General features: G+C 48.0%; 56 protein-coding genes, 7 tRNA genes, 1 rRNA gene and 1 CRISPR repeat array. Of the genes, 10 read left to right on the top strand and 54 right to left on the bottom strand.

Going from position 1 to position 56,421, the window contains the following annotated elements; all coding sequences use genetic code 11:
* Positions 1-60: 60 nt before the first annotated feature.
* Positions 61-372: a CRISPR direct-repeat array (repeat unit 32 nt; unit sequence AGTTTTAATTCCATATAGGTAAGATCGGAAAG).
* A 167-nt stretch (positions 373-539) separates the two neighbouring features.
* The 7 genes from BLD48_RS16345 to BLD48_RS14685 form a co-directional block, all read right to left on the bottom strand.
* Complete coding sequence (locus BLD48_RS16345; RefSeq protein WP_161487728.1) at positions 540-695, bottom strand: hypothetical protein; 156 nt, start codon at positions 693-695, stop codon at positions 540-542.
* A gap of 16 nt (positions 696-711) precedes the next feature.
* Positions 712-966: a CRISPR-associated endonuclease Cas2 gene (gene cas2, locus BLD48_RS14710; protein WP_071500880.1), complete on the bottom strand. Its 255-nt coding sequence runs from the start codon at positions 964-966 to the stop codon at positions 712-714.
* The gene (gene cas1b / locus BLD48_RS14705) at positions 963-1,946 is read right to left on the bottom strand and encodes a type I-B CRISPR-associated endonuclease Cas1b (protein WP_071500879.1); all 984 of its coding nucleotides are present in this window, start codon (positions 1,944-1,946) and stop codon (positions 963-965) included. Before cas1b ends, cas2 begins: the two co-directional genes overlap by 4 nt.
* Positions 1,943-3,403, bottom strand: coding sequence for a hypothetical protein (locus tag BLD48_RS14700; RefSeq protein ID WP_071500878.1), 1,461 nt, complete (start codon positions 3,401-3,403; stop codon positions 1,943-1,945). Before BLD48_RS14700 ends, cas1b begins: the two co-directional genes overlap by 4 nt.
* Entirely contained in the window at positions 3,400-3,774 is a 375-nt protein-coding gene (locus BLD48_RS14695; RefSeq protein WP_071500877.1) for a hypothetical protein, read from the bottom strand. The genes BLD48_RS14700 and BLD48_RS14695 overlap by 4 nt, the downstream gene beginning before the upstream one ends.
* Before the next feature lie 143 nt (positions 3,775-3,917).
* Positions 3,918-4,265, bottom strand: coding sequence for a hypothetical protein (locus BLD48_RS14690; RefSeq protein ID WP_071500876.1), 348 nt, complete (start codon positions 4,263-4,265; stop codon positions 3,918-3,920).
* Entirely contained in the window at positions 4,259-5,389 is a 1,131-nt protein-coding gene (locus BLD48_RS14685; RefSeq protein ID WP_071500875.1) for an ATP-binding protein, read from the bottom strand. The genes BLD48_RS14690 and BLD48_RS14685 overlap by 7 nt, the downstream gene beginning before the upstream one ends.
* Positions 5,390-5,511: 122 nt before the next feature.
* Between BLD48_RS14685 and BLD48_RS14680 the strand changes: the two genes are divergently transcribed.
* Positions 5,512-6,741, top strand: a complete 1,230-nt coding sequence (locus tag BLD48_RS14680; protein ID WP_071500874.1) for a WYL domain-containing protein — start codon at positions 5,512-5,514, stop codon at positions 6,739-6,741.
* Complete coding sequence (locus BLD48_RS14675) at positions 6,738-7,454, top strand: WYL domain-containing protein (protein ID WP_071500873.1); 717 nt, start codon at positions 6,738-6,740, stop codon at positions 7,452-7,454. The genes BLD48_RS14680 and BLD48_RS14675 overlap by 4 nt, the downstream gene beginning before the upstream one ends.
* Positions 7,455-7,478: 24 nt before the next feature.
* On the opposite strand, the gene cas6 is transcribed toward BLD48_RS14675, so the two are convergent.
* The 9 genes from cas6 to csx2 all read right to left on the bottom strand — a co-directional run bounded on the left by cas6 (position 7,479) and on the right by csx2 (position 16,777).
* Entirely contained in the window at positions 7,479-8,168 is a 690-nt protein-coding gene (cas6, locus tag BLD48_RS14670; RefSeq protein ID WP_071500872.1) for a CRISPR-associated endoribonuclease Cas6, read from the bottom strand.
* A gap of 15 nt (positions 8,169-8,183) precedes the next feature.
* Positions 8,184-9,338, bottom strand: a complete 1,155-nt coding sequence (locus BLD48_RS14665) for a hypothetical protein (RefSeq protein WP_071500871.1) — start codon at positions 9,336-9,338, stop codon at positions 8,184-8,186.
* Complete coding sequence (gene cmr6 / locus BLD48_RS14660) at positions 9,335-10,654, bottom strand: type III-B CRISPR module RAMP protein Cmr6 (RefSeq protein WP_161487727.1); 1,320 nt, start codon at positions 10,652-10,654, stop codon at positions 9,335-9,337. The genes BLD48_RS14665 and cmr6 overlap by 4 nt, the downstream gene beginning before the upstream one ends.
* A gap of 100 nt (positions 10,655-10,754) precedes the next feature.
* Positions 10,755-11,144, bottom strand: a complete 390-nt coding sequence (gene cmr5 / locus BLD48_RS14655) for a type III-B CRISPR module-associated protein Cmr5 (protein WP_071500869.1) — start codon at positions 11,142-11,144, stop codon at positions 10,755-10,757.
* Complete coding sequence (cmr4, locus tag BLD48_RS14650) at positions 11,141-12,049, bottom strand: type III-B CRISPR module RAMP protein Cmr4 (protein WP_071500868.1); 909 nt, start codon at positions 12,047-12,049, stop codon at positions 11,141-11,143. The genes cmr5 and cmr4 overlap by 4 nt, the downstream gene beginning before the upstream one ends.
* On the bottom strand, positions 12,046-13,092 hold the full coding sequence (locus BLD48_RS14645; protein WP_071500867.1) for a type III-B CRISPR module-associated Cmr3 family protein: 1,047 nt from the start codon (positions 13,090-13,092) through the stop codon (positions 12,046-12,048). The genes cmr4 and BLD48_RS14645 overlap by 4 nt, the downstream gene beginning before the upstream one ends.
* Positions 13,089-14,663: a type III-B CRISPR-associated protein Cas10/Cmr2 gene (cas10, locus tag BLD48_RS14640; RefSeq protein ID WP_071500866.1), complete on the bottom strand. Its 1,575-nt coding sequence runs from the start codon at positions 14,661-14,663 to the stop codon at positions 13,089-13,091. The genes BLD48_RS14645 and cas10 overlap by 4 nt, the downstream gene beginning before the upstream one ends.
* Positions 14,660-15,592, bottom strand: a complete 933-nt coding sequence (locus BLD48_RS14635; protein WP_071500865.1) for an RAMP superfamily CRISPR-associated protein — start codon at positions 15,590-15,592, stop codon at positions 14,660-14,662. Before BLD48_RS14635 ends, cas10 begins: the two co-directional genes overlap by 4 nt.
* Before the next feature lie 21 nt (positions 15,593-15,613).
* Positions 15,614-16,777, bottom strand: a complete 1,164-nt coding sequence (gene csx2 / locus BLD48_RS14630) for a TIGR02221 family CRISPR-associated protein (RefSeq protein ID WP_483297293.1) — start codon at positions 16,775-16,777, stop codon at positions 15,614-15,616.
* A gap of 296 nt (positions 16,778-17,073) precedes the next feature.
* Here csx2 and BLD48_RS14625 point away from each other — a divergent pair, with 296 nt between their 5' ends.
* Together BLD48_RS14625 and BLD48_RS14620 are read left to right on the top strand one after the other, a co-directional pair.
* On the top strand, positions 17,074-17,556 hold the full coding sequence (locus tag BLD48_RS14625) for an RrF2 family transcriptional regulator (protein WP_071500863.1): 483 nt from the start codon (positions 17,074-17,076) through the stop codon (positions 17,554-17,556).
* A 15-nt stretch (positions 17,557-17,571) separates the two neighbouring features.
* Positions 17,572-17,961 (top strand): nuclear transport factor 2 family protein, encoded by a 390-nt coding sequence (locus BLD48_RS14620; RefSeq protein WP_071500862.1) that lies wholly within the window; start codon positions 17,572-17,574, stop codon positions 17,959-17,961.
* A gap of 48 nt (positions 17,962-18,009) precedes the next feature.
* Here the strand turns inward: BLD48_RS14620 and ypfJ are convergent, their stop codons facing one another.
* The gene (ypfJ, locus tag BLD48_RS14615; RefSeq protein WP_071500861.1) at positions 18,010-18,855 is read right to left on the bottom strand and encodes a KPN_02809 family neutral zinc metallopeptidase; all 846 of its coding nucleotides are present in this window, start codon (positions 18,853-18,855) and stop codon (positions 18,010-18,012) included.
* Between the two features lie 204 nt (positions 18,856-19,059).
* Between ypfJ and BLD48_RS14610 the strand changes: the two genes are divergently transcribed.
* Positions 19,060-20,586 carry a methyl-accepting chemotaxis protein gene (locus BLD48_RS14610; protein ID WP_071500860.1) on the top strand — a complete coding sequence of 509 codons (1,527 nt, stop codon included), beginning with the start codon at positions 19,060-19,062 and terminating at the stop codon, positions 20,584-20,586.
* 141 nt (positions 20,587-20,727) lie between these two features.
* Positions 20,728-25,188 carry a hypothetical protein gene (locus BLD48_RS14605; protein ID WP_071500859.1) on the top strand — a complete coding sequence of 1,487 codons (4,461 nt, stop codon included), beginning with the start codon at positions 20,728-20,730 and terminating at the stop codon, positions 25,186-25,188.
* A 47-nt stretch (positions 25,189-25,235) separates the two neighbouring features.
* Here BLD48_RS14605 and BLD48_RS14600 read toward each other — a convergent pair whose 3' ends face one another.
* Positions 25,236-26,390, bottom strand: coding sequence for a glycosyltransferase (locus tag BLD48_RS14600; protein ID WP_034774130.1), 1,155 nt, complete (start codon positions 26,388-26,390; stop codon positions 25,236-25,238).
* Positions 26,391-26,441: 51 nt separating this feature from the next.
* On the opposite strand from BLD48_RS14600, the gene BLD48_RS14595 reads away from it, so the two are divergent.
* The 3 genes from BLD48_RS14595 to BLD48_RS14585 are packed head-to-tail and all read left to right on the top strand — an operon-like array spanning position 26,442 to position 29,628.
* Positions 26,442-27,629, top strand: a complete 1,188-nt coding sequence (locus tag BLD48_RS14595) for an MATE family efflux transporter (protein ID WP_026830547.1) — start codon at positions 26,442-26,444, stop codon at positions 27,627-27,629.
* Positions 27,626-28,765: a glycosyltransferase family 4 protein gene (locus BLD48_RS14590; protein ID WP_071500858.1), complete on the top strand. Its 1,140-nt coding sequence runs from the start codon at positions 27,626-27,628 to the stop codon at positions 28,763-28,765. Before BLD48_RS14595 ends, BLD48_RS14590 begins: the two co-directional genes overlap by 4 nt.
* Complete coding sequence (locus BLD48_RS14585) at positions 28,762-29,628, top strand: glycosyltransferase family 2 protein (protein WP_071500857.1); 867 nt, start codon at positions 28,762-28,764, stop codon at positions 29,626-29,628. The genes BLD48_RS14590 and BLD48_RS14585 overlap by 4 nt, the downstream gene beginning before the upstream one ends.
* On the opposite strand, the gene BLD48_RS14580 is transcribed toward BLD48_RS14585, so the two are convergent.
* Positions 29,612-30,223: a response regulator gene (locus BLD48_RS14580; protein ID WP_026830544.1), complete on the bottom strand. Its 612-nt coding sequence runs from the start codon at positions 30,221-30,223 to the stop codon at positions 29,612-29,614. The two genes, BLD48_RS14585 and BLD48_RS14580, sit on opposite strands and share 17 nt — an antisense overlap.
* Before the next feature lie 35 nt (positions 30,224-30,258).
* Between BLD48_RS14580 and BLD48_RS14575 the strand changes: the two genes are divergently transcribed.
* Positions 30,259-31,590, top strand: coding sequence for a sugar phosphate nucleotidyltransferase (locus BLD48_RS14575; protein ID WP_071500856.1), 1,332 nt, complete (start codon positions 30,259-30,261; stop codon positions 31,588-31,590).
* Positions 31,591-31,623: 33 nt separating this feature from the next.
* Here the strand turns inward: BLD48_RS14575 and BLD48_RS14570 are convergent, their stop codons facing one another.
* From BLD48_RS14570 to rrf, 35 genes are all read right to left on the bottom strand, one after another.
* Positions 31,624-32,583 carry a type I phosphomannose isomerase catalytic subunit gene (locus tag BLD48_RS14570; RefSeq protein ID WP_026830542.1) on the bottom strand — a complete coding sequence of 320 codons (960 nt, stop codon included), beginning with the start codon at positions 32,581-32,583 and terminating at the stop codon, positions 31,624-31,626.
* A 159-nt stretch (positions 32,584-32,742) separates the two neighbouring features.
* A complete protein-coding gene (locus BLD48_RS14565) occupies positions 32,743-33,378 on the bottom strand; it encodes a peroxiredoxin-like family protein (RefSeq protein ID WP_071500855.1) in 636 nt (211 codons plus the stop codon).
* A gap of 54 nt (positions 33,379-33,432) precedes the next feature.
* Complete coding sequence (locus BLD48_RS14560; RefSeq protein ID WP_071500854.1) at positions 33,433-34,485, bottom strand: YcjF family protein; 1,053 nt, start codon at positions 34,483-34,485, stop codon at positions 33,433-33,435.
* A gap of 115 nt (positions 34,486-34,600) precedes the next feature.
* Positions 34,601-34,822: a hypothetical protein gene (locus tag BLD48_RS16340; RefSeq protein WP_071500853.1), complete on the bottom strand. Its 222-nt coding sequence runs from the start codon at positions 34,820-34,822 to the stop codon at positions 34,601-34,603.
* A 56-nt stretch (positions 34,823-34,878) separates the two neighbouring features.
* On the bottom strand, positions 34,879-35,358 hold the full coding sequence (locus BLD48_RS14550) for a GNAT family N-acetyltransferase (protein ID WP_071500852.1): 480 nt from the start codon (positions 35,356-35,358) through the stop codon (positions 34,879-34,881).
* A 63-nt stretch (positions 35,359-35,421) separates the two neighbouring features.
* Positions 35,422-36,783, bottom strand: a complete 1,362-nt coding sequence (locus BLD48_RS14545) for a DUF4179 domain-containing protein (protein ID WP_071500851.1) — start codon at positions 36,781-36,783, stop codon at positions 35,422-35,424.
* On the bottom strand, positions 36,758-37,300 hold the full coding sequence (locus BLD48_RS14540; protein ID WP_071500850.1) for a sigma-70 family RNA polymerase sigma factor: 543 nt from the start codon (positions 37,298-37,300) through the stop codon (positions 36,758-36,760). Before BLD48_RS14540 ends, BLD48_RS14545 begins: the two co-directional genes overlap by 26 nt.
* 176 nt (positions 37,301-37,476) lie before the next feature.
* Entirely contained in the window at positions 37,477-38,448 is a 972-nt protein-coding gene (locus tag BLD48_RS14535) for a Gfo/Idh/MocA family protein (protein WP_071500849.1), read from the bottom strand.
* Complete coding sequence (locus BLD48_RS14530; RefSeq protein ID WP_071500848.1) at positions 38,445-39,146, bottom strand: YjjG family noncanonical pyrimidine nucleotidase; 702 nt, start codon at positions 39,144-39,146, stop codon at positions 38,445-38,447. Before BLD48_RS14530 ends, BLD48_RS14535 begins: the two co-directional genes overlap by 4 nt.
* Before the next feature lie 3 nt (positions 39,147-39,149).
* Positions 39,150-39,620: a DMT family transporter gene (locus BLD48_RS14525; protein WP_071500847.1), complete on the bottom strand. Its 471-nt coding sequence runs from the start codon at positions 39,618-39,620 to the stop codon at positions 39,150-39,152.
* A 12-nt stretch (positions 39,621-39,632) separates the two neighbouring features.
* Complete coding sequence (locus BLD48_RS14520; RefSeq protein ID WP_071500846.1) at positions 39,633-40,301, bottom strand: Crp/Fnr family transcriptional regulator; 669 nt, start codon at positions 40,299-40,301, stop codon at positions 39,633-39,635.
* Between the two features lie 12 nt (positions 40,302-40,313).
* Positions 40,314-40,739, bottom strand: a complete 426-nt coding sequence (locus BLD48_RS14515; protein ID WP_071500845.1) for a DMT family transporter — start codon at positions 40,737-40,739, stop codon at positions 40,314-40,316.
* 138 nt (positions 40,740-40,877) lie between these two features.
* The gene (locus BLD48_RS14510; protein ID WP_071500844.1) at positions 40,878-41,216 is read right to left on the bottom strand and encodes a zinc ribbon domain-containing protein YjdM; all 339 of its coding nucleotides are present in this window, start codon (positions 41,214-41,216) and stop codon (positions 40,878-40,880) included.
* A 152-nt stretch (positions 41,217-41,368) separates the two neighbouring features.
* Positions 41,369-42,220, bottom strand: coding sequence for a PPK2 family polyphosphate kinase (locus BLD48_RS14505; protein ID WP_071500843.1), 852 nt, complete (start codon positions 42,218-42,220; stop codon positions 41,369-41,371).
* A gap of 98 nt (positions 42,221-42,318) precedes the next feature.
* A complete protein-coding gene (locus BLD48_RS14500) occupies positions 42,319-43,308 on the bottom strand; it encodes an NAD(P)/FAD-dependent oxidoreductase (protein WP_071500842.1) in 990 nt (329 codons plus the stop codon).
* Between the two features lie 65 nt (positions 43,309-43,373).
* Positions 43,374-44,270 (bottom strand): phosphotransferase enzyme family protein, encoded by an 897-nt coding sequence (locus BLD48_RS14495; protein ID WP_071500841.1) that lies wholly within the window; start codon positions 44,268-44,270, stop codon positions 43,374-43,376.
* Positions 44,267-44,749, bottom strand: coding sequence for a GNAT family N-acetyltransferase (locus tag BLD48_RS14490; protein ID WP_071500840.1), 483 nt, complete (start codon positions 44,747-44,749; stop codon positions 44,267-44,269). The genes BLD48_RS14495 and BLD48_RS14490 overlap by 4 nt, the downstream gene beginning before the upstream one ends.
* 13 nt (positions 44,750-44,762) lie before the next feature.
* Positions 44,763-45,323, bottom strand: a complete 561-nt coding sequence (locus BLD48_RS14485) for an isochorismatase family protein (RefSeq protein ID WP_071500839.1) — start codon at positions 45,321-45,323, stop codon at positions 44,763-44,765.
* A gap of 585 nt (positions 45,324-45,908) precedes the next feature.
* A complete protein-coding gene (locus BLD48_RS14480; protein WP_071500838.1) occupies positions 45,909-46,487 on the bottom strand; it encodes a hypothetical protein in 579 nt (192 codons plus the stop codon).
* 4 nt (positions 46,488-46,491) lie between these two features.
* Complete coding sequence (locus BLD48_RS14475; RefSeq protein ID WP_071500837.1) at positions 46,492-47,037, bottom strand: Imm64 family immunity protein; 546 nt, start codon at positions 47,035-47,037, stop codon at positions 46,492-46,494.
* Positions 47,038-47,131: 94 nt separating this feature from the next.
* Positions 47,132-48,928, bottom strand: coding sequence for a glutamine--fructose-6-phosphate transaminase (isomerizing) (gene glmS, locus BLD48_RS14470; protein ID WP_071500836.1), 1,797 nt, complete (start codon positions 48,926-48,928; stop codon positions 47,132-47,134).
* Between the two features lie 625 nt (positions 48,929-49,553).
* Complete coding sequence (gene glmM / locus BLD48_RS14465; protein WP_071500835.1) at positions 49,554-50,909, bottom strand: phosphoglucosamine mutase; 1,356 nt, start codon at positions 50,907-50,909, stop codon at positions 49,554-49,556.
* A gap of 29 nt (positions 50,910-50,938) precedes the next feature.
* Positions 50,939-52,225: a CdaR family protein gene (locus tag BLD48_RS14460; RefSeq protein ID WP_071500834.1), complete on the bottom strand. Its 1,287-nt coding sequence runs from the start codon at positions 52,223-52,225 to the stop codon at positions 50,939-50,941.
* Positions 52,225-53,085 carry a diadenylate cyclase CdaA gene (gene cdaA, locus BLD48_RS14455; RefSeq protein ID WP_071500833.1) on the bottom strand — a complete coding sequence of 287 codons (861 nt, stop codon included), beginning with the start codon at positions 53,083-53,085 and terminating at the stop codon, positions 52,225-52,227. Before cdaA ends, BLD48_RS14460 begins: the two co-directional genes overlap by 1 nt.
* Positions 53,086-53,165: 80 nt before the next feature.
* Complete coding sequence (locus BLD48_RS14450; protein WP_071500832.1) at positions 53,166-53,780, bottom strand: anti-sigma factor; 615 nt, start codon at positions 53,778-53,780, stop codon at positions 53,166-53,168.
* A 16-nt stretch (positions 53,781-53,796) separates the two neighbouring features.
* Complete coding sequence (sigW, locus tag BLD48_RS14445) at positions 53,797-54,360, bottom strand: RNA polymerase sigma factor SigW (protein ID WP_071500831.1); 564 nt, start codon at positions 54,358-54,360, stop codon at positions 53,797-53,799.
* Between the two features lie 127 nt (positions 54,361-54,487).
* Positions 54,488-55,396 (bottom strand): arginase, encoded by a 909-nt coding sequence (gene rocF / locus BLD48_RS14440; protein ID WP_071500830.1) that lies wholly within the window; start codon positions 55,394-55,396, stop codon positions 54,488-54,490.
* A 216-nt stretch (positions 55,397-55,612) separates the two neighbouring features.
* A tRNA-Ala gene (locus BLD48_RS14435) sits at positions 55,613-55,688 on the bottom strand.
* A 9-nt stretch (positions 55,689-55,697) separates the two neighbouring features.
* Positions 55,698-55,769, bottom strand: a tRNA-Gly gene (locus BLD48_RS14430).
* A gap of 6 nt (positions 55,770-55,775) precedes the next feature.
* A tRNA-Lys gene (locus BLD48_RS14425) sits at positions 55,776-55,848 on the bottom strand.
* Positions 55,849-55,852: 4 nt separating this feature from the next.
* A tRNA-Tyr gene (locus tag BLD48_RS14420) sits at positions 55,853-55,936 on the bottom strand.
* Positions 55,937-55,973: 37 nt separating this feature from the next.
* Positions 55,974-56,046, bottom strand: a tRNA-Thr gene (locus BLD48_RS14415).
* 10 nt (positions 56,047-56,056) lie between these two features.
* Positions 56,057-56,131, bottom strand: a tRNA-Glu gene (locus BLD48_RS14410).
* A 2-nt stretch (positions 56,132-56,133) separates the two neighbouring features.
* Positions 56,134-56,208, bottom strand: a tRNA-Asn gene (locus BLD48_RS14405).
* A gap of 16 nt (positions 56,209-56,224) precedes the next feature.
* Positions 56,225-56,340 (bottom strand): 5S ribosomal RNA (gene rrf / locus BLD48_RS14400).
* Positions 56,341-56,421: the final 81 nt, after the last annotated feature.

The following is a 56,421-nucleotide window of genomic DNA, read 5'->3' as shown; positions in this document are numbered from 1 at the left end:
TATAGGTAAGATCGGAAAGATCAAGCAAGTATTGTTGAATGGTGTCTTGAATCTTGATAAAGTTTTAATTCCATATAGGTAAGATCGGAAAGACGCATGCTAGGTAAGACATCACATCTATGTCAGGTGAGTTTTAATTCCATATAGGTAAGATCGGAAAGCCTAGTAGAGGACTTGTACTACTAAGGGGTAGGTGTATAGTTTTAATTCCATATAGGTAAGATCGGAAAGTAGGGGGAACAAGACATTTTCAAAGACATGATTTCTGCTAGTTTTAATTCCATATAGGTAAGATCGGAAAGGGTCATCGTTGAACGTTTTAACTATACAGACGATGAGAAGTTTTAATTCCATATAGGTAAGATCGGAAAGAGCGAAGTTCTGCTCTTCTTTCATATTATCCTACAAAATCATGAAATAAAAAAGAAGATTTTCCTGTATTCACAAGAAAAACTTCCTTATTTTCACATACGAAACACTTTTCACACAAACTTATTTCACATATCAACTATATCGACACTCTGTTTTTGAAATGGTAATCATGTCCATTTGTCTTTCCGGTGATTCCATGAGGAATACCACGCCGCGAACGCAATGAATGTGATCGCGAACGGCGGAAAGAAAATCGAAACAACGATGTTTACAAGTAACAACGCCACAAAAACAATCATTTCAAGTCCCAGTAACAACATCATGATTCCTTCACCTCCTTTACCACCACAAGTCGACGACGGGAATACCGAGATACTCCCGACGTACTCGTTTGGGATTTCGTACGATATAAAATACAAGTTGATCCTCTTCCCGAATGTGCCTTCCAAGTTCTGTCCGCAACCGGGCATACTGCTGTTCCGTCAACTCGCCTTCAAAGACAGACCGTTGGACGGGATTCAGATAACGGGTACAGATTTTCCGGACATCCCTTCCCCGTCTGGCTTCGACGTCGTATACGGCAATGACTTTCATGGCCACTCAAATCCCGTTAATGGCTGATACGCCTTCCCATTGAAATGTTGTTGCAAGGCATAAATCTCAAGACGAATCAATTCCCGGTACGGCACATACCGTTTCAGCTGATTGTGATAGACGGTTTGCTTGAATTGTTCCCGCCAGAGATGCAAAAACTTTTTCCGTCCGAGCGGATTTAAATAACAGGCTGACTCGTGCCATTCAAAGTCTTCTTTTTGAAGAGTCTTTTGCTGAATCAATTTAAAGATAAAACCATCTACGAGGTAAGGCTTAAACAACTCTGCTAAATCCAGCTGAAGGGAATATTGCCGGTCGTTCGTCGCATGTAAAAAACCGATTCCCGGATCAAGCTTTGATGTCATCAGTTCACTTAAGACCAGCTGATACAGCATCGTATTCGCAAAACTCATTAAAGCGTTCACCTCATTTCCAGGCGGTCGCCGCGTCCGTTTCTCAAACCGGAGCGGTGTCACACGAAACAAATCGTCCAGTAAACGATAATACCGCTGACGCAATGCGGCTTCCTGTAAAAAGAGTTCCGGCGGTGTCCCCTTCTCCAATTGAAATGCCCGCTCAAACTCAAGTAAACGACGCGGATGCAATCGATGCGCATGTTCCTTTAATAAACGGATCATCTGCTTATACGATGCTTCGATAATGGCATGACTGATCGTCGTCCGTAATGCCATATCTTCATAAAATCGACTTTGTAACAACGTCATCGTCCCTGACGAACTGCGTTCACTCGGATGATAACTGCCGACGTATCTTCCGTAAAAGCTGTACCAATGGACGATGATCCCCTTTCGTCCCAGTAACTCGAGACATTTTTTGGAGACATCGATCTCCCCGAACACGTGCAATTCCTTCACCCGCTCCACTGGTAACAGCCGCGCTTGTCGTCCATCATCAAATTGGATCGTGCCGTCCTTTTTCCGCAACGTACCATGCTCCATCAAATAATAGATTTCGTTCATGCAAATCCCTCTTCTCCCAGTACGACATCTGCCAGTTGTTCGACGAATGCAAAGGCGGGAATCGGAAGCTGATCCGGATAATGTGGTGTTTTTACGCGCAGTGCAACATGCTGGCGATAATAACCCGACCAGGATTCAGGTGCATATGCCCGGGTAAGCGGGTACAACTGAAGCAACAGTTCTCCGGCCAGACGAATCGGCGATTGACTTTCCTGCACGGTCAAGGTCTCGGTAAGCAAGGCTTGAAACCGGCGACGCATGGAGTTGTCTCTTTGCTCATACCGTTCGTATTCTGCCAACATATATTGTTTCAGATGTTTTCCCATGTCACCGTTGACGGCTTGATGCTTGAGCAGAGCCCCCTGCTTGTGAATACGCCGTTTCTCAAAAAGTACGTCCATTACCCAATCTAAAAACCAGTCGCTCCCGATTTCCTGACCCGACCGTTCCTGCACAAACATGATCTCACCGAAAGAAAGCCGCCGTTTCCAATTCCCCGTCCACTTCGCACCGGTCCGCCCGCCAAGATAGACACCACCAATCAGTCCAACCGGACCCAGCAATGTCATGCCGACAAATCCTGCTGTCCCTGCCGTTAACCCCCGAATTCCGATTCCGGACAGTTCCCCTCCGATCTGTCCCGTCACTTCATATCCGTTTAAATCCGCCCGGCGAAATTGTCCCAGTGCTTGACTGCTTCGATAAAGAGCCAGTGCCAGACTGATGATTGGTACTGTTTCCAGGGCACCTGATTCAAATTGGTCTGCCTGATCCGCTAGCGTATTCGGCGCGACTAACGCTTCAACAGCGTCCGCACGTAACACCTCGTTTTCGTAGCCGCCGTTCCAAATCGTTAACCCCTGGTTTTCATATGTCTCCAAGCGACCACTTGCTTCTAATTGCTGATACAGTTCATCATTGATGACATAATGTTCGACGATTCCTTGATTATCTGTAATTGCCTGATGTAGCTGTGCCGGGTCCGCCAGCGTTTTGACCTGAACAGGCAGCATACCGTCTTCCGTCGTGATGAAGAGATCACTGTTCGGATAATTGACGGTCGGAGCCATCGCCACTTCATACCCGGAGTCTTCCAAGAACTGTTTGGCGAACAATTCGGCCTGATAACCGGATATGCCGTTGACGTAACCTGACAACACTTCAGGATGTTGCTCCATCGCGACTAACTTTTCTCCCCAATGCTCTGCATCCATGTTCGTGAATTCTTTCGGAAAACGTGCACTTAGCGTTTCAAGGACAGCCTGTTGATTACCAGACCCCAAAACGGCATCCAGTAAATGAACCGATCCACTGACTACACTTGCAGTGCTGTAGAAAAGAGCTTCATGGCGTACACGTGCCCGTTCACGCCCACGTTCCGTCAAGATGGTCGGTCCTTCATATGTCTCCAAATACCGTTGTATTTCAGATTTCCGCTTACGTTTTGTCCATTTCATGTATCACTCCCTCGTTTTCCTAACATTTGCTGAAAGGATTCTCCATGCTCCTCCCAACAAATCCGCGCCCGTTCAGGCTGTACGACACTCAGGACACAGTAATATTGATAAAGATAATGCACACGTTCGTGTTTAGTTTCCGCACACTCTGCCGCTTCTCGTAGCAAAGCCAGTCCTCTGTCCAATTCGCTCCGCCGTAAAGCCATTTCCGCCTGCCTTGCCAGTCCTTCCGCACTGTCTTTCGTCGCCCTTTTAATTTGGACTTTCGCGGAAGGCGGGGAGGACAAACGTTTCGTTGAAGTTTCCGCAGAACCAACCATTGCCACAACGATGACCGCCAAGAAAATCAAGAAACACGTCAAAAGAATCATTGGTCGTCTCCTTTCTTCAGGCGCGTATGCGAAATGATTTTTGTTTCAGGTTGACGACGGGGAGGGGAGGACGTGCTCCCGCCACCTGTCAGATTAAAAAATGTATAGAATAGCCCTCCTAAGATGAGTAAGGTCAGCACCGTTCATCCCTCCCGGTAATCATATTCTTGTTTGATGACACTCGACTGTGCGAGTTCTTCTAAAACACTGGGACTAATTTCATACGGTGCAAGCATCGTCTCAATCTCGACTTCATCAATATATTGATCAGATTCCGTGACAAACGTCGTCCGTTTTCGGATTTGATTCATGAACCGGTCAATTTTGACGACTGCTCGCAGCATCCCGTTTCGGGCATCATACCCCAGGTACCGTCCGACCAGATCTGCGGCATACGTGTTCAACCACTTTCGGATGTCATCCCAAAAATACAACAAGGTCGAGCTGATCAGCGCTCCTGCAATTCCAGCCAGTATCCACCACATCAACATGAACGGTCACGCTCCTTTCTTTCTGCCCGAATGATTGTTTCTGAACCGGCACCTTTTCGTTGCTGAATTTGCTCCATGGCCCGTGAGAATCCAGACCGTGTCAGTTGTGGCTCCTGATCGTTTAAAACAGCAGCCGCCGCAAACAACAAAACATCACGCATATCCGCTCCCGTCATTCCTTCACGCTCTGCCAGCCATTCTACAGTGACATCTGCTGCAAGCGGCAGTCGTTCCGACAATAAGCTTTTCCAAATCTGGACGCGTATCGCCTCATCTGGAAGCGGCATCTCGATACTCGCTAAAATCCGTCGTCGGAATGCTTCGTCATAATTAGACATCAAATTCGTCGTAAAAATCACTAATCCAGGATGATGTTCAAGTTCGGTCAGCAAAACACTTCGTGTCAAATTGACACCGTGATCCGATGATTGCTGGACACTGGTCAACCGTTTTCCTAGTAAGGAGTCTGCTTCATCAAAGATCAGAATTGCATCCCGTAAAGCGGCCTGTGCAAACAACTGACGGATATTCTTGGGTGTATCTCCGACAAATTTCGATTCAATTTCTGCATAATCGACACGGATCAGTGGACGCCCAATGTATGTCGCAATTCCTTCCGCAATCATTGATTTCCCTGTTCCCGGCGGTCCATAAAAATTAAGAATCGTCGCTCGTTTTTCAGAAAATGCTTCTGTCACCCCCCAATCCGTCAGACGTTGTTCCCATTCGCGGTGGATGCGTAACGCATGTTCCAACGTCTGTCGGGCTTCCATTTTCAATTGCACTTGGTCGAGCGTAATTTTGCCGTAAGTCGTCGGAAAACGATCCGCTTCTGGCAAGTCCCCTTCATTTGGGATATAAGAGACTTCAATTTGACGGGGCAGTGGATGATAACTTGTCGCATGCTGCTTGAAGATATGCTGTACTTTACGGGCGATTTCATCCAACACCGGACCGTCAATCAATTTATCTTGCTCGGCTTCTTTCATGACGGCAGCATCGTTAAATATGATTTCCATTTCTTCGGCATTCACCAAATATTTGCGTCGCTCTACTGATTCTACTGAAGGCATTGGTGTTTGGGGCTCTGGTGATGTGACAGGTTCTGTTTTAAATCGAAACATACAGGTCATCCTTTCTGATGGTTCCTCGTGATAGGATTACTATACAATCGTAGAACCGGATGCCATTCACAAAAGTTAGGGGGTATACTGGAAAAAAAGAAAGGGTAGAGGAGGGATTACATATGAAAAATTCTTTTTCAGAACGTGACTTACTGGCACATTTATTTATTCAGGGTGGCTTGAATGCACGGTTGGCTGAGGAAAAGCTGTCCTTGAGCCGCAAACAATTCGAACATCTCTGGAACCGGATGATTCAAAAACGATACGCTTCACGCTCTTTGCATCTGCAAGAGTGGCAGGACGGACGCAAGATATATCGGTCGCTTTTTCCACGCCGACACGGTTTGCCCGATGCCTTGTCTTATTTTCAGCATGCTAAATCACTGCAACGGACAAGTCAGGACGGCGGTTTCGGAAAACGAGTGCAACAGGCGGGTCAACTTTTTCTTGTACTGAAGTCCTTACCGGATGAAGCTTATCCTGTTCACCGCCTGCTCGACGACTACGAAGCTGTGTATGGGGACGGTGAGCAACTGCTGACACGCGGAGTAATCGAACGGGCACTTGCCTTTTTGATCGAGTATGGTGTCGTTGAACGGCAAGGAACGTTTTTCCGACTTATTTCGCCATTTTTTGAAGACTTATCTGATCAGAAAATGTATGAACTGTCTTTTTTCCTGCATCTGATTACGGCAACGACCACTGAAACGGTACCGGCCTATCTCGCACTTTCTGCGCTTGAAACCCTTGAAACAATCGAGCCGGTCCATTTTGAACAAGTCACCACACCGCATGGTCTCTTATATGAAGAGCTAATTTTCGAAATTCACGACGCCATTGAAAATAACCGGATGATTCACGTTCAAATCGGACATCAACCAGCCGTTCTATTTTCACCGGCCTATGTCTTTCACGATTTTGAAGATGGTCGGAAAAACGTAATCGGTTTTACAGGTGAACGGTTATGGTCTTTTCGAATCGACCGTCTGTCTGCAATCGAACAAACAGATACCGAACGTGAACTTCATCCTTTCGCGCAAGCTTTCCGAATTCCGACGACGGCCCGTCCGGAGGTCCTGATCCTTCAGTTTCATCTTGAGACGGTTTCCCCTTCACATCGTGCCAAGCTTCGCACACGTCTTGAACGGGAAACGAGTCATCTAATCAAACGGATCGAGGATGTCGGTTCCGGTTGGCGATTCTCCTGTTCAATTTGTGATTCATTCGCTACACTTCCTTGGATTAAATCATTCGGTTCTTTAGTGGAAATTCTTCAGCCCCTGCCCCTTCGACAACGTATGGTGGAACAGTTACAAACGATGCAGATTCGATACACGGAGGTGGAAAGATGAAACGAGACGAACCGTTGCATGATCTGGAGCTTTGGGAATATGTGTTACGACAATTTCAGATGGTACCACCATTGACCGGGACCATGCGGCAAGCCCTTTCCCCCGAGACATGGCAAACTGATTTACAACGACTACTCGCCCGCTATTTTCAGAATCCAGCAATTTTTACGATCATCAGTCAAGCTGTCTTACAGATGCGACAACTACAGTGCACTTTCCTCCATGACGATTCCCGCCTTCAGGTGACACCGTTTGGATGGCGATACGACCGGACGACTGATCACCTTTTCTTATTGACTGCAGTCAAACAGACCATCCGTCTGATCCGGACGACTGAAATCCAATCCGTTCATCTGCTTGGTCCAGTGACTCGGTTCGACACAATAGAACGTTACTTTGACGCAAATCGTTCAATCGATTCATTCCATTATCGAACTGCAACATTGCAGCTTCATCCTCATGATGCAGCCGATGAAGAACGGATTTTGATGAAGTTAAGCCTTTATCCTAAAAAGATTGTACGAGATCGTTCCGGACTCCTTGTGACAATGTATTATGAGACAGCCTATGAACCTACTTTCCGTCGTTTTTTACGAACACTGGGTGACCGAATTACGGTCCTCTCGCCTTCTCACCTGGCCGATCATATGGAGGAATCAACACGTGCGATGCTGGCCCGTTATATAAAAACAGAGGGTGGAACAGACGCATAAATGCATCTGTCACACCCTCTTTCTTTACTGAAATTCAAACATGCCGTGACCACTCGCATTACGTGCGCCTAAACCAATCCGGTAGAGAAACTTAGCCATTTCACGGGAAGCCTCCAGTGATAAAGGAACGGTCCAGCCTGTCACCAGTGTCCCTTGATCACGCGTCACATTTTTCCGGGTCCGACCGGGACGCAACGTAATCCGGAGTTCACCATCATACGGTTTCCCAAAATACGTCGCGTATTTATGTTTGGCATTTTCCTCAAGTTGTGTCAAAAATGCCGGGTCATCCGGAGTGAAATAATGTGTTTTTTTACCGATCATGACTTGGGAAACTGCCGGTGCAAGTAACCGGATACGTGGTGTCTGCTTCATTTCCTCAGCCGTTACTTGGTGAATTGCTTTTAACAAAAAGCGTTCTGTTCCGATCTGGAACTCCCCGTGTTCGACAAGACGATTGACAAAAACTTCCGCATGACGATCCTCGAGAAAACTCACTGTCCAGGTCAATTCCCCTTTGAACAATAATCGTTTTGAACGTGCGTCATATTCTGACTGTCCGTTGAGCCGATTAAACGTAAAATAGGAGCGGTAGTCGTCATGCAACTCCGGAAAGTCGTTTCCGATTGTCTTATAGATCATACTTCGACACATAGACTGATAATTCACAGGTAACCAGGCTGTCGTTGCTTCTAATGTAATGAGAATACGCACCGTTTCATGTTCCTTTCACCACAGTTGAACTTCTACTAGTTGATGCCAGTCAATCAAATCTTCCTGCATCAGACGTTCCAACTGCTTTCTTTCTCGTTCGTACGTCTTGTAATTAAACCACACACTTTTAAAGACAAGCACTTCTTCTCCTTCATACTCCATCCACCGATAAATGGCACGATGTTGTGGTGCACCGTTCATCCGGTACAACGAGAACATACTTCCGTTGAGTGAACGATCCGTCCAGTCCATTTCATGATGGAATAGCCGGTTCGTAAATCCTGTTGGCTGTTGCCGATGACTTCCTTGATACGTCTTGAAATCATCCAAGATGCCCGACATCGTGCGTTGTTCATGCTCCATTTTTTTCGGAATGAAGACACGTGGTGCGTATAAAGTTGGCATCGTGCGTAACTGGAGAATTAAGATCGGCGAAAATCCGACTAATCCCTCATATTGATAAAAATAGACGGGGTGGGCTTCCACCCACTCACGTAACCTTAGCGATAACTCGTCCAGTACAAAGGGTTCTGTCAAGTGAAAACCGGCGTGCCGGTAAAGCGCACGCAGCATCCGGATTGTTTCCGGTTGCTGTAGTGCTTCTTCATCGAAGCGAATCGGTAACAGCGGCAACGGAACAGGAGCACCGGACTGCTCGAATCGGTACCATGCCTCAAATCCGTACAACGATGCAATCGGATACGCTAATGAAAAAACAGATTTGTATCCTCCGATTGGCGCGAATAAGGTCGTTGCCGGATCATGGACTTCCAATATCCCGGCCAAATCCACCAGATACTGTTGCATCCCGCGTACAGCTTGTTCAGGTGTCGACATATCAAGACCATCCACCTTCTTTTGAGTGACACGATAGCCATACAACCGCTCTAAACTTTCTTTTACACCAACCGCCGCCAAGGTGCCGATTGCTGTATCCGAATACAACAATAAAATATCTGCCTGTTTTGCCAAACGCTGCTGTTTACGCCATCCCTCAATCATTGAAACTTCTGCACTGATCCGTCCCTCTTCGAGACTGCTCTGCCGAACTGCCCGTTGAATCGCTTCAGGTGTCCGGTCGACTTCCCCAAACTGATTTTGTTTTTGAAAAAATGAGATGCCGACCGTCACTATCGCCGTATATGCTTCATACCGCACCTGTTCGATCATGAAAGTTGTGCCAGATGTTCTTTGGCGTATTTGATACGTTCTTTCAACTTCTTCGTTGCCTGCTTCGTATCAAATCCTTCTAACCATTTTTGTACAACCAGTGTATAGCGCTTTTCAATCAACTCATCCAAATAAGTTTGCGCTTTGACCCGGTCCAAGTCCTGTTGTTTTCCGTCCTGGATAATTGTCGTGAGTTCGTCGAGCGCGACCTGTTGTTCGACCAGATAACGTTCTTCCGGTGTCAGGCGTTCGATTTCCTTTTGACGGGCGACTTCTTCCGCCTGTCCGATCCGCCGTTCTCGGATATCGTAATAATCCTGTGTCCGATTGGCTTCCACCGTAAAACTGCCGTATCCGACAGCTGTTTTCGCACCTAGACCGTGCGTCAATGCCCCTTTCAAAACATCGGGGAAGTACAGTAAAAACAGTTCGGGGTCGTATCCGACTTTGGCCAGCCGTGACTTAAAGCGGCGTGAAAAACGAACGACTAATTTTGCGGGACGGTCTGCTTTGACACGATAAAACGGTACCGGGATCGGAGAACCGGAATCGGTTGGCTCCCCATCTCCACCACTGCTCGTATATTTCTGATAATGTGGTGTCAAAATATCAGGTTGAATCGCTGCGTCCGCAAACAATAGATCATCAAATTCAACGATTCCCCGGTTCGCTTCCTCTCCGTCACTCCCTGTTCCGAACAACAGTTCAACGAAGCTCGTTCCCCCTTCGAGGTTCCGCGATGCCCACGAACGGATGGCACCTTTGATGGAACTGCCAGGTATCATCGGTACACCGTACGTCGGATGAATTTTCAAACCGTTCTCAGTGACATGACCTACCCGGGTCAGCAGACCATTGCCACTGATTTTGACATCGAACACAATTAACTGCATCGAAGCTGCCGCAAACTGTTCGAGTCGTTGTTGATGTTGTGCATCCATCAGTTTTTTCATCTTATCCGTCGTTTTGTATGTCCCGAGCGTCACTGCCGGTTCTCTCAAGGATTTATCCATTGTCCGGATTTTGGCTCCTTGGAAGTAATCCATCCGGTAACTAAGATGGTGCGTTTGCGCCGGCGTAACAGTCTCGCGATACATCAATAACGTCTGTTCATGGTATTCACCTTGACCGAGCGCTGTTGTATCCGACAACAGTGAACGAAGACGCACATCTTTCTTTTGTCCTTCATCTGATAACAACTTAGAAAGACGACGTGGAGGATTCTGTTCCGTCAAGATGACGGTCTCTTTTAATTTTTTTTGTTCTAACATGGATGGAGCCAGTTCTTGTGTCGTTTGTTCTATTGATGATTCCACCGTTTTTTTCGAAGAAACTATACCGGGAAGTTCCTTGTTCTTCTTATAACGTGGGCTTGGCTTCGATTGTACGTTTTTTTTCTTTTTCTTCGCCACGGGATCACCCTTCTTTCTTCAGCTCGATGTCAGCAAAACGACGCAGCCAGTTTAACAAAAGAATTGTTTCATCCGTCAACAGCATATACTGGCGTGTATCCAAACGAATGACTTGTTCTAAAAAACCGTCCTCTGTCGTCATCATCTTAAAAGGTGTCTCAGCCCGGAACCAGGTCGATAACATCTCATAGACGATTTGATAACTTTTTGAACCGGTTCCTTTAGCACGATAAAAAGCTAATGTTTGAGCCAAGCCGTTAGTCTTAATCAGTAAAGGCATTTTTTTGATGTAACTCTTCACTTCAGATTGTTTCGCACTGCTTTCTTTTGCAATTTGAATCGCATCGTAAGAAAAACCGGCTCTCAACTGATCAATTGAATGCAGTGTGTTCATGACGTGACCCCCTCACGAACGGGTTGAAGCTGAATCAATCCATGACCGATCGTTGCTCCGCCTCCAATTTGGAAGACCGGCGGCAAGACAAGTGGATCTTCCAACTGTTCCATGACTTCTTCTGCCGTCCATTCTTTAAACTGGTAGCCATTCTCGACTTTCGTCGCAAACCGTTTTGTTTTCGTCGCGCCAATAAAACTGTAAAAGAGCGTTTCCGCCGGGATATTCTCTTCATAGAAAAGTGCACCTTCTGCTACCGTCCCAGATTCCGGATTGATCCGAATCCGCGCATTGACTTCCATTCCTAAACGACACAGTTGTCCAAATTGCTCATCACTGATGATTGCAAAACGATCGCTCATGAATCCTGATTGCAGACCAAGCTGCTGCTCCAGTGATGTTGCGATGACATGTGTTGCTTCATCTGGGACGAAACCATCCAACACATATTCATCCAAGACTAACCCGTCATTGATTGCCAACATATCAGCTGAAGAGACCGTTCCCACCTGATAGCTCCCGATCCACGATTGATCTCCGGCCGTATACATCAATTCTCCTTGCAGACGGTTTAACACGAATGGGCAGGTGACATAAACAAAGATATTGTTCAATGACTTGACCGGAAGTGCCAGCAAACGGCAATCACTTAATGAAATCGCACCGGCTTGGGTCGGCTGATCGACTCCCGTTACATCACTCCCGAAGATGTTTTGAACGACTGCATCATCTTGTACGGTCTCGCGGACAGCAGCACGCATCGCTCCTTTAAAAGACGAGGCATCGATTTTAGGGAACCCTGTATGTTTTTCACGCTGAATCGGTAAATCTACGATACCAATCTCCGATCCACTTCCTGGGTGTAATGCGCTGAGGGCACGAACTACATATAATTGTCGTTTCATTGTTCAAAACTTCCTTTCTCAATTGGGGTAATCGGTAATAAGCAAGTCAAACCATAGCCAACTTCATCTGTCTCTGAGTGATGTGTAAACCAAAATTGTTCAAGTTGTGCTTCTGTATCCTGTAATGTGATCCAGCGGGTCGTTCCGGCCGGTCGAATTTGAGCACGTGGTTTAGGACGACGTTTTACCATGTCCCATCCCCCGATCAATTCGCCTCGACCACTCGCCTCAATCAAATACTCATCCGTTGTACCTAAACCCGGCATCAAGGCATAGATCCGGGCCTGCTTCTGTCCGTTCAGATGTTGCCGGATTTGTTCTTTTTGTTTGGAAAACGCAGAAATTTGTCGTTCTTTACCGTACCAGACAGTCCCTACGTTACCGAGGCGAACTGTCGTCGGATAGGTCTCCAATCCATCACACAGTGTGACAATCCGGACTGTTGGACGTAAGCGGCTGCGAACCGCCTGGTACAAAAAACCTTCCCTGACTGTGTGGGACTCTTCATCTATCGCAATCCCTGTTTTTTCTTCTTTTGAGACGAAAAAGGTCAAATCAACGATTTGTGAATAGTCCCCTTTAATCAATTGTTCAAAAGGCATCCATTTTCCTTGAGCACTTTGTGATTTGACGGCATGTGATGCCAGTAAACGATAGGCACTCCCATCCGATTGACCACTTTCCGGTTCGACCGTATGCAATGTCAAAGGATATCCACGGTAACCAGCATCCGTTCGAATGACTTGAACATCGAGCGGAACCGGTACATACAAAGTCTCTTCATGTTCCAGAAGGACAGCCCGAATTCGGAAAGACCCGTGTGTCGTCGGACTTCCGATTCGTTGTTTTAATGACTCATCCGTTTCTTGAAGAAAAGCCTCGAGGGCATCCTCCTGCTCCATGACCGCGGTGCGAATCGCTCCGTAAAATGTGCCCGGTCTCGGCGGAAAAACAGCTTCCGCTTCAAACTGACTAGAAGCATCAAAATTATTGTTTCCTCGGAAAAAGAAACTATCGTACGTCTCCCATGTCAACCAAGTCATCGGACGACCTCCTTGTTTAATCGTTTGGCCAGGAAGCGCTGAGCTTCAAGCAAGTGGAAATATTCTAATAATGTCCGAACATCCGGTAAGAGGTACAGACTGTGCAAATCGTCTACTAATTGCTCCAAACGATCAGCAGATGCTTTGCCGGAACTCGCACGCAAGACAAGGCGCTTAATTTCAGAACGAATCAGAGCCGGTGTGTTCAAGAACGGTTTTTCAGCATCTGTTGGTCCGAATCGACGGAATGCTTCAAAAAAGTGATACATGAATGTCGTCGAAACATCAGTCATCAACGATTCACGGATTCGATCCAGACGCTCCAGCTGATCAAACGGGACAACAAAACGTCTTCCCTGTCCGCTGTTAGAGACGATTTGAATTCCGACACCATCTTTTCCATCCAACTGTTTCGCTTGATGTTCCATTTCTCGTGCGACACGAATTGCATGTTGAAGCGGCATACTGGAATGAACGATGGCGATTCCGGCTGACATCGTAGCTGATTCATGTAAGCCATGTTCACTGCCGAATCGGTCATGTGCCATTCTCAAGAATGGAAATACTTTTGCTAGTGACACGAAAGCCAGAACATCGTCGCCCCCCGCATAAATCAATTGCACGCGCCCCTCCGAGTCATTGAACTGCTCTGTGATGTCAGGTACCTCGACTTCAGCGAATTGTGTTAACCGGCGGCTTAACTCTTGATGATATTGCAACGTTCCGGGTTCGTGAGAGGATAGAGCAGTGTCACGACCGGCAATCCATTTCCCCATATCATCCCCATCGGCCATTACGATTGCAAAATAACCATCTTGCCCCTCTGTAAATCCGCGTGTTGATTCAAAAGATTCGATTCCAATGGATCGATGAAGACGAGGATACAATCGCTTTAAAAGACAAATGGAACATAAATGTTCACTTTCTCGAACCATCGTGTGACCGTCGTTTCCTTTTAACCGTGTCCAGAGCGCATGTGTATTTTCCTTCAGTTCTGCGTAACTGTCATCCGGCTGTGTCGGACGATCTGACAGTGCATCTCGTTCATGACAAACGGAACATGTCAGATTCGTCTGAACCTGTGTCATGAACTGTTTGGATAGCTTAGTGGACGCAAGCATTTGCTCCAACCGAATACGTGTCGTCGGGTAATCGGTTAACCGTTCGTAGGCCCAATAAATTTCAAGGGCGTCCTCTGCCTGTTCGATTGCCTGCGATTTTACATGACCTGTTTTTTCATCAAACGCCAATTCAACGCCTGCTAATACTTGACTCGACCAGTAGGTACGAATGGTTTCTTCGATCCGCTGACCAAATGCCACTACGTCACTTACTTGACCATCGATTTGGACTAAAAAGCGATTGGGTAATGAGGCAACTTTCGTCCGCTTTGGAATCGACATCGGTTGGATCAGTTTTGCACCGGCCTGCTCCGATTCCTCGAGTGCAATGCGAATTAAGTCCGATAAAATATAACTCCCACTCCATAAATCAAGTGTCTTTCGTGCAGATGCAATGAACGATTGAACCGGTCCGACCGAACACACGAATATGTACGATGTCGTACTCATGATTTTCCTCCTTCTAAAAAGCGATAGACATCCTTTTTGGCCGCGTCAAATGTCCGTGTATCTTTACTTAGCGTATATGAGACTTCCGTTAAAATGACAGCAAACTGCTGACCGATACGCCGGACCGTAAAGTGATAAGGTGACGCAAAGCGTGGACGAATTCCACCACTTACCTCTTTTTTCCCATCGTACATATATCCCTGATAGGCATTTTCAATGATGAACTTCCGTGCCTCAACTTCCGATTTAAAGAGACGTCCTACTGTCGTTTGTCTCCAGGTCGGTACACTGTGTTGTAATAGCCCTTGTTCCTTAGTTTGTATCATTTGTCCGTTCCGCTCATAACGGATTCCGATTTTTTGAAGTACTGTCTCAATCTGTCCTAAGTACTCGTCTACACTTTCAAAAGTATCTGTCGCTGCTTGAAAAGCACCATTTCCCCGACGTGAACGTTGTCCAAGTGCTCCGACCAATTCAAACCATCTTAGTAGAGGTTCGAACAGGAAACGTGTTTCGTCATCTTGGTAACCAAATTGAACTGAGAACACTTTTTTAGGTTCAAATCCAAAGGAAGCTTGCTGTTTCGGCGGGTACAACTCGATATAGGGTCCCTTTTTCCCATCTTCCGGCCGTAATTTTTTGAGTCCGTCTGATAGGACGACACTCGACTTTTGAGCATCGTTATCTCCTCCCCCTGCCGTTCCGAGCAACTTTCCTTCTGCAGCAGCCAATTCCGTTGTTCTTTTAAACGTCGGTGCATGTAATGCACGGTACCAATAACGTAACTCTCCTTTCAGAGAAGGGATGCGCCATTCCGCTTTCATCGCTCGGCCTTCTGCTTTTTCAGCTCCATGAAGCAATAATGGCGTAAGTGTCATATATTCATTTTCTAAGGTTAATTCTTGTCGGATTCTTGGAAACTCTAGCATGACATATCCTCCTGTTCGTCCTTAGTCCTTGGACTGTTTTGAAATGACAGTTCCTAAATAACGTTGCAAAGCGATGATATCGGGTGTCAATGTATTTAATGACTCGATTAAAGTTGTTTCTTTTATCTTGTCGCCATTCATATCAGCATGCAGAAAGTTATTTCGCTTTTTCGTCAAATCATTAAATGTTGTCTCCAGCATCTTTTGTTTGGGTAACAGACATTTTTCGAGATCTCGTTGAACAATCTCATAGAACGGCTCCATACGGTATTCCTTGTGTTTACCACCGTATTTCGTAAATACATTTTTTACAGCGTTTCGTGCTTCTTTATTCAACGGATCCAGCTGATAGAGATAACACGTCTCTGTATAAAGACTTTCGACAAGAAACGTGTAAGCCTGCTGATACAGACCATAACGCAAACACCAACGAATGACCGATTCAACGACATCAACACGCGTTACCGCATCAAAAATGTCAGAAAATGTAGATTTCAGCGATTCGAACAAGTAACGATACGGTCGAAATATCGTCGTTTCCGGTAATGTATACGCATTCATCATTTCTTTCAGACGTACGATTTTTTCAGGTAACTGATGCGCCCGGCACATTTCAATGGCTTGTGTAACCTTTTGGATTTCCGAACCGATTTGAAAAGCTTTTAAGATAGTACGCTGTTCAGGTGTCAGATGTTGAATCGCTGCCCGCCGTTCCTTTTTTTCCAGGTTAATCAATTCAGCAGGATTTCCTGTCGACTTAAACGACTGAATCGCACTTGTCCATGCGCCTAATTGCAGCAGCATCGATAAATCCACTAACTCTCCGGTTTGTTGCTTTACATCATATTGGCCATAATATATCCCTTCGATACTTGATCCATTTAAAAACGTTGCGAATTGCGAACTTAGCAAACTGATTAACGGAACTGATCGGTACCCATGAGTAATATCAAACCAATACGAATCATCCGGACGTAACTGTTGATTGATCAAATCAAATAGATTCCATAATCCGTCTTCCGTTACCGTTTCTGTGTAGTGTACAAATTTAATTTCACCAGTAAATATACTTTTTAGCTGGCTCATCATTTGTTGACCGTGTTTTTCTAAAGACGATTCCGTAACAAAAACAACGACTTCATCCATTTCTTGCCCCCGTTCTTTTAGATAAGCAAGTGTTGCCACTTGAACATACGGAGAACGATATGAAAATTTACCTTTTATATATGGTGTGTCTAAATAATTTCCGGTCCCTAAAAAAGTTAAGAATCGTTTCAAATAAAAGGCTCCTCATCTTGTTAAAATAAAACCTAAAATATGTAACATTTTCCCGTTTAATAAATTTTACCATCATACTGCTATATTCTCCCGTTTTTATTTTAAAATATTTTCCTGCCCTGAGCAGAAAAGTTGCCTAGGTAATGTCTCATGTTATAACGTGGACAATAGTTATCCACGTTATACAAAAAGGAGAATATCTCATGCAAATGAAAACCGGTGTTGAGCAATCCATCTATGCCATGCTGTTATTGACGTTTTTACCGGATAAAGGGGTCCTGCCGGGCGAATTCATCAGTCAGCAACTCGGCGCTTCCCCGACCTATTTTCAAAAACTGCTCCGGAAGCTCGTTCATGCAGATCTGCTGATGTCTGTTCCCGGAGCCAAAGGCGGGTTCCGCCTGAAAGCTTCGCCGGAACAAATTAGTGTTTTTGATGTCTACGAAGCGATTGAAGGCAAACAATCTTTGTATGCGTCAAGCGGAGTCTTTGAAGACTTGATGGGTATCCAAAACCAAAACATCTGCTTATTGTCCGACTTGATGACAGAAGCCGAACAGTCGTGGCAATCGACGCTCAAACGCGAAACGATCGATTCGATCCGCCGTGAAATTTATTTAAATTGTCCGCCCGACCATCTGACAAAACTGCAAAGCTTAATCGAAGAAAAAATGATTCGCAACTAAAAGGAGATTATTATGATGAACACTACTACACTCGACCGCTATTTTGACCTATTTGACGCTTCCCGGACCGACGAACAAGCCTTCACCGATCTTGTTTCCCTGTTCTCAGACGATATCACGTTCGTCCTCAACGGACAGGAACAACACGGGATTGACGCCTGGAAACAGTTTGTTCGGATGGTCTTTACGGCCAATCAGGATATCAAGCACATGTATGCGGGATGGCTGCCTTCAGAAACAGGCGATACGCTTGAAACACGCTGGGCCGTTTGCGGCAAGCGTGCGGACGGATCGGTCTTCACGCAAGACGGAACCGATATCGCCCGTCTGGATGCAGACGGGAAAATCGTCTACCTCGCTAATGTCCCGGACGATACAGCGATGTTCAACCAATACAACGATTAATCTAAAACAGGCATCACTTCGTTATGAAGTGGTGCCTGTTGATCATGCTTATAAGTTCTTCGCTTTGAAGGTGTCGCCGCCTTCAATCGTTCCGTTGTCAAATCCTTTTTGGAACCAACGTTCCCGCTGCGCAGACGTCCCGTGCGTAAAGCTTTCCGGCACGACATAGCCTTGTCCTTTCTCCTGTAACGTATCGTCGCCGACGGCATTCGCGGCACCAAGTGCCTCTTCCAGATCGCCTTCTTCCAGCAGATTTTGTCCTTGCGCGTGATGCGCCCAGACACCGGCATAATAATCCGCCTGCAGTTCAAAGCGAACGAGATACTTATTAAACTTTTCTTCGCTCATCTTTTGACGGAGCGGCATGATTTCGTCCGACTTTCCGAGCAAAGTCTGGACATGGTGACCGACTTCATGGGCGATGACATACGCCATCGCAAAATCACCCGGTGCGCCGTATTTCGTTTGCAACTCGTCATAAAAACTTAAATCAATGTATAATTTCTGATCACCTGGACAATAAAAAGGCCCGACAGACTTCCCGGCTTGTCCACACGCTGAACTGACCTGATCCGTATAGAGGACGAGCGTCGGTTCTTTATAGGTCATCCCGTCTTGTTTGAATTCCTTTGTCCAGACTTCTTCCGTGTCGGCTAAGACAACAGAGACAAAATCAGCCGCTTCTTTTTCTTTCGCCGTTTCTTGGTACTCTGTCTGGCTGCCGTTATCCGATTCTGTTAGTCCCCCTAACAGATCAGCCGGATTGCCTCCCATCAAAGTAACAACGATTAGAATAATGATTCCAAGGCCACCACCAATCCCAGCGACTCCTTTTCCACCCATCCCCCGTCGATCTTCGACGTTTGAACTTCTTTCTCTACCCTTCCATTTCATACGCGTTCCTCCTACAAGTCTCAATGCATTTCTATACCCCACATCGTGTTTGTTTATCCTTGATTTCCTATTTTAAGATTTAATTTTATTTTAAACATCTTGAAGCTAAACAATCTGAAATGGCCAACCGATAGTGAGATACATTCAGCGTGTGCATTCGTGCTTTATTTCAGCTGCAACTAAAAATTGGAGGAATTTTATTTTATGAAACGCCGGAATCAGCTTATGCTTGGGATTAGTTCATTTGTTGTCATCTTGTCACTCATCGTTCATGTTTTACACCGATTCACCACTTTTGCTGACGGCTATCAAATCATTCGTGGAAACGTCAGTGCCGCCTCACCAATCGCTCTGACTTGGATTGCTTTGTTACCGGTCATTTGTTTGCTTGCTGCTACAGTCTTGTACCGAATGCGCCCGCGCAGTAAAAACGTACCGCTTTTGTTGACGGTGACGTTAACTTTCTCCAGTATGTCGATTGTCGCCGGCGGAAACGGACTCGTCGAATACCATTTCTCAATTTTTATGGTGTTGGCCTTGATTGCCTACTTCCGTCGGATTGATTTGATTCTTGTCAGTACCGTTCTGTTCGCCGTTCAACATTTTGCCGGATTCTTTTTTGTACCGGCGTTGATTTGCGGTACAGCCGGTTATCCGTTCAGTATCCTGATGATTCATGCTGTCTTCCTGATTTTGACGAGTGCTGCGCTCATCATTCAAATCGCTGTTCAGAATAAGGAACGTCAGGCGGCATCACGCCGCGAAGCGGATGCGACGAAACTGATCACGAATGTCAGTCAGCAGATTGAATCCCTGGTCGGTAGTTTAAAAACCAATACGAGGCATTTACAACAAGCCGCTGTCCAATCGGTCGAAGCGACCAATCAAATTGCGACTGCGATTGCGCCGATTGTTGACTCTGCCGACGGACAACACCAATCGATGCAACAAGGAACAGATCAATTGCATCAGGTCAATGCGGCCATCGCAACGATTCAGGCGAAAATGGCACGGACGGCCACAACGACGGAAAATATGACGAAAACCGCTTTGACCGGAAATGAAGAAATGCATCTGATGGATCGCCGGGTCGAAGCGATGGTCGAATCGACGAATGGTCTGCATACTTCCGTCACCGCCATGGCCGGTCGGTCCGATAAAATCCAAAAAATCCTGGCGAATCTGGAAGCGATTGCCGGTCAGACGAACTTGCTAGCGTTAAATGCAGCCATCGAAGCGGCACGTGCCGGTGATGCCGGACGTGGCTTTGCCGTCGTCGCAACGGAAGTTGGTCACCTTGCCGTCCAGTCGCGCAGTTATGCCAATGAAGTGACGGAAGTTTTACAGGCATTGATTGCGGATACCGATCAAATCAAGGAAACGGCAGCCAGTTATACGACGACACTGTCGGAAAACCGACAGATGACCAAGCGTGTCCGGCAGACATTTTCTGACATCACACAACTGGTACAGGAGGTCGAACAAAGCATCAACTCGATTCAAACAGCGCGTCAAGGAGTCGGTGTCCAGATGCTCGATATCGAACAACGGATGGAGACGACCCGAGCCGCTTCGCTTGAAGTCCGGTACGGCATTGAGTCGACTGCCGTCTCACTCGAACAGCAAACGACCGTCCAACACGAATTTGAAACGATGACCCAATCACTCGGTCAGATGACAAGTTCGTTGGAACAATTGGTTGATGAATTGACCAATCATATCGATCGGTAACCTAAACGATGCAGGCTCCTCCTTCAGACGGAGGAGCCTGCTTGCATTTTTATTAAAATTAAGTGGAGCCGTTCTAGGAATCATCCCAGTACATCCCGAATAGTAAGAGAATTGACCTTTTTTTGAGAGAGGAGTTCTTTGATGCAGACCTCACTACAATCACTACTCGATGCTGCCCGCAGATTTGGTCGAACCTATCACAAAGATGCTCTCGTGTTAACCGGCGTTCTCGTTTTGATTGTTTTGTACGGCGCCCCCCTGCTGAAACCGGGAATGGTCGTCTTCAGTGATATGTCATTTGGTCTCTCGTCCAATCGTTATCTCGAGGAAATTTTTGGCGCTTGGAACAACCGCTGGAGTACGACGACCTTGTTGAATGTCGCCCGTCTGATTTACATCTTTCCCTTTTATCTGCTCAGTTTACTGTTTGGTGCGTCCGGTCCGATTTTGATCAAGTCGTTTATTTTTGGATTGTTGATCGTGTCCGCTGTTTCGATGTTCGCTTTAACAAAACGGTTGCATTCGGTCTACGTCTCACCTCACTTTTCTTTTTTATCACTCGTCGCTTTTGGCATCGCCGCTTTGTTTTATGCCTTGAATCCATGGGTCATCACGCGGATCCAGCACATTTATCTCTTATGTGGCTACTCCGTCTTCCCACTCGCCTTGTTGTTGTTTTTTAATATATTTGATCCCAAGTTCCGTGAACAATTCAATCCGAACTTTTCATTATCCGACCGGCTGTCGCGCCGGACATGGATCGACATTACCGGACTATCCGTCGTCTTTGCTTTCATGGCGGCCGGCATCCATTACTTTTTCTTCTCCTTGATCTACATGGGCATCATGGTCGCCCTGATTTTTGCGAAGACCTTTTGGACACGTCGGAAAGAGCAGATCATTAAACCGTTAATCGGTTTTTATGTCCGCTCCACGATGGCCTTTTCTCTTGTGTTCCTGTTGTTTAATTCATACTGGTTTTTCATGTATGTCGGTTCCATCTTGACCGGATCGCAAGCTTCGCAACACAACATCAATGTCTCTGATACGTTGATGTTGTTCAGCCGTCATTCTTCGTGGACGAATGTGTTTTATTTAACGAGCTACTGGTGGCCGATGTTCGATCTGACGACGTTACCGCTCAGTTTCTGGTTAGGCGGCGGCGTTATTCTGTTGTTGATTTCGCTTGGTGCGTTCGTCTCTTACCGTCAACCGATCCTGTTATTCTTCACCGGTCTCAGCATCCCGTTGATTGTTTTTGCGACAGGGACTCACGAGCAGGTCGCCGACCTCTTTGTCTTGTTCGTCACGAAGACGCCGCTGATCGGCGCCATGTTTCGTGACCCCAACAAGTTAGTCGGATTGCTGATGGTCAGCTATAGTTTGTTGCTCGCTTCAAGCCTCGCGACCGTGTTCAACCGCCCTTCCAAAACGTTGCCGCTTCCGGTTTACCGCCTGCTTGCGATTGGAACGACGGTCATCGCCCTCGGGTTGTTTTTCTGGCCGTATCGCGCCGTCTACATGGAAGGTTTTTATCATCCGGTGAAGATGCCGAAAGAATATACCGTCGTTCAAGAACTGATTGACGGGAAATGGCTTCAGTTTCCGATTGCAGATGAAATGACACAACCGAGTACGGGGGTCGCGACACCGACCTGGAATAAAAATCCGCATCCGGACGGCGAAACCAAAGCGACCGGCGACGTCCAAGTCTACGGTTCGCAGGCAAACACCGTCTTTCACCACGAAGGTACCACCCAGACGGTCCGCTACATGATGACGTTCATGCAATATTTGCTCGATACGGGCCGCTCCGATCAAGCCGGGCAAATTGCACAGGCGTTTGGTCTGCAACAGTTCGCCTACCGGACGGAATATACGGGCATGAAGGAACGGCAAGCCTTCAACAAAAAAATTCTCGCCACCCAACGTGATCTATTGGCGACGAAACAAGTGGGGCTGTTTACGTTATTCGATTTAATCGAGCCACTTGACAGTCGGACTGTTCCACAGTTGATTCTGACCCCATACGGTCTCGAACGGTCAGTCACTTTCTCGACTTCGGATGATTATAAACTTGGTCCCCAATCCATTTTGTATGCGACCCAAGCTCATCAGGACGGCTTATCCTGGTTAAAGAAAGACGACATCATCGAAATGGCAGAAGAAAACGATGTCTTGCTGAGCCAAGTTCCGGAACAGTATTACTGGAAACCGTTTGACGCGATCGACTCCGCCAACTCGTTCCTGAACTGGGGCAAAACGTTTTTGGCAAACAGTGACTGGCGCTGGTATTTACGGACACAAGGCATCGCAAATCTATCATTCGATCTCGACTTCGGGGATGGAATCGGCTTGTCTTTCGCCTCGGCAAAGATAGATGCCCCCGTCTATAAACTCGATCAGTTGAAGACGAAACAAGTCGCGTCGTTCAACTCGATGCTTGAGGACGAGACGTTTTTCAAAGCGGATAATCCGGACATCGTCGACTTATCGCCGAATCCACTGTCGAAGGAGAATAACTTACCCGTCCTGCAGGCAGAAGTCGCAGAAGGCGATCCGAAATACATTTGGCAAGTCGCGAAATCCGGCAAGCTCGACGCCTTACCGAACAATGCGTACCGGTTTAACATCACGGCGTCCGGTCGCGGTGTCGACCGGTTGCACGTCAAAGTCCGGTTTTATGATGCACAGGAGCGTGAGCTGAATCAGACGTATGTCGTCGCCCCGCGCGACTCCGGTGACCTTGACGCGATCCATCTGCAAGGCGAATATGTCACCCCGAAAGACGCCAAGACGATGCGGATTGATTTGTTGAGTTTTCAGCGTCCGGAGCGAAAAACGTATTGGTGGGTCCACGACATCAAGATTTTCAGTTTCGAGGACTACATGGTACCGAACACGATTGAGATGACAAAAGAGACTACCCGCGGCCGTTATGCCGGTTACGCACGTGTCTTACTGAACCAAAACGGCGGCCAGCTTGACTTTGAATTTAACGACCAAACATTCTCCGTCAAGACGAAACAAGCGGCAGGTGCAAAACTCGTTTGGGTGCCTCTCGGAAACCTCGTCGCAGAAAACACCAGTTCGACACTCCGCATCACGAACACGTCCGGCTTTAATGCCGTCCAAAATATCGTCTTGATTCCGAAAGAGGAGTGGACGAAAGTTCAGGAACGACTGGACGAGAAGCTCGCCATCACCAAAACGTTGATGGTGCTCGAAGCAGAAACCGCCTTTGATTATGAGGGACACCTTCAATCCGAACGCAACTATCCCGGCTTCAGTTTCGGAAAAGGTGTGGCTGCTCAAAGCGGTGCGTTGCGTCGAATGATTGATGTACGTGAAGACGGCACTTACGACATCCAACTGAAGGCGACACGACCGACGAACACAAAAGGCCGGTTGACCGTCTTACTGCGTGATGGAAAAGAGATCGTCTACCGGCGTGTCTTGACGGCGCAGGATTTCAAGACCGCAGACATCCGAAAACAAGAAATCGGTCGACAGACGGTATCCTTTGATCCGTTGCACCGGGATTTTCCGTATCAGCTCGAATCCTTGCCGGATGTCTACTCGGCACTTCATCAGATTACGCTGGAAGACATCCCGTTGACGGGCGGCCGTTATGAGATTGAACTGGTGTATGCGAGTGCCGTTCCATCACTCGTGACGATGGACGATCTGCATCAATTTGATCCGCGTGAAATCGTGACTGACAAGCCGCTTACGGAACCGGAAGCGGCCGCCAATTGTGCGACATGTGTCTCGATCACGGACGACATGTTTAGCGGGAGCGAAAAAGACGATACGTATCGAATGGAGTACGAGGCGACTTGTTCGTGTGACTGGTATATCTTCGCCTCTCAAAAAATCAAGGCACGTCCGAACCATGAATACTTGTTGCAGTTTGATGCGGTCAGTAAAAACGTGCGGCAACGTCACTTGAAAGTCTTTTATCTGGATGAAAAAGACCGTGTCATCGAGACCGATTTCATCAATGAAGTCGAGGAAGACAAAAAGAGCCGCTGGAATCATTACGAACAGATGATCATTCCTCCGAAAAAGGCGGTGCGGATGCAACTCCACATCTGGACACGCGGTAATGAGAAAAAGGCGGGCAGCTTACAGCTTAAAAATCTGGAGTTTCTCCCTTACGATCAACTGATCCTCGTCGATCAGTTTGTGATGGCGGAGCAGACCGGAAAACCGCTGTTCGCTCAAACACCAGCCGAGAAACTTGGTGTCACCCCGTCGTTGATGAATCGACATATTACGAGTCAGGAGCCCCTTGGTCGTTTTACGGTCAACGATTCGCCGACACCGCTCTTTGAGTTGCGTGACGGTGTCGCGCCGATGCGGGGTAACATCGCGCTGAACGGCGTCAGTCAGTTGTACCGGTCCACTCAAGCAACCGCCGATGTCACTGTCGTCTTACGTCCCGTCTATTATGTCGGACTGACCGTCCTGCTGCTCGCGTTCCCCTTGAGCGGGCTGCTGATCTGGTGGATGACAGGTCAACGGTTCGGAGCGGTTCGTCAGCGGTTCCGCGAGAAACTGTCCTCAACGATTCGTCGGCCTAAAAAATCCAAGACATGACAAATACCCTGTACCGACTCGATATGCAACGGGTCGGTACAGGGTATTTAACGATGCCGTTGATACAAGGCAACCATCGTCTTTAAAAAAGCAATCGAGTCCTTGACCAGATTGACGTGTGATCCTTCCCGCTCGATACAGGTCACGGGCTGTTGGAACACACGCAACCGTTCTTTTTTCGCGGCATACATCAATTCAAGATCAATCGCCAGTCCACTCTCGACGTTTAAATACGGCAGGATCCGCGGGACGACACGACGATTGATGATTTTTAGACCGGTCTGCGAATCGGTGACCCCTTTCGGTAAAAAGGTCCGTGTCAGATTTCGTTTGGCGAAACTGAGCAGACGCCGGACAAGTCCACGGTCTTCAATCGTCAAATCTTTTGTCCCAATGACGATATCATAATAATCATTTTGGGCAATCGTCAGTAAACGGGCGATGTCTTCCGTCTTAAACGAGTTATCGGCATCGACAAATACATAATAATCACTCGAGATGTTTTTCATCCCTTCGATGAACAACCCGGCTTTCCGGGTATTCCGTTCCACCTGGTGGACTTCGAGATACCCGACCGTGAACAATGTATCCGTCGCGTCCATGACGATGGAACGATAATCCTGCAACAACGCTTTCGATTGATCGGAAGACGCATCATCAAAAAAGTTGATCGAAGCATGAATGTAATCTTCACTGATTAGTTCCGCTAATGCTTCTAAAAATTGTTTTACATACATAAAACGTTTCTCTTCGTTAAATATTGGTAATATAAAGGCTATAGTATCTTTTAAAATGGGATATTCAGGATGGATGATATGTTGGATTTCAGCAAACAATTCATTCGGATAGCTCGCTCGATAGGAAAAGGTACGGAGAACCCCATCCCCTTTTACCGCTTCATACGGGAAATCGCCTTTCATCCGTACGACATCCTTGATCAGCAAAATTTTTGCCCGTGAGCGGATACTACGGATTTGATTCAAGATTTTCAACTCGTCTGCACCCATCTGATAGTCGACGATATACAGCTTGATATCATGTTCTTCTTCCGCACTCTGAACTTCTGTAATAGCGATTTGTTCGAAAGAGGCAGGACATTTACCCGGTTGTGTGTAAAAGAGTATTGGATAATAAGGAATCAGAGTTTCGTAGGAAATTTGTCGTCCATGATCCGTGAAAATAGCGATGTGACCTTGGTTCATGCTGATTCATCCTTTCCGTATCATTCAAACCGATTGATGGGAGGTGTTCTGATGACTGGTTTTCTAAACCGTCATGCAGTGATTTTAATTTTTCCAATTCTCGACATTTTATTGAACATCGTCAACTATGCCTATCACTTGTTGTTAGCCCGTCAATTATCGAGTGTCGACTATGGATTTTTAAACGGTTATCTCGCTTTACTTGGTCTGCTCCTTATCATCGGAAGCGCCTTGCAGTGGACGGTCACACGCGACCTCAGTCAACATTTAACGAATCATTATCGTGTTTTACGAAACCGGTTGCTTGCTGTCGTCGGAGTCATTTTACTTATCTTACTGTATGTCTTACCTATCCTTCTACCTTTTACCAGAATAAACCTTCTTCTTGTTGTGCTTACAGTCTTTTTCCATATCTTATTATCTTTCAGGCGTGGTGTCATTCAAGCACAAGAACGTTTTTACGCGCTGAACCTTTCCTATTATGTCGAATCGTTAACGAAAGTGATCGCCACCTGGCTTTTGCTTCAGTATACGAACGTAACCCTTGCCTTAGCCTTTATTTTGATCGGGATGCTAATGGCTTATCTTGTCAGCCTTCTTCAGACACCATTCCCAGAGAGTACCGGTCCAACCCGTTGGAACGGTCTGACGCATTTGATTCACACCCAAGTCGTCATGACCCTTTTCTTTACACTAGACAGTCTTCTTGTAACACGATTTTTCCCGACATTTGCCGGAGACTATTCCGTTGCGTTGCGGTTCGGTCAATTATTGTTGTTCGTCGCACTCTCCTTATCCCAACTGTTGTTGCCGCGTCTCAGCAGTTTCAATCACCAACAGTCCTTTCACATTTGGGAACGTAAGTTGTACCTGTTTCTATTGAGTGGGCTCGCCTGTGCCGTCATCTTTTACGTCACGATTGTCCCGTATCTCATTCCCTGGTTATTCGGAGACGGCTATGATTTAGCCGGACAGTATGTCAAATACATGGTGCTCGTCTACGCCGGCATCACGCTGATCCAGTACGAGGCACTTGTCCAATTTTCGCTACACCGGACAAGCTATCTGAAATGGTTTTGGGGGATTCTCGTCTTATTGGTCCTCTCCCTCTTGTTTGTCCGCCAAACGGTTGAAATTTGGTTAACCGGGCAAGCGATCGTCTTGTTAGGAAGTGCCTTTGTCCTGAGATTCATTTTGCCAAAACAGCGATTGATTGTGAAAAAGGAGGAGCTTTTATGAAACCCCGTCTCTTATTCTTATCGTGGCGTGACATCAAACACCCGAAGGCCGGTGGTGCCGAGGTCTTTACACACGAAATGCTTCGCCGTGTCGCGGATGACTATACAATCACGCATCTATCCCCCGCCTTTGAAGGGGGGCGTGACGTCGAATTTTTAGACGGCATCACGTATGTCCGCCACGGTACGCTCGCAACCGTCATTCCGTATGCGGCATCTTACTATTACAAACACGCCTCTTCGATCGATCTCGTCGTCGATCAGGTCAACACGCATCAGTTCTTCACGCCGTTGTATGTCCCACGCGCTAAGCGTGCTTTGTTCATTCATCAGTTCACGCGTGAAATCTGGCAGATCAACGTCAAGCGCCCGTATGCCTGGCTCGGCGAACAGACCGAGACGCCCCGGCTTCAGCTGTACCGTCACGGACGTGCCTTGACGGTCAGTCAGTCGACGGCAGATGACTTACGCTCCATCGGTTTTTCTAAACCACAGATTACGATTCTGCCCGAAGGACTCGATTTCATTCCGTGGAAAGAAGAGGAATGGCAACCAAAAGAATCGGTCCCGACCTTTTTATACGTCGGACGGATGTCTGCCTATAAAGGAATCGACGATGCCATTCAAGCCTTCGTCATCTTGAAACAAGAATTCCCGACAGCGAAGTTTTGGGTCATCGGTAAAAAAGATGCGCGCTATGTTCAACAGCAACTAGACCCGCTTGTCCCGGAAAAAATCCGGGGAGATATTACGTACTTCGGCTTTGTCAGCGCAGAGGAAAAGCTTGAACGGATGAGTCGTGCGACCGCACTCCTCTTCCCTTCCAAACGCGAAGGATGGGGATTGACGGTCAGCGAAGCGGCAGCAGTCGGTACACCGACGATCGTCTATGACGCCCCCGGTTTACGAGATGCCGTCCAGTACGGGATGGCGGGTTATATGACAGTTGCCCAGTCGCCCGGTGCACTCGCTTCTGAAATGCGTTCCTGCATTCAAGACACCGAACAATACGATACGATTCGTTATGCTGCACATCGCTTCGCCCAGACACTGCACTGGGATAACACAGGTCAACACTTTCGAAATTGGCTCCAGAACGAACTTCCACTAGTTGATGTGAAGGAGGAGTATGTATGATTGGAATCGCAATGTCGACGTATCAAAATCAAGCCATTATTGAGGAAACGATTCGTTCGCTCCAAGCCCAAGCTTCACCTTTTCGTTGTATCATTGCCGACGATGGATCGACCGACCAAACGGTTCAGACGATCAGACGATTAACACAACACGATGAACGCTTTGAGGTCATCGCTTTACCTCATGGTGAACGCGGGATTGCGCGAAAAATGGCTATCAATCGTCTAAAAGCACTCCACGTCGAGTATCTGTACATCATCGATTCGGACATGGTGCTTTCGGATGACATGCTGAAAAGTTGTTTGTTGTACCTCGAAGCCCACCCGGATATCGGAGCACTTGTCATCCCGGAACAGGCATACAGCGACCATTCGAATTTTTTCAGTCAGGTCAAGGTGTTCGAACGGAATTTGTTTAATATTCCGACGGATCAGCTCGATGCCAATTCGATTGAAGCCGCTCGTTTTTGGCGGCTCGACGCCTATGTGACTTCAGGTGAAATTGATCCAACGCAAATCAGTTTTGAGGAAACACAACCAACCATCCGCTATTTGGAGCAAGGGGGACAAATCCGGCGGGCGACCTTCACCTTCGTCCGGCACAATGAAAAACAGGTCGAACTTACCGACCTGCTCCAAAAGAAACGCTATTATTTTGACGTCATGCCGACGACGCTTCAAAACGAAGACGGCGGACTAACAAAGGCATTACAGCGTTGGTACTTTTTCCGACCGGTCTTGTATCACAAAACAAATCTCAAAAAATACGTTCGCCATCCGCTTCTTGCTGCTGGTGTGATTTACATGTACATCCGCCTCAGCTTCATCGGAGTCGAGTCGCTTGTCTTCAAACGTGTTTCATGACCGTTCCATTCATTGATTGGTACAAGATATAGGTTCCGAATTGCGTCGGAAACTCAAAACGGTGCAAGCCGTTCATTTCATCATCCGGCGCTTCTTGATTCGGAATTTCCAACGCACGGCGGCCAACAATCGTCCCGTCTTCAAAAAATAAACAATACGGACGATTCGCATTGGTCAAAATCCCATTAAACATGACGCCAATATTTTTCTTTCGATGTTTCGTCTCAACGACTTCGGCTCCGACCTTTTCCATGATGCGAAGAATCGTTTCATCAATTTTCAATGGTTTTGTCATCAAACGACTGATGTTTCCGGAATTGACGGCAGCGAGTAACGTATGCAATTGCATGTAGTCGGTCAGAACAATCTGTTTCGTTAACGGGTACAATTGCGTGACCTTTTTCAGCAGTTCGACACCGTCGAGTTGTGGCAACCGCAATTCTGTCATGATGACATCAACATCTTGTACTTCGAGTACCGATAAAGCCTCTTCTGCCGATTCAGCTTCCAGTACTTCCTGATTTCGTTCCAGTAACTTTCGTTGCAAAATCTTTCTTGTCGGCTCATGCGCATCAACTAATAAGTACAGTGCCATCTTTAAAACCTCCAGTTCAGAAAGGGTGTTGGATGATGTATATTCTCTTATTATCAGGTGGATCCGGAAAACGACTTTGGCCGCTGTCGAACGATTTAAACTCCAAACAATTCCTGCGGATTCTTGAAGATGCCGACGGACAAAAACAATCGATGATGGAGCGGGTGTTTCAACAGTTAGAAACAAGTGGTCTAGCGGATCGAACCGTCATCACGACGACCGAAGCCCAGCTCGATGCAATTGAACATCAGCTTGGCACAAAGGTGTCCGTCATCCACGAACCGTCTCGGCGGGATACGTTTCCTGCCATCATGCTCGCAACAAGTTACTTGGCAGAACGGATTGATCCAACAGAAACAATCATCATCATGCCCGTTGACCCTTATGTCGATGCTTCTTTTTTTGAACGATTTTCTATGCTCGATGAGGCCGTTCAGGCTCATCCCGATGCCCTTCACTTGATGGGGGTCGAACCGCTTCATCCGACGTCGAAATACGGCTATATTATTCCTGAATCTACAAGTCCGATGTCTACGGTTCAACAATTCCGTGAAAAGCCATCCTTGGAGACTGCAGTCGAGTTGATTGATCAAGGAGCGTTGTGGAATTGCGGGGTATTCGCCTGCCGGCTTGACTTCTTAACGGAACGACTGAACGAGCAACAGGTGCCTGTGACGTATCAGGCCTTACGAACGTCGTATGATTCGCTTGAGAAAACATCGTTTGATTATGCCGTCGTCGAGAAAACAACCAACCTGTTTGTCCACCGGTATGACGGATACTGGAAAGATCTCGGGACCTGGAATACTCTGACGGAAGAAATGCCGAGTTCGATTCATGGCAATGCGCGATTGATCCATTCCACTAATACGCATATCGTCAATGAAATGCAAGTGCCTGTCCTCGGAATCGGCTTGACCGATTTAATTGTTTCGGTCAGCCCCGACGGTGTCCTCGTTTCATCAAAAGATGAAACGCCTCATCTTAAAGATTATCTTGTCGATCAAGAACTGCCCCCGCAATTTGAATGGAAACGCTGGGGGTATGCGACGATTCTTCATCAACAACAACTTGAAGACGGACGGTATGCCGTGACACGTCGTCTGCATATCCAAGCCAACCACCAGATCAGTCATCATTACCATGCTCAGACAGACTCGACGTGGAGCATTCTTCAAGGACAAGCCGAAGCGATCATCGACGGGGAACATCAATTGCTTGGTCCCACTTCCGTCGTCCACATTCCACGCGAGGTGCCGCATACATTAAAGACATTGAGTGACTTGATTATGATCGAAATCAAATACTCCATCGACTGGACGGAGGAAGACAACTATCCGCTTCCGATCTCACTCGGTTCGAATTAACGGCGGCACGTATCGCAAAGGCGATACGTGCCTTTAACTTGGAAACACCTCACTTGTCACGCACTCCAGTTGTCCGGAGATGCGGTATTCCCCCGCTGAACAGGGAATGAAATACTGATCCCCTTTTTGCAAGAGACGTTGTTCAGAATGATTTGCCGAACGCAATTCCCCATGACCTGACACGACGGTGAGCAGCCGAAACGTCGGACTGTTGGATAAGCAGTAGTCCGCCCCCTTGATGTCATGATGGATGACCGTGAAGAACGGGACTTCCAGTAACGTCGTTTTCGTCCCAGAAGTCGTCGTCTCCTGAATCGGTCGGATCGTCAACGGTTCATCCGGAATCGTCGTGACAGCGATTGCTTTTTCGAGGTGTAGTTCACGTCGATTTCCATCCGCATCAAGACGGTCATAATCATACAGTCGATACGTCCGGTCACTCATCTGTTGAATTTCGAGCAACACGATTCCCGGACCAAGCGCATGAATCGTTCCACTCGGAATGTAGATGAAATCTCCTTTGCGGACAGACTGATGACGAAGACAGGCATCCCACTCCTTCCGCTCAGCACACGTCACGAGTTCTTCGCGACAGGACAGATGGTGACCGACGATGACTTCCGCCCCTTCCTTCGCCTCGAGGATATACCAACATTCATTTTTTCCGTACGGTTCCCCTTCCAGTCGTTTGGCGTCCGCATCATTCGGATGGACTTGAACGGATAAATATGACGAGGAATCGAGCAGCTTGACGTGTAAAGGAAAAGCATCCAATGCGTATGGACCAAACAAACTTGTCCGGTGATTCTGCCATAATTGATCTAACGTCTGTCCTTGATAAGGACCATCCGCTAAAGGAGTTCGTCCGCTCGGATGTGCCGAAACCGTCCAGCATTCTCCGATTGATCCTGCCGGTAAATCGAAATGAAACAACTCTTCAAGACGACGACCACCCCAAATCCGTTCTTTGAATACTGGCTCGATTTTATACATAGACACCGCGAACTCCTTGATTGAAAAAGGAGTAACGCCCACCTCCATTTCTTCAATTCGTTACCTTTATATACCCATTTATATACATTTATCAACAACAGAATGGTACGCCACAGAAAAAAATCCCGCCTCGATGAAAGGCGGGATTTCGTTCTCAGTTCATAGCGTTTCGATGATTGTGAGCGGATCTGTCCGTTTTGTATAATCCGCCGGGACGTCAGCAAATGAAACTTTACCGGACGGCTGAATGATGAACGTTGCCGGTTTTGGCAACTGCCAGTCCTCATTGCCGTTATGACCGGAAACGTCAAGATTGGATGCCTTGTACACGTCGATTAAATAGTCCGGCATATCGAACACAAGGTCGAACTGACGGGCGACGACGTTATCGACATCACTCAACACTTGAAATGCCAGATCGTTTTTTTCCTGCGTCGAGAGCGAGTGATCCGGTGTTTCCGGACTGATCGCTACTAGCGTCGCTCCTTTTGCCTCAATTTTTTCTAATTCCCGTTGGTAGGCCCGGAGCTCCAAATTACAATACGGGCACCAGCCTCCCCGATAAAACGTTACGATGACCGGACCATCTTGCAGCAGTTCCTCTAACGACACGGACTGACCGGATGCACTCGGCAACGTGAAGCGGGGTGCCTCATCTCCGACGCTCAATCCTTTGGCACCGTCTGATGCGGCTAACTCGTTTGTCGCTTGTGCCATCAGTCGTTGTTTTTCCTGCGGCGCCTTTTGACGAAACTGTTCTTGATACGCGCGGATTTCTTCTAACAGCGTTGACATGACTTCCCCTCCCTGCTTTCGTCCTAGCATAGCAGGGAGCGTCAGACCTGTCCGTTATTTTGCTCCGTCCGGTTTTTTGCGGAATTTCTTAATGAAGCCCATCAGACTTTCCGGTGTCAGTTCGAGTTTGTTCTCATAAGCGTATTTCGTCCCGTATCCGAGCGCGATTGTCGCCGTCGAGGCAACCCCTGCACCGATGACGGCACCATATCCCGGGACCATCTTCGCCAGTTGCCGGAATGCCGTTTTGCCGGAGTTGCCGACAATCGTCACGACCAACAGTTCTTTCGCACTTTCCTTCGAAAGATTCCGCTCATACAAGTTCGACAGCTTCAGCATCAGTCCGATTTGAATCGATGTTAACGGAATGATGTCGGCTCCCGGAAACGGTACCGCTCCAATTGCTCCAGCTGCTGTCCCTGCTCCGACGATCCAGTTGTTCGCAATTTTCCCCCGCAACGCCGGATCGATCTCGCGAACAAACAGATTATCCTTGTTGAACTTTTTTAAGATGTCGAGGACCTCACGCCGCAGACGGTCAATGTTCGTCCCGTCCATTGCTGAGACCGGCACGACTTTCGGTCCCGGTAACTTCGATTCGATATGCGACAAAATCGTCGCGAGATCGTTCGTCGCATCGATTTTCGTGACGACGATGACGATGTTTTTATTGTGGGCATAAATCTTCTTGAAGTTTTTTGTTTCCGTTTCCGATAAGACGGTCCCGGCGGCGTTCAAGAAGTAGAGAATGACATCCGCGCTTTGGTAAAACTTCCATGTCGTGTCCGAGTTTAGGCTGTTCGCATCGTTCAGTCCCGGCGTATCGACGAAGACGACCTTATCTTCCGGATGTTGCCGGATTTGATCAATACGTGTCGTCTCCCCCGGTTTTGCTCCAACGGTCGCAACTTCCCGACCAAGGATCGCATTCAGCGTCGAGGATTTGCCCGCATTGACGTCCCCGATTAAAGCAACAGTCACTTCTTGTTCAAGTGACTGGTTAAAGTCGCGGCGTTCTGACTCAAACGATTGGTCAAACACTTCTTCGAGTTTTCGTTTGCGTTTCTGCTCATTGGTCTCAAGACCTTCTCCAAAAAAATCATCCATCTTTATCCCTCCTGAAAATACCTGCTGTCGGTCTTTTCCCGTTCTCCATTGAAATCATCCTTGAAAAGAAGGTCTTTTTTCATCCACAGAAATGGACTGCGCTCGCACAAGCACTTCAGAATCCCACGGTTTCAATCGTGGGATTGCCAAGAGATGAGGATCTGATCATGAAAACATACAGCGTCTTTTTACTGATGGCTCCCTTCTTATTGAGTGGCTGCACATCACCAACAAGTGACACATTGACCGTATCTTCCATCAAATTAAAAGCCGGTGAAAAAGGACGAACAGATTTTTGTGCTTGTTTTAACAGCAAGTGAATGACTTTAATTTTCAAGACACAAAGGGGAGGCGGACACTAACATCCATCTCCCCTTTTCATATGATCCGCTTCTAAATCTGACTTCTGCGTTCCAGTAAAATCGTATCCCGCCAGACGCCGGCCAATTGTCCGATCCGTTCCCGCCGGCCGACTTCTCGGAAACCAAACCGTTGATGAAGCTTCAAACTTGCCGTGTTTTCCGGAAAGATTTGTGAGTGCAACGTCCAGATGCCAGCTGCTTCACTCGCTTCGATGACGGCCTGCATCAATGCGGTGCCGATTCCTTTACCACGTGCACCTTCATCAATATAAAGACTGACTTCCGCCACCCCCTGATAGGCGGGAATCGACGAAAACGGACTGATGGCGACCCATCCGAGCACCTTCCCGTCTTCTTCCGCCACCAGCCGGCTGTGCCTGTGGTGATTTGCATCCCAGTAGTCAAACGACGGCACTTCCGTTCGGAACGTCGCATTCTGAGTCTCGATTCCCTGTTTGTAAATCCGACCAACTTCCGGATAATCGGCTGCGGTCATTGCCCGTAAATTCATCATCTCCAACTCCTTGTTAAATCGATATCCATTTGGAGTTCGACGTCCGGTTCGGTTTTCCTGTTACTTGACCGTAAACGGAATCGGTTGCAGGGCCAGTGGTGTATTGATGACGGTATTGCTGTAGCCGGTTTCGAGATAATACTCTTCCTGCGGATGTTCGGATGGTTCCGGCAGGCGGAATGTCGACCGGAATGTCTGTTTTTCGGCATCAAGAACCGTGACTTTTGCTTTAATATCCTGACCGTTTGATGGTTCTGTTCCCTTCAGCAAATACATGGAGTTACGGATATCAAGCTTCGTATCAAATTGGGACGAGCGGGAATTCGTCGAAAATTCAACCACGACTTGTTCGGGTGTTGTCTCAATTGACGTGATGGCCATTTCGAGCGGATGCGTTTCCGACTGTTGACGGTACGGCAACGGCTCGGTTAACGGAATCGGTTGTGTCTCTAAATCAATTCGTAAAGAAGGCTGCAACAGATAACTCCCTTTTGGGATGACATAGTTACCGAGGATTAACCGCGACTGCTCGATGGCTGCCGTTTCGGTCTTCGTCCGTTTGACGGACGGAGTCGACTTTGTCCAGTTGTGAATGATTTCCTTGCCGGATGGATCGAGCAACGTCATCTCGACACGGGCGCGTTCTTTTTTCGGTGAACGTGTCGTGTAGTCGAACGATGTGCTGCCTTTGCCCTGAATCAACTTATCCAATGTGACTTCCGTTTGATAGGCTGGGTTTTTGACCGTTGTGCCATAAACTTGTTCGACGGCCGGAAGCCGCTTGACCGGGACGTTAAACGTCCAGTTTCCATTGACGCCGAAGACGTCCGTCAACACGACCGGAACCCGGATCGCATCTTGCAGTTTGGTTTCACCGAGCATATATTCAATTCGTCCTTGCCAAATACCGTTCACCTGCTTGAAATGAACCAGTTCCATGGTCTCCGTCCCGGCAAACCGTTTATCCCCTTTGAACAGTTCATATAATCCTGACCGGCGTTCCGGCTTCACATCCGGAACGCCGGTCGCTGTCAGATTCAGGCCGATTGTTGCCCCGTCGTAATAGGCATCAATGACTTGGATGTCGATCCCGTTGTCACTTACGATTTGATCGATTTTGGTTGCGAGTTGCTTCTGACTAATCGCGGTGCCGGTGTTTTCCTGTTCGAGGAACGGCCGATACATCTGACCGAGTAACGGGACTTTCGCCATTGCCGTCGCAAAGGACGGGATGACGAATGTCGATGTGATTAACAGTGACGCCGCAAGTCCCGTCGATACAACTAGACGTCGCAGGCGTTTCGGTCGTTTGATTTGTTGCTCCCGCTTTCCCTGCTCCATTCCTTGACGAATTCGCTCCTGTAAGACGGCATGCGGCACAGGAATCTGGTTATAGTCATTTTGAAGATCGTGCTTCGACATAATCAAGTCCTCCCAACTGTTTCTTCAATTCTTCCCGTCCCCGTTTGAGATACGTCTTGACCGTATTCAAGGTGATACCGATAAAAGAAGCAATCTCCTTCATCGGGACATCGTGAAAATAAAAGAGCACCAAAACATCCCGGTATTCTTTTCGCAGGTGCGACAACGCGTCAATCAAGTCCAGATGTTCTTCCCGCGAAGATTCCTTCACCGGAATCTCAATGAGATCCGCTACCGCTGTCTGTTGGTTCAGGACACGGTAACAGTTCCGAATCAGGATTTTCGTCAGCCAGGTCACGAAGTATTTGGGTTCCTTGACCTGTCCGATTGAAATGAAGGCCTTGTAGACCGTTTCCTGGACGACGTCGAGCGCATCCTGTTCGTTTTTGACATAGACGTAGGCCGTCCGGTAGAGCTGTTCACTATGTAGGAGAATCAATTGTTCAAATGCTGCCTCGTCTTGATTGATAGCACGCCGGACAAGCTCCGTGTGCTCCGTTCGTAAGTCCAATTCCATCCCCTCCTTTTACTGATTAGAGCACTCGGTAGTTTAAAAAGTTTCAAAAAATATCCATTCCACTAAAAAAGACCTTAGCGAGGCTAAGATCTTACTGCTTAAAACGTGTACCGGACCGCCATTTCTTTTCCAAAACGGTTGCCACGATTGATAACACTAAATCCTTCTCTTATTCGTTATCGGACGGTATCGAGAATATCTTGAATCAACTGCATCGTTTTGACGTTGTCTCGAAAATCGGAGTGGGATACGACATCGCCTTGAACCGCTGCTTGAAAATGTTGCATCTCGTCGACGAATCCGCGCAAATACAAATCTTTCATCCCACCGGACATCGTCGACATCGGGGATCGGTAACGAATCTGCCGTTCTTCGAGCTCCTGCCAGGATGTCGGTGCTTGTTTTTCCTCGATGATCAAGTGTTCCATTTCCTCGACTTGGCACACGGCCCGTTCAAAGCGCAGAGTCAGCTCCTCGACTTCTCTTGTGTAGAGCGGAGAGTTAATCAAGGTCACCTGTCCGACTGCCCCACTTGTCATCCGAAGTGACAGCTGAAGGTGCAGCTCACCGTCCGCTTCAAGCGACACACCGGTGATTTCCGCGACTTCGCCCGCCAAGAAGCGGATCAAATCGAGTTGATGAATCGCGGCGAGTGATAAAAAGTCGGCTCGGTCGTGACAGAAGCCGGACGCATCACACGCAAACCGTAATTCGAACGAACGAAGGTCGCCGTATGTGTTTTGGACCAACACTTGCTTCAGTTTCGTATAAACCGGTGCATAGCGTTTCATGAAGCCGACGCTTGTCACCTGATCCGTGACGAGTTCGGCCAGCTCTTCCGCCTGTTCAACCGATAAGCCGAGCGGCTTTTCGACGTAGACGGCACAGCCCGCTGCGAGGCATGACTTGACGACCTTGACTTGATCCGCCGGTTGAAGACAAATGATGACTGCATCCATCTGTTCCTCTGCAAGCATCTGCGTATAGTCTATATAGGCGCGGCCCGTACTGCCGATATCCCGTAACGCCCGTTCCGCACTTTCAAGACGGCGTGTCGTCACCGCAACGATCTCAAACGCGGCTTCCTTCATTGCCGGAAATAAGTTCGCCCGGGCATGGAACCCGGCACCAATCAACGCCACTCTCATCGGACTTCCTCCTTTGTTTCAAGTACGGTCACGAGCTGGTCGAGCCGCTCGATCGTATAGGTCGGCGTCAGTTCCACTGGAGCCTTGGCATGACCGGGATTAAACCAGCATGTCGCAATCCCTGCCGTGATACCGCCCTGGATGTCTGCCGTCAACGAGTCGCCGATGATCAACGTCTGATCGCGCGTCACGTCCGGTATCCGGTCAAAGACGTAATCAAAAAAGGCTGGCATCGGTTTTTGATACCCGGTTTCTTCCGAGACAAAAATTCCGTCAAAATAAGGTGCCAGACCGGATCCTTTGAGTCGTGCATGTTGCGTCGCCGCGACACCATTCGTCACGACATACAGCTGATACTTCCCTTTGAGCACATAGAGGAGTTCGATTGCTCCTTCGATTAATTCTGTTCCATGGCTTAAGTAGGTCCGGTATCGGGCATCAATTTGACTGCCGTCGACCGTCCGTCCTTGTTCGGCAAAAAACGTCACGAAACGTGACGTGATCGCTTCATTCCGTGTTACCTCTCCCCGTTCAAGTGCCTGCCACAAGGAGCGGTTTATCTTCCGGTAACGGGCTTCCCGTTCGTCCGTCCACTCGAGCTGTTCGTCTTTAAACAGTTGCCGCAACGCGGCACGTTCCGTCGCATCAAAATCAAGCAACGTATGATCGATATCAAATAACAATGTCGTGTAATTCATTTGTCAGGCTCCTTTTCGTAACATCCGTCGTTCGGTTAACTTGCCCCCGAGTTGGAACAATAAAACACCGCCGCCAATCAGGACAACCCCGACGGCTTTCGTCCACGTAAACGCGACTTGGTCGAGACCAAACCAACCGAGCGTGTCCCACAGTAAGGCAAACAGAATTTGTGAGACCATGACGATCGAAATCGCATAACTTGGTCCGAGTTGCTGGACCCCTTGCGTCACACACAAGACGACCCCAACCCCGATGATGCCGCTGAACCAAAACCATGGCTGCATCCCGTTCATTGAAAAGAGACCGCCCCCTTTAACAATCAGTCCAATCGTCAGTGAAGCGAGAAATCCAAGTCCCAGAACAAGCGTCGTCGTCGCCCATGCCCCGACCCGTTCCTTGACCTTGGCATTAAACGTATTTTGAATACAGACCATCATCCCGCCGAACAGGGCGAGGACTATTCCAAGCGTCATCTTGTTTCCTCCTCACTCATAGATACTTTCGCCAACCCGTTCCGTCAAGCCGTCCCGGTCCACGATCGTAATCGTCCGGTTTGTCCGTTCAATCAAGCCGTCCTGACTGAATTGCCGCAGGACACGGTTAAGGTGAGGGTAACTCGTGCCGATCAAATCCGCCGCGTCGACCAGATCACTGACCGGTAACGTCGGTATTTCCGGTGTCATCGACAACAGATAACTGGCGAGCCGGACTTCGACCGGATACAGCAGGTTAAAACTCATCGAATGCGACTTCAACTCAAATTTCATCGTAATCGTCTCCAGTAAAAAGCGGAGCAGTGCCGGATTATCGGCTCCGTTTTGCTCCAGTGCCGCATAGGAAATACTGACTGCCGTGACCGGTGTCACCGCTTCGACCGTATTCATCAACGGTGTCCGGCGAACATATTCGATGTCGCCGACCAAATCAAACGGATGCTTAAACGATAAGACGAGCCGTTTTCCGGTCGCTGACATATGGGTAATCTTCAGCTTCCCCTCGAGCAACAAGTACATCCGGTCCGCCGCGTCGCCTTGACGACACAGCCAGTCTCCGGCTTGAAAAGCAACCGGTTGTAAATGCTCCCGCAACCCGCCGGCAAACACTTCCGTCAATTGAAACCGCGCCAAGTACTCATCCAGTTGTGCTTGTTCCACGTTCTTTCCCCCTTACCATTTCAAGATCAGCACGCCGCCGATCATCATTAAAATCCCAATCACTTGCGGCATCTGCAACCGCCGTTTGATCATTCCGAACCAGCCGTTCCAATCGATCACCAGTGCCAGCCCGAGCTGGGCGATCAAAAATAAAGAAATCGTCAACGTCACACCCATCAAATGAACGGCTGTCATATTACTGAATAAGACGGCAGCGGCTAACGCACCACCGGATAAATAAAGCAGCTTGACCTCTTTCATCTGCCGGAACGTCCGGTCACGCAGGATGAAGGTAATCAATAAGGCGACGACAAAACCGGTCATCTGGGTCAATGTCGCCGCTTGCCACGTCCCGATGCTGTTACTGATTCGGGCATTGGCGACACTTTGGAGCGTCAGAAAAAAACCACCGCTAATTGCAAAAAGAATTCCACGCATCTTTGTCCCTCCTCTTCTTGATTTTCATACCTTTATTTAAACGAAGCCTTCCTGAATGATAAAGGACATTTGTCCTGAATGAAAAGTCATAACTTTCTCCATGAAAAACCGCCTCGTCGTCAGACGGGCGGTACAGGCTTAGATTTTCTTAACGAACTCCGATTTCAACTTCATCGCACCGAGTCCATCAATCTTACAATCGATGTCATGATCCCCGTCGACGAGACGGATTCCTTTAACGCGTGTCCCTTGTTTGACGACAAGCGACGTGCCCTTTACTTTTAAGTCCTTGATGACGGTGATCGTATCACCGTCGTTTAGTACATTTCCGTTCGCGTCGCGGATGACGTTGGTTTCTTCTGCCACTTCCGTATCGGCGGCCGTCCATTCATGGGCACACTCCGGGCACACCAATACATTGCCGTCTTCGTATGTATACGCTGAGCCACAGTTCGGACAGTTCGGGTATTCATTCATGCTGATTCCTCCAGTATTTGATCGATTCTTCCCTTTGATTATAACAGCGATCCTCCAAAAGAAATCCGTTTTTCCGCACGACAAAGGAGACAGATGTTAAAGTCTGTCTCCCGTTGTCATCTGAAAACTGACTGCTGCGTCAGTTCGCACACTTATTCATTTTCTAACTTTTTAATCGCTTCATCGAGTTTTTCCTGATCCTCGTCCGTCAGCTTCGGATACTGCGGATCGATCTCACGCAGGACGTCATTCATGACTTCCGTCACGATATACCGCGTGAACCACTCGTCGTCTGCCGGCAAGATATGCCACGGTGCATGTTCCGTTGACGTATGCGAGACGAGTTCGGCAAAGATATCCTGATACTCATCCCAGTGTTCCCGTTCTTCAACATCACTGAACGAAAACTCGAAGTTTTTCTTCGGGTCTTTGATCCGTTCGAGCAATCGTTTTTTCTGCTCGTCTTTTGAGACGTTAAAGAGAAACTTGACGACACGGAAGCCGTTTTCGACGAAATAGCGTTCAAAGTCATTGATTTGGCGGTAACGCATCTTCCAGACATCTTGATCGTCCGGCACTTCCTCTTCTTCGAGCAGATCATGAATCCGTGGTGCGATGACTTCTTCGTAATACGACCGGTTCAAGATACCGACTTCGCCTTTTTCCGGCAATCCTTCGTGGATCCGCCAGAGATAATCATGCTTTTGCTCCGTATCGGACGGTTTTTTGACGGAGAACGTACGCAATCCTTGAGCATTAAGGTTCGAGAAGATATAGCTGATGGCTTCATCTTTTCCGCCGGCATCAATCGCCTGCAAGATCACGAGGACTCCGTTTTTTTCTTCTGCATGCAGACGCCAATGCAATTCCTTTAATTCCTCGACACTTTTCGGGATATGCTGATCCAGTAGCTCGTCTTCTGCAATCCGGTTTTCATCCGACGTCGGATAATCCGATAATCGAATGGATTCCCCTGGCGTCACACGGTATTTTTTGATATTCATGGTAATCCCCCTCGTTTTTATGTACGTAAGGGATATTTACCCAAAGCATCTGAATCAGAAACGTTCAGATGAACTTATCTTTATCATAATCGCTGGGGCTAAACGTTCGTCAATTGTTTAAAATGGGTATCAAGCGCTGCTGCGACACGCAGACCAGAGATGACGGCACTCTCGACCCGTGTCCGTCCAGATGTATCCGCCGGGTCCAAGAAGGCATCTCCCGCGAGCCAAACAGGGTGCTGATCGAGCTTCAGATAAGGGGTATGGAAGACGTCCCGCGCCTGCGCATACCGCCAACGTTTCAGCTGTTTTGAAATTATTTTGACTGGTCCAAGTTGCTCCTGCAGCAACCGCTCGATTTCCGTAAGCGTCTTGTCTTCCCCTTTATCATACCAGGCTTCGCTCCAGTCACCTGCCATATAGACACTCAGGAGCGGAGTTGTCGAAACTTCTTTTTGGGCATTGTTGACGATTTTCAACATTCCGGATACGAGACCCTCGTCGAGCAGACCAACTTCGCCAATGTCGAATGCCTCTTGAAGCTCAAACAGCCCCACAAAAGTCGGCTCAAATGTCACTTTCCTGAGACGGGCGTGATCGGATTCAACAAGCGTCAGCGGTGATGCTTTAAGTAGATCATAGGCTTGCGGAACGGGGGCCGTCAGCAGGATTGCATCATACGTCCGTGTTTGTTCAGACGCGATGGTCTGAAGTCCCGGCACATCCGACACAATCCGTTCGACCTGTTCATTCAGGTGAACCGGAATCCCACGGGCAATCGATTGAACAAGCTGGTTCATCCCGTTGACCGCGATATAGCGTGGGAAATCATCTCCGAACCATTTTCGGATCAGTCCCTGTTCGAGCCATTCGTCGACTTCTTGCGCCAATTCATTCGTCCGGACCGTAAAGAAGACAGCCCCATGATCTGCTGTCCCTTGGTCAATACGTCTCGTCGCCATCCGTCCCCCGACACTTTGGCTTTTTTCGATGACCTCGACCGCATATCCCTCCGTCACCAGCTGACGTGCCGCAAAAATCCCGGCGAGTCCGCCACCGATAATCCCGATCCGTTTTTGTTGTTCCATCCAACTTCCCCCTCTACTTGCTTCATTTTTCCAAGTATAACGGTTTGCCGGTCAAACAACGTCTTTTAACGTTCTTCGAATATGCTCGTCCGTTCCAACTCGACCAGTACACGGGCATAGTTGTTATTGAAAAACTGTTGATGGTGCTCCAGTCCACGCTGGATGCACCAACCGATTCCCGTCAATGCTTCAAACAAACGGTAGTACGGCAAATAAACTTCAATCGGTTCCGGTGTCCGAATTTGTCCGTAGCATTGTTGATAGGCGTCAAGCAAGGCTTTTCCCCCTTGGAATACATCCCGGTCGAGTTTCGTAAAGTCGATCTCCGTCGCCCCGAAACGCGACGTCTCGAAATCAATCAGTCCGGCCAGTGACTCGCCGTCTGCGAGCAGATTGCCGAGTCGAAAATCCAGATGAACAGCAACGGGGTCTGACGGAGTTGGTAACTCACGTTCACGTCGCTTCAATTCTGTAAAGGCGGCTTGATAAAGAGCAGGTGACAAGACCTGTTGAATCGCCGGTTGGAACGAGGTCAATTTCGCGTTCCGAAAAACATGCCAGTCCTGCGAAGGAAACGCTGTAAATCCATCCTCGCTAAAATCGCCGTAGGCATCGCGTGTACAATTGTGGAGTGTTGCGTGCAACCGTCCGATTTGCGAGGCGAGCACCGGTGTGACCGTCTCAATCGTCGAACCGGCCAGTGCTTCGAGCACAAACGCACCCGTCGTCTGTTTGGTTGGTCGCGCCTCCATTAAAATCTTCGGCACAGCAACACGACTGGCTAAATACGTTAACCAACCGTGTTCCCGGTACCATTTGTCTGCCGTATACGGACGCTTTAAAAACACGGTCCGTCCGTCGCGCAGTAACAGCCGGTCGACGTCTGAACTGTAGGAATCGGTGACGGGAAAACTGTCTGCAACATCGAGGTCAAACCATTGGATCCATTCTTCCAGGGTCATACCGGATCCCCCAATCGTTTTTCGAAAATTTCGCCGGGCAACCCGTCAATTGGTCCCACATACGTCGAGTGGAATCCAAGATTCGTTAATATCTTTCGTGACGCCACGTGATTTGGATCAATCGTTGCCGTGACGACGGTCAATTCATGTTCCGTTGCCAGTTCGAGCAATCGTGAGGCGAGCAATGATCCATACCCATTGCCCCATTGTTCCGGTAATAACATATACCCGATTTCTGCTTCAAACGGTTGTCGTACGCTACGTGTGACATGACCGATGCCGATCCATGTTTCGTCCTGATAGACCACATACGTTCCGAGACGATCATGCCGTTGTCGTTCAATGATTGACGCAAACCGTCGTTTCGCTTCGCTTTCCGTTAAGGCGTGTTCCGTAATGTACCGCATGACCCGCTCATCCATGACGAGTGTCGCATAGGCGGGATAATCCGCTTCGTCCATCTTTCGCAGCTCAATCATGACTTCACTCCTTTTACATTCTATAGTGATCGTGGATCGGTTCAAACAACTTCTCCGTTGAAGGACGAACCATCGCAAAATGTTCGACATTGTAATGACCATGCAAGACCTGGTTGTGATGGGCAATCATCTGCTCTGCCGATAAAACATCGGAGCCGTTCGTCGTATGTCCGTCGGCGACTAACGTCACATCAAATCCGTTGACGGTTGCACTGCGGACAGCCGTATCGATGCAGTGTTCCGTCTTACAGCCGAGGATGACCACATGTTCGACCTGTTGCTCTTTCAGATGACTGAGCAACGGCGTGCCGTGAAACGAATTAGTTGCGGCTTTGTCGAACGTGACCGCCTGATCCGGAATCTGAATCGAGGAGTGCACCGCAAAGCCGGCTCCTTGTCCATTCGCGACATCAAGATCCCGGATGAAGACAATCGTATGATCATGATTGCGCGCTTCTTGCACCACTTGATTGATGACTCCGGTGACAGATTCCTTCGCATAAACAACGGATTCTTCGGGTGTCCCTTCGACAAGATCCTGTTGAAAATCGATAACGAGTACCGCTTGTCGCATTTGAATGTACCTCCTTTTAGTTTCTTTGATACTCTTTTCCCTTTCCCCCTGGAAAATCCTGTTTTTTATCAAAATTAGACGAGAATACTCCCACTTCTAAACGTTCAGGGCGAAACCCTAGTGCAAGTGGGAGATGAATCGTCTTCGGGCAAGGCGTGTCTTGCGACACGTTAATTGTCCGATACTCTTGGTTTGAAAATAATTAAAATCAGGAATAAAAAAAGAGTCATGTTCTTTGAAAACTGAAGATATAGGGTTGTGACAGGAAGTTCGTCTGTCACGTAAAATCTTCAACGTTCACCTTGCGGATGACCGAAGTAGCGAAAACCAAGCAGAGTAGGCATCCGTATAAAAGAAACGGACAAGATCAACGTTCAACCGTCGGGACGACGGGGTTAGCCTGATAAATTTCCGACCGCTAGATTGGATAACTCAGGAATCCTCCACCTCTTAGCGAAGCGTAGGTGGAGGTAGTTCAAGTATGGAATTGTTGCAAGGTCTAACCCAAAATGCCGTACTCCCTCTATCGGAAGTACGGTTTTTTTGTGCTGGTGATTTACTTTAGCCTAAAATCAAACATATTCTTCAAGAATGAACTCCCGGACGACGTAACCGATAATATTCTCCGATTCGGAACCCTACATACGAGGAATCCCACAAAATCGGATAGGCTGTCCGCTGATGTAAGTTCCAGTAACTGATAATCCGCTGCTCGATATGTGCCATATAGACATCATCGGTTTGAACAAAGGAAGACAGTTGCATCTCTGACCAGTTATGTAACATCGGTTCAATCCTCTCGAGAATCTCGTAGACGTATTCTCCGGTCAATTCAATCAGATAGGGCAACACCCAGTCCGCATCCGCCTGCTCTTCTTCCAGCCATCGCACGTATTTTTCACGGATATACCCATCATGATGGCGCGTGTACAAACAATACAGCAACCACCGTTGTTGTTTCGTCAACACTTGGATTTTTTCCTCCGGTACTTCCTCCAAGTACAGACGGGACGGCAGAATCAACTGTTCTTTCCCACATGCAATTTCAATTGTTCCCGAAGTCCTGGTTCTGAACAATCGGCGCGGCAAAAGACGGGTCACGAACCGCACATCAACCGCGCAGGACTGCGGAAAGGCTTGGGTCCAATTCCATTCTCTATTCATCTGCTCATTCCTCCTTTCCTCGCGCTGTCAGTCCATCAATTTTCCAACTGTTTTTCATCACTTCTTCTCCATGCCAATAGACGATGGCGTATCCGCTGTCTATTTGTTTCTTTTGTTTTGGATGAAGTTCGATTTCGCTATCGTAATCACAAAAGGCATATTGAAAGCAGGTCACATCGGTCAGCTGCTGTATGAACTGAATCGCGATGTCTTCTAGTCGATCGATTCCTACTTCTTCAAATCGCATTTCATTAAAGGAAAGAACAAAACCAAAAAACTGCTGTTCTTTTTGAATACTGATCCCAATCGGAATTTCTTTCGTTTCATGGCAAGCCGTTAGACAGATTGATACTTCACCATAGTAGTAACGAGTGAGTAGTGCACAATCCATCTCTTTTTGATGACTTTCCACCCACTTTTCCCCGTCTTCGTCTAAAGAAACGTGGGTGTGCAGTATTCGTGCCCCTTGCTGTTCAAGATGGTGAAGGAGTCGGCTTAATTCCTTCTCGATTTGGTTTGTTTCATCATAGACCAATCCGACACTGATCATTGTGAGAGATTCCCTCCCTCTTTTCCAACGTGTTCCGACATATTAAAAATACCCTTTCAGATATTTTCATCTGAAAGGGTATAGGATGAGTCAATTATTCAACTGTTACCGATTTCGCCAAGTTACGTGGCTTGTCGACGTCGCAATCACGACCGAGTGCCGCGTAGTAAGAGATCAACTGAAGCGGTAAGACAGACAAGAGTGGTGACAGGAGCGGCTCGACTGAAGGGATGACAAACGCATCCGTCGGCAATTCAAGACCTTCTGCTGCGATGACACACGCGTTAGCGCCACGTGCGACGACTTCCTTGACGTTGCCTCGGTTGTTGAGGTGAACGTGCGGTTGTGTCACGAGTGCGATGACCGGTGTGTTGTCTTCGATCAAAGCGATTGGTCCGTGTTTCAACTCGCCGCCTGCGTACCCTTCTGCTTGGATGTACGAAATTTCTTTGAGCTTGAGGGCTCCTTCCATTCCGACATACGCATCTTGACCACGACCGATGAAGAAGGCATTGCGTGATTCAGACAAGTATTCTGTAGCGATCTCTTGGAACCGTTCTTTTTGTGACATGACCGACTCCATCGCGCTTGAGATCTTCCCGAGTTCTTTCATGAGATCGAAGTTAACGGCGACACCTTTTGCTTGAGCGAGGTCAAACGCAAGGACTGCGAGCACAGCGATTTGTGCTGTGTATGCTTTTGTTGACGCCACGGCGATTTCAGGACCTGCATGCAACAAGAGCGTTGCGTTTGCTTCACGTGACAACGTTGATCCTGCGACGTTCGTGATTGTCAGTGCCGGGTGACCGAGTTTTTTCGCTTCGACGAGAACCGCACGGCTGTCCGCTGTTTCACCTGATTGTGACAGGAAGAGGAACAGTGGTTTCTCAGTCAAGAGTGGCATGTTGTAGCCGAACTCAGACGCGATGTGGACTTCTGTCGGAATACCTGCGATTTGTTCGATCAATTGTTTTCCGATCAATCCCGCGTGATAGCTTGTTCCGCAACCGATGATGTAGACACGGTCACGTCCAAGAACTAAATCACGAACCGATTGATCGAGTGTGATTTCACCTGACTCGTTTTGATATTTTTGAACGATGTTCCGGATGACAGCTGGCTGCTCATCCATTTCTTTGAGCATGTAGTGCGCGTACGTGCCTTTTTCGATATCAGATGCATCGATTTCTGCTGTATACGCGTCACGCTCTTTGACGTTTCCGTCTAAATCCTGAATCGTGACACTGTCACGCGTCAAGATGATCATTTCGCCGTCATACAACTCAACGAACTGATCCGTTACTTGAAGCATTGCCATCGCGTCAGATGCAACAACGTTGAACGTACCGTCACCGAGACCAACAAGAAGTGGTGATTTATTTTTTGCGACGTACAAGACATCCGGGTTCTCTGCATCGATTAAAGCGAGTGCATACGAACCGTGAAGCACACGAAGTGTTTGACGGAATGCTTCTGTCACGTCACCTGTCGTTTCAAAGTTCTTTTCAATCATCTGAACGATGACTTCTGTGTCCGTGTCGCTGAGTAAATCGACATTGAGTTCTGCTTTTAACTGCTCATCGTTTTCGATGACACCGTTATGCACAAGTGTGAAACGTGATGACGCACTTTGGTGTGGATGGGCATTCGGTACACTTGGGACACCATGTGTTGCCCAACGTGTGTGACCGATCCCAACAAGACCATCTGCTTCTGCAGGAACGACTTCGCGTAGCGCGGCGATGCGGCCAACTTCCTTATGGACTTGAACGCCGTCGTTGACGAACGCAAGACCAGCCGAATCATAACCACGGTACTCGAGTTTTTCGAGTCCTTTTAATAAAATTTCCTTTGTGTTCACTTGTCCGATCATACCTACGATACCGCACATAATTCATTCTCTCCCATTTACAAGTATTTCCCTGAAGAGGAAACGGCTCTTGTCGAGAGTTGTCATCACGCATCTGCCTGTCCGTCTAATCACTTAAACGATTTCAGATGAATTTACGGTACTGACATGGTACCGGGAGGCATCCGCCGAATGATTCGATAAACCCCCACCTCGTCAGCTCACTATCACATAGTCAGCCCTGGCGCTTTCATTTCTGTCCGACCCCGTTTCTGTCCGACTTTACAATCATACGAACTTTATTTAGAAAAAGCAAGAAAGGTAACGTATTTGTAACTATTCCCGATATTTTTCTAAACGATACCTCTAATACCTAGATTTTGTAAAAAACTCTTTTTTTATTTTTGCTCTGCTTTTTTGTCTTTTGTCTTTTGTCTGTTTGATGATGCTTTTTTATCATGTGACACAGAAATGCTTTTTTCATGCGACTTCTACAGGAAAAGGAAGCTCCGCTTCCGTCAGGAACAGGCAAGACCCGGTTGTCAAAGACGACAGCTAGCTTGCGTTCCGCCTGAGAAAAGCGCATGAAAAAAGCATTTCGTCATAGTCAGCCTGAAAATCCTTCCAACAAAAAAGGAGCAGATTTTCATCTACTCCTTTCGTTCACTCAGTTTTCTTGCAACGCGTAGTTTTCACGAACAACGTTTGCGATCCGCTCAACATACATGTCACACGCTTCTTGTGTTGGTGCTTCCGCCATGACACGGACGAGTGGTTCTGTCCCTGACGCGCGGACGAGGATCCGACCGTTGCCTGCCATTTCCGCTTCTACTTCAGCAATGATTGCTTGAACAGCCGGACCGTTCATCGCACCATTTTTATCCGATACGCGAATGTTGACGAGGCGTTGCGGGAAGACCGGCATCTCTGCTGCGAGTTCCGACAATTTCTTGCCTGTCGCCTTCATGATTTGCAAGAGCTGGACGCCTGAGAGCATCCCGTCCCCTGTCGTTGAATAATCCATGAAGATGATGTGACCCGACTGTTCGCCGCCGAGTGTGTAGTTGTTTTTTCGCATTTCTTCGACGACATACCGGTCACCGACCGCTGTCTGTAGCGCTGTCATGCCGTGTGCTTCAACTGTTTTGTGGAAGCCAAGATTACTCATGACCGTCGCGACAATCGTATTGTCTTTTAAACGGCCGATTTCGTTGAGGTATTTTCCACAGATGAACATGATTTTATCGCCATCGACGATTTCACCGTTCTCATCGATCGCAATCAAACGGTCACCGTCGCCGTCAAACGACAGACCGACGTGTGCACCTTTTTCAAGGACGAATGCTGCCAGGTGTTCCGGATGTGTTGAACCGACACCTTCGTTGATGTTGAGACCGTTTGGTGTTGTACCAATCGTCGAGACTTCCGCTTCCAAGTCACCGAACAGACGTGGTGCGAGACTTGATGTCGCCCCGTGTGCTCCGTCGATTGCGACATGGATGCCTGAGAAATCTTCATCCGATGTCTGACGTAACATATGGAGGTATTTTTGTGCCCCTTCATAGTAATCATGAACGAATCCAAGTTCTTTGCCTGACGGACGTGGTAATGTATCTTCCACTTCGTCCAGTAATCCTTCGATTTCAAGTTCCGTTGCGTCATCGAGCTTAAAGCCGTCTGATCCGAAGAACTTGATCCCGTTATCTTCAACCGGGTTATGCGACGCGGAAATCATGACGCCCGCTGTCGCGTCCATTGTTTTCGTCAAATAGGCGACGCCGGGTGTCGAGATGACACCAAGACGCATGACTTCTGCTCCGATCGATAGGAGTCCTGCAATCAACGCACTCTCGAGCATTTGTCCAGAGACACGTGTATCGCGACCAATTAAAACTTTCGGACGTGTACTTTCGTGTTTCGTTAAGACATACCCACCTATCCGACCAAGACGATATGCCAGTTCAGGTGTCAATTCTACGTTTGCGACGCCGCGGACGCCGTCAGTTCCAAAATACTTACCCATGTTCTATTTCCTCATTTCACAAAGTTGATTTAATTGGTTTGGACCGATGTCCGGGGAATCGCTTTCAGTGTGATATCCATATGATCCGGACGCAAGACGTCAAAGGCTTTCGACGTCTGGTACGAAATTGGTAATCCGTGTGTTCCTTCTTTTAAGCCGGTCACATCGATGACCGCTTTGATATCCGTTGCATCGATCGACGCAAGATCGGCTTCATTGCCACGGACGACAAGATCAATCGTCTGTTCATAGTCGATTGTATACTTTGCCTCGTCAAATCCGTTCAATGTGACCGGAATACCAGAAATCGTTTTTTCAGCTCGATCTTCGACCGTTTCCGTCGTCGCTTTGGCATTTTCCTTTTCGACGACGATGCTGACCGTGATCGATGTTGGTTCCATGGCTGTCACGTTATCCGGTTCGACCAGTTTGACCGTCTGATCCACCGTCTTCGTTAAGCCTTTTAAGGAGACCGCTTCCGTATTGACGGAACCAATCCGGGATAATTCTTCTTTTGTTCCGTATAACCGCGCTTCCGTGATGACGGGAACGATTTTGACGACTTTATACCCCTTTTTGACGGCATCTGTCGTCTCGACATTGATCGGGACGGTTTTGCTTTCTTTATAGACCGGCACCGTGACATCCAGTTGTTCCGGGTCATAGGTCGCGCTGATCGCATTTCCGTTCGTATCCGTTGCTTTGACATTAAACGATTCCGTAAAGGTCTCCGCCCGGCCCGTTACATCGATTGGAACTTGAATCGCCGTGATGGCTTGAAGTTTTTCTGCTCCGCCCGTCACAGAAACCGTTTGCCGCGTCGGCTGTGCTTCGCCGACGACATATCCTTCGGCAATCTTGTTTTTATTTAAGAGTGCGACTTGGACCGGGACTTCTTTTGTGACTTTTTTATCAAGAAAGACTTCAATCGTTTCCTGTTTTGGAGTCACTTCGACATCCTTGCCAAATCCATTCGCCGCTAAACGGACACGATGATACCCGGGATCAAGTCCCGTCAAATCAATCGATAGATCAAAGTCTTTGACGAGCCGGAGCATCGTCAAACTACTGGACGGTCCTTTGACCGTCGTTTCAATCATTTCTGGAATATTATAGGCGACCCACTGCGTTTCATCATAATTGACGGTCACCGGTACGTCAAACTTCGCTGACCCTTGACCGGCAATCGGCAACAGACTTGCGGCATCACTTTTGACGGTCGAATTGGTTCCTGCCACCATCAAATACAGCATGATAGCGAGCAAGACGGCAACGATCCGCAGGAACCAACGTTCATTGAACCATTTTTCGAACATTATTTTTTCGCCCCCATCCAGTTCAAGAAGGAAGTATTCGTCGGTTCGACTTTGACGATCGTCTCAAGCAGCTTCGTCCGGAGCGATTCTTCATCGAGTTCTCGGTACAGACGACCATTGATGGCAAGTGAGACACTACCTGTTTCTTCCGATACGACCAGTGTGACACTGTCCGTCACTTCACTGACACCGATGGCTGCCCGGTGGCGTGTGCCAAGATCCTTAGAGATATGCGCACTCTCAGAAAGCGGTAAGTAGCAAGCTGCTGCTGCGAGTTTCCCTTGTTGGACGATGACCGCTCCGTCATGGAGTGGTGTGTTCGGGATGAACAGGTTGATCAGCAGTTGACTCGTGATTTGTGAACCGAGCGGAATGCCCGTTTCGACATATTCACTGAGCCCCGTCTCCCGCTCGATCGTGACCAGTGCCCCGATTCGGCGTTTTGACATGTACTGAGCGGAAGACACTAATGCATCAACGATTCGGACTTGTTCGTCCTCGTCGCTGATGGCGCTGCGCGAGAAAAATTTACTCGTCCGTCCGAGGTGTTCGAGTCCCCGGCGTAACTCCGGCTGGAAGATGATGATGATTCCGAGCAGGCCGTACGTAATGATTTGGTTCAGCAGAAATTGTAACGTCTTCAGTCCGAAGAATCCGCTTAAGAACCAGCTGATCAAAATGACGGAAATCCCTTTGATCAATTGGACTGCTTTTGTGCCTTTGACAATAATCATCAGACGGTAAATGACGAATGTCACGACCGCGATATCGATCACATCATTAATATAATCGTACCAATGTACGTTTTCTCCCAGTTTCAACAATTGAAATTGAAGTGGTTGCCAGTTGAAGTAATTCACCAACCGTGCCCCCTATCTCATCTGATTTAAACAGCTTTCATTATAGCACAAAGGGACGAGTTAGACTCGCCCCACCTGACTCATTCAAAGATTCGTTTAATTCCGTACCAGACGCGTTCAAACAGCTGATCGATCTGCTTGATCTCTCCCGTGACGTTTCCGGCGCTTGCTGTGTAGGCTTTTCCGTCTACCGTCGTCACGTTCCCGTTGACTTTCCCTTCGATGCGGACGTTTCCACCCTCGACGTAGAGGTCTTGGTCGACCGTGACTCCTTCCGGTACGACGACTTCGCCATTTTCAGCAACGATTCCAGGGACGTTCGTATAGGACAAGTCCTTTTCTTCCTGCGTCAAGTATCCACCGAGACTGCCGACGGATAACAGCATGAAGACAGACGCGGCAGCCAGTAACGGATACTGTTTCATCTTCCCGCCAAAGCGAGATGATGAGCGAAGCGGAGTTACATTCGGATGTTCCACCTGTTCGGGCAATTGTGCCAGCACGCGGGATGTAAAGTCCGCCGAAAGCTTGGGTGCTGGAAGCGTGCGTAACTGTGCATCGAGGAGCCGATACTCTTCGAACTCGTTCATCGCATCCGCTTCCCGTAACTCCGCTTCAAGTCGTTTGAAGTCTTCTGGGGGTTGATTCTGATCTAAATAATCCTGTATCCGTTCGTACACTTTTTCTCGTGTCATGGTGAGTGCCTCCTTCTCATCGTTTCCCAAAATGCTTTTTCAATGCTTCCCGTCCACGATGAATTCTAGTTTTGACAGTAGCAACAGGTAAATCAATCAGCTCGCTGATTTCTTTGAGCGATAAATCTTCAATGTATTTCAAGACAAGCGGAATCCGGTATTTTTCCGGTAAACCGGCAATCGCTTCCCCAACGTTTTGCCGTTGTTCAGAATCAATCACTTGATCTTCGGGGAGCTGGTCCTTACTTTCCAACTGGGAGTACAAAGTCAGTCCTTCTGTTCCTGACATTTCAGCATCAAGCGAATAGTCGGGACGTTTTTTTCGCAGTCGATCAATCGAGACATTCGTCACGATTCGGTACAACCACGTTCGGAACTTCCATTGGGCATTGTAAGAGTCAATTTTCGTAAATACCCGAATAAAGGCTTCCTGTGTCGCATCTTCTGCTTCCATCCGGTCACGTAGGACACGGAATGCAACTAGAAAAGCACCTTCTTTATATAGATCAACAAGTGCCGCGAATGCGTCACGGTCTCCTTGCTTCACCCGTTCAATCAAACGTAGTGTTGTTTCTTCCACTTTCAAATACCCCCCGCTCTATGCGGTCAATCTCTTATACGGAGTCGACCCACATAATGTTTCATCTCAATTTAAATTGTAACAAAAAAAACTTGAACTCTGACGAAAAGAGTTCAAGTTCCATCCATTATTTTACTAAACGGTAGTTACGCATATACTGGAGTAAGTTTCCAATCAATTCGTTGGCAAGGAGTGCCGTCCCGTTTCCTTCTTCCAACAACGGATTGACTTCGACGAATTCGGCTGCGATGAAGTCATCTTGTTCTGCACAATGACGTAAGACCGTTTTCGCGTCATCCAGTAGAATTCCGTCTGCGACACGTGTCCCTGTCCCTTCGACCAGACTCGGATCGAGACCATCCATGTCGAAGCTGAGATAAAATGCATCGGTCGTCTCTTTCAGATAGGCGATCGCTTCTTCCATGATCGCGTCCATTCCCCGTGTCCGAATCGCTTCCATATCGTAGACACGGATTCCAAGACGATCAATCAATTCCTGTTCCCCTGCATCGACATCCCGTAAGCCGATGAACACAAGGTGTTCCGGCTGCAGTTTGACGTCACTGCCACCAATCTCCGTTAAACGTTGATGCCCTTCCCCTAATGCGACGGCAAGCGGCATCCCGTGAATGTTTCCTGATGGTGACGTATCGGGTGTGTTTAAATCACCATGCGCATCAAACCAGATGACTCCAAGACGTGGTACGACTTGTTGGAGCCCGGCAATCGTTCCGATCGCCATGCTGTGATCGCCGCCGACAAGTAATGGAAAACGTTGCTCCGTCAGCGTATCACGAACGATTAAATGTAAATCGTTTGTCGTATGGACAACACCTTCCAGGCGTTTTAGTTGCGGATTTTCTTCCCGGACTGCATCTTCTGACAAGACAGCCGCTTCCCCGTAGCGGACCGCTTCTTGACCGTTTAATGCAAGTGTCTCAAGTAACCCCGCTTGTTCGACAGCAGCCGGCCCCTGTTCCGTCCCCGGTTTTCCTTGACCATAACGATACGGTACGCTGATATATGCAATGTTCATCACGTATTCCCCTTTACTCAGTAAGTTACCTTAATTGTAAGCGGTAACAAGCGAGTGGTTCAACTCGACATGATGACGCATGATTATACAGAACACCAACAAAAAAGCACCGTGAGTAAACTCACAGTGCTTTCGCGTACGTACTTTAAGTGCAGGCATTTCAAGTATAAAAAAACTTAAGACGAACGAAACTCGCTTAAGATCTTTAAGCAAAATTGGTGGAGCCTAGCGGGATCGAACCGCTGACCTCCTGCGTGCAAGGCAGGCGCTCTCCCAGCTGAGCTAAGGCCCCTCAAAAAAAAGCGGAAGACGGGATTCGAACCCGCGACCCCGACCTTGGCAAGGTCGTATTCTACCACTGAACTACTTCCGCAAAATATGAGCCATGCAGGATTCGAACCTGCGACCCTCTGATTAAAAGTCAGATGCTCTACCAACTGAGCTAATGGCTCGACATGGTGGGGGGGGGCGGATTCGAACCGCCGAACCCGAGGGAGCGGATTTACAGTCCGCCGCGTTTAGCCACTTCGCTACCCCCCCAGTTTGTCTAGGAACTTATACAATTGAAAAAAAACAGTGCCGGCAACAGGAGTCGAACCCGCGACCTACTGATTACAAGTCAGTTGCTCTACCAGCTGAGCTACACCGGCAAAAAAGAAATGGTGACCCGTACGGGAATCGAACCCGTGATACCGCCGTGAAAGGGCGGTGTCTTAACCGCTTGACCAACGGGCCATTGGCTCCGCAAGTAGGATTTGAACCTACGACCTACCGGTTAACAGCCGGTTGCTCTACCACTGAGCTATTGCGGAATAAATAAAATAAATGGCCTGGCAACGTCCTATCCTCGCAGGGGGAAGCCCCCAACTACTTTCGGCGTTCAAGTGCTTAACTTCCGTGTTCGGCATGGGAACGGGTGTGACCACTTGGCTATCGTCACCAGACGACAGGGCTCGCGCCCTCAAAACTGAAGTCATCAACAAGATCATCTGCTAGAACAAGGCCTCGACCGATTAGTATCACTC

Source organism: Exiguobacterium sp. KRL4, assembly GCF_001870785.1.
Classification (GTDB): domain Bacteria; phylum Bacillota; class Bacilli; order Exiguobacteriales; family Exiguobacteriaceae; genus Exiguobacterium_A.
The sequence above is the reverse complement of the archived record's forward strand: the minus strand, read 5'-3'. Positions and strand labels throughout refer to the sequence as shown.

Bases quoted from the DNA above. Each gene is read 5' to 3' on its own strand.
- BLD48_RS16345 (WP_161487728.1), bottom strand. From the start codon at position 695: ATGATGTTGTTACTGGGACTTGAAATGATTGTTTTTGTGGCGTTGTTA.
- cas2 (WP_071500880.1), bottom strand. From the start codon at position 966: ATGAAAGTCATTGCCGTATACGACGTCGAAGCCAGACGGGGAAGGGAT.
- cas1b (WP_071500879.1), bottom strand. From the start codon at position 1,946: ATGAACGAAATCTATTATTTGATGGAGCATGGTACGTTGCGGAAAAAG.
- BLD48_RS14700 (WP_071500878.1), bottom strand. From the start codon at position 3,403: ATGAAATGGACAAAACGTAAGCGGAAATCTGAAATACAACGGTATTTG.
- BLD48_RS14695 (WP_071500877.1), bottom strand. From the start codon at position 3,774: ATGATTCTTTTGACGTGTTTCTTGATTTTCTTGGCGGTCATCGTTGTG.
- BLD48_RS14690 (WP_071500876.1), bottom strand. From the start codon at position 4,265: ATGTTGATGTGGTGGATACTGGCTGGAATTGCAGGAGCGCTGATCAGC.
- BLD48_RS14685 (WP_071500875.1), bottom strand. From the start codon at position 5,389: ATGTTTCGATTTAAAACAGAACCTGTCACATCACCAGAGCCCCAAACA.
- BLD48_RS14680 (WP_071500874.1), top strand. From the start codon at position 5,512: ATGAAAAATTCTTTTTCAGAACGTGACTTACTGGCACATTTATTTATT.
- BLD48_RS14675 (WP_071500873.1), top strand. From the start codon at position 6,738: ATGAAACGAGACGAACCGTTGCATGATCTGGAGCTTTGGGAATATGTG.
- BLD48_RS14665 (WP_071500871.1), bottom strand. From the start codon at position 9,338: ATGATCGAACAGGTGCGGTATGAAGCATATACGGCGATAGTGACGGTC.
- cmr5 (WP_071500869.1), bottom strand. From the start codon at position 11,144: ATGAACACACTGCATTCAATTGATCAGTTGAGAGCCGGTTTTTCTTAC.
- cmr4 (WP_071500868.1), bottom strand. From the start codon at position 12,049: ATGAAACGACAATTATATGTAGTTCGTGCCCTCAGCGCATTACACCCA.
- BLD48_RS14645 (WP_071500867.1), bottom strand. From the start codon at position 13,092: ATGACTTGGTTGACATGGGAGACGTACGATAGTTTCTTTTTCCGAGGA.
- cas10 (WP_071500866.1), bottom strand. From the start codon at position 14,663: ATGAGTACGACATCGTACATATTCGTGTGTTCGGTCGGACCGGTTCAA.
- BLD48_RS14635 (WP_071500865.1), bottom strand. From the start codon at position 15,592: ATGCTAGAGTTTCCAAGAATCCGACAAGAATTAACCTTAGAAAATGAA.
- BLD48_RS14625 (WP_071500863.1), top strand. From the start codon at position 17,074: ATGCAAATGAAAACCGGTGTTGAGCAATCCATCTATGCCATGCTGTTA.
- BLD48_RS14620 (WP_071500862.1), top strand. From the start codon at position 17,572: ATGAACACTACTACACTCGACCGCTATTTTGACCTATTTGACGCTTCC.
- ypfJ (WP_071500861.1), bottom strand. From the start codon at position 18,855: ATGAAATGGAAGGGTAGAGAAAGAAGTTCAAACGTCGAAGATCGACGG.
- BLD48_RS14610 (WP_071500860.1), top strand. From the start codon at position 19,060: ATGAAACGCCGGAATCAGCTTATGCTTGGGATTAGTTCATTTGTTGTC.
- BLD48_RS14605 (WP_071500859.1), top strand. From the start codon at position 20,728: ATGCAGACCTCACTACAATCACTACTCGATGCTGCCCGCAGATTTGGT.
- BLD48_RS14600 (WP_034774130.1), bottom strand. From the start codon at position 26,390: ATGAACCAAGGTCACATCGCTATTTTCACGGATCATGGACGACAAATT.
- BLD48_RS14595 (WP_026830547.1), top strand. From the start codon at position 26,442: ATGACTGGTTTTCTAAACCGTCATGCAGTGATTTTAATTTTTCCAATT.
- BLD48_RS14590 (WP_071500858.1), top strand. From the start codon at position 27,626: ATGAAACCCCGTCTCTTATTCTTATCGTGGCGTGACATCAAACACCCG.
- BLD48_RS14585 (WP_071500857.1), top strand. From the start codon at position 28,762: ATGATTGGAATCGCAATGTCGACGTATCAAAATCAAGCCATTATTGAG.
- BLD48_RS14580 (WP_026830544.1), bottom strand. From the start codon at position 30,223: ATGGCACTGTACTTATTAGTTGATGCGCATGAGCCGACAAGAAAGATT.
- BLD48_RS14575 (WP_071500856.1), top strand. From the start codon at position 30,259: ATGTATATTCTCTTATTATCAGGTGGATCCGGAAAACGACTTTGGCCG.
- BLD48_RS14570 (WP_026830542.1), bottom strand. From the start codon at position 32,583: ATGTATAAAATCGAGCCAGTATTCAAAGAACGGATTTGGGGTGGTCGT.
- BLD48_RS14565 (WP_071500855.1), bottom strand. From the start codon at position 33,378: ATGTCAACGCTGTTAGAAGAAATCCGCGCGTATCAAGAACAGTTTCGT.
- BLD48_RS14560 (WP_071500854.1), bottom strand. From the start codon at position 34,485: ATGGATGATTTTTTTGGAGAAGGTCTTGAGACCAATGAGCAGAAACGC.
- BLD48_RS14550 (WP_071500852.1), bottom strand. From the start codon at position 35,358: ATGAATTTACGGGCAATGACCGCAGCCGATTATCCGGAAGTTGGTCGG.
- BLD48_RS14545 (WP_071500851.1), bottom strand. From the start codon at position 36,783: ATGTCGAAGCACGATCTTCAAAATGACTATAACCAGATTCCTGTGCCG.
- BLD48_RS14540 (WP_071500850.1), bottom strand. From the start codon at position 37,300: ATGGAATTGGACTTACGAACGGAGCACACGGAGCTTGTCCGGCGTGCT.
- BLD48_RS14535 (WP_071500849.1), bottom strand. From the start codon at position 38,448: ATGAGAGTGGCGTTGATTGGTGCCGGGTTCCATGCCCGGGCGAACTTA.
- BLD48_RS14530 (WP_071500848.1), bottom strand. From the start codon at position 39,146: ATGAATTACACGACATTGTTATTTGATATCGATCATACGTTGCTTGAT.
- BLD48_RS14525 (WP_071500847.1), bottom strand. From the start codon at position 39,620: ATGACGCTTGGAATAGTCCTCGCCCTGTTCGGCGGGATGATGGTCTGT.
- BLD48_RS14515 (WP_071500845.1), bottom strand. From the start codon at position 40,739: ATGCGTGGAATTCTTTTTGCAATTAGCGGTGGTTTTTTTCTGACGCTC.
- BLD48_RS14510 (WP_071500844.1), bottom strand. From the start codon at position 41,216: ATGAATGAATACCCGAACTGTCCGAACTGTGGCTCAGCGTATACATAC.
- BLD48_RS14505 (WP_071500843.1), bottom strand. From the start codon at position 42,220: ATGAATATCAAAAAATACCGTGTGACGCCAGGGGAATCCATTCGATTA.
- BLD48_RS14500 (WP_071500842.1), bottom strand. From the start codon at position 43,308: ATGGAACAACAAAAACGGATCGGGATTATCGGTGGCGGACTCGCCGGG.
- BLD48_RS14495 (WP_071500841.1), bottom strand. From the start codon at position 44,270: ATGACCCTGGAAGAATGGATCCAATGGTTTGACCTCGATGTTGCAGAC.
- BLD48_RS14490 (WP_071500840.1), bottom strand. From the start codon at position 44,749: ATGATTGAGCTGCGAAAGATGGACGAAGCGGATTATCCCGCCTATGCG.
- BLD48_RS14485 (WP_071500839.1), bottom strand. From the start codon at position 45,323: ATGCGACAAGCGGTACTCGTTATCGATTTTCAACAGGATCTTGTCGAA.
- BLD48_RS14480 (WP_071500838.1), bottom strand. From the start codon at position 46,487: ATGAATAGAGAATGGAATTGGACCCAAGCCTTTCCGCAGTCCTGCGCG.
- BLD48_RS14475 (WP_071500837.1), bottom strand. From the start codon at position 47,037: ATGATCAGTGTCGGATTGGTCTATGATGAAACAAACCAAATCGAGAAG.
- glmS (WP_071500836.1), bottom strand. From the start codon at position 48,928: ATGTGCGGTATCGTAGGTATGATCGGACAAGTGAACACAAAGGAAATT.
- glmM (WP_071500835.1), bottom strand. From the start codon at position 50,909: ATGGGTAAGTATTTTGGAACTGACGGCGTCCGCGGCGTCGCAAACGTA.
- BLD48_RS14460 (WP_071500834.1), bottom strand. From the start codon at position 52,225: ATGTTCGAAAAATGGTTCAATGAACGTTGGTTCCTGCGGATCGTTGCC.
- BLD48_RS14450 (WP_071500832.1), bottom strand. From the start codon at position 53,780: ATGACACGAGAAAAAGTGTACGAACGGATACAGGATTATTTAGATCAG.
- rocF (WP_071500830.1), bottom strand. From the start codon at position 55,396: ATGAACATTGCATATATCAGCGTACCGTATCGTTATGGTCAAGGAAAA.